The sequence below is a fragment of the Modestobacter sp. Leaf380 genome (genome assembly GCF_001424485.1).
Lineage (GTDB): Bacteria > Actinomycetota > Actinomycetes > Mycobacteriales > Geodermatophilaceae > Klenkia.
The window spans coordinates 1-47343 of the sequence record NZ_LMQC01000011.1 but is presented as its reverse complement, the minus strand read 5'-3'; the positions used below and the strand labels follow the sequence as shown (position 1 = coordinate 47343).

The following is a 47343-nucleotide window of genomic DNA, read 5'->3' as shown; positions in this document are numbered from 1 at the left end:
CAACAGCGCCACCGAGAGCCGCCGACAGATCTCAGCCAAGACAGCAACCGCGTCGGTCAGCACACCGGGTCAGACGACCCCCGATGACGCCGCCCCCATCCTCACTGTCAGCGGGGCGCCATCCGGATGGCGCCGTCGAGCCGGATGACCTCGCCGTTGAGCATCGGGTTCGCCACGACGTGCGCGACCAGCGAGCCGTACTCGTCGGGCTCGCCGAGCCGGGCCGGGTGCGGCACCTGGGCACCGAGGGAGGCCTTGGCCTCCTCGGGCAGCCCGGCCAGCAGCGGGGTGTTGAACAGGCCCGGGGCGATGGTGACCACCCGGATGGCCTCGCTGGCCAGGTCGCGGGCGATCGGCAGGGTCATGCCGACGATGCCGCCCTTGGAGGCCGAGTAGGCCGCCTGCCCGATCTGGCCGTCGAAGGCCGCGACCGAGGCGGTGTTGACGATGACACCGCGCTCCTCGCCCAGCAGGTCCACCGACAGCATCCGCTGGGCGGCCAGCCGGATGACGTTGAAGGTGCCGACCAGGTTGACCTGGATGACCTTCTGGAACGCCTCGAGCGGGAAGGCGCCCTTCTTGCCGGCGGTCTTGATGCCGTTGCCGATGCCGGCGCAGTTGACGGCCACGCGCAGCGGGCCCAGCTCCACGGCCTGGTCCAGGGCGGCCTCGACCTGCTCGGGCGAGGTGACGTCGGCGGCGACGAAGTGCCCGCCGATCTCCCCGGCGACCTGCTCGCCGGCCGAGCTGGGCAGGTCCAGCAGAACGACCTGCGCACCGGCCGCACGCAGCCGCTTCGCGGTGGCCAGGCCCAGGCCCGAGGCCCCTCCGGTGATGACTGCTACGGCATCGGTGACGTCCACGGGCGTTCCTCTCGATCGATGACAGTCAGGGTTGACCGTCCACGGCGGTGCCGACAGCATGACCCACGCCACCCACCCGCCGCGCAGCAGGGAGCCCCCGATGACCACCGACCAGCAGACCTGGCGCGGCATGACGATCTCCGACCAGCTGGCCCGGCACGCCCGCTCCACCCCCGACGCCGCGGCCCTCCGGTTCGCCGGCACCGGGCGCACCTACCGCGAGCTGGAGGACCGGGTGACCCGGCTGGCCGCGGTCCTCGCCGACCGCGGGGTCGGCCACGGCGACCGGGTCGCCGTCCTGGCGCTGAACGGCCTGGAGGTGGTGGAGACCTTCCTGGCCACGGTCCGGCTGGGCGCGATCGCCGTCCCGGTGAACTTCCGGCTGGTCGCCGACGAGGTGGCCTACGTGCTGGCCGACTCCGGCGCCGTCGCCCTCGTGGTGGACCCCGCCACCGCCGGGACCGCCGCGAAGGCCCGGGACCGTGCCCCGGCCCTGACGACGGTGCTGACCGTGGGTGCCGACTACGAGGCCGCCCTGGCCGGCGCCGACCCCACCCCGGTCGAGCGCGCCGTCGAGGAGTCCGACCCGGCGTTCCTGATGTACACCTCGGGCACCACCGGCAAGCCCAAGGGCGCCGTCCTCACCCACCGGAACCTGCTGATGCACGCCTTCAGCCACGTCGCCCACCTCGGCTGGAGCAGCGACGACCGGGTCAGCCTCTACGGGGCGCCGCTGTTCCACATCGCCGCGGTCTCCGGGATGCTCCCGACCCTGCTCTACGGCGGCACGTTCGTGTTCACCCGCTCGGGCGCCTTCGACCCGGCCGCCACCCTGGACGAGATCGTCGCCGAGCGGGTGAGCTCGTGCTTCTTCGTGCCCGCGGCGTGGCAGGCGGTCGTCGCCGTCCCCGGGATCGCCGAGCGGGACCTCTCGGCCCTGCGCCGCATCTCCTGGGGTGCCGCGCCCGCCTCCACCACCCTGCTGCGGTCGATGATGGCGGCCTTCCCCGCCGCCGAGCTGGTCACCGCCTTCGGGCAGACCGAGTGCGCGCCGGTGACCTGCTTCCTGCGCGGGGAGGACGCCCTGCGCAAGATCGGCTCGGTCGGCACCCCGATGCTCAACGTCGAGGTCCGGGTGGTCGACGAGGCGATGGTCGACGTCCCCCGCGGCGAGGTCGGCGAGATCGTCTACCGCTCCCCCATGGTCATGCGCGGGTACTGGGGCAAGCCCGACGCCACCGCCGAGGCGTTCACCGGCGGCTGGTTCCACTCCGGGGACCTGGTGCGGCAGGACGAGGACGGCTACTTCTTCGTCGTCGACCGCAAGAAGGACATGATCATCTCCGGCGGGGAGAACGTGTACTGCGCCGAGGTCGAGGACGTCCTCGCCGCCCACCCCGACGTCGCCGAGGTCGCCCTCATCGGGGTGCCCGACGCCCGCTGGGGCGAGGCACCGCTGGCCGTCGTCGCCCCGCGCGACCCGGCCGCACCGCCGTCCCCGGCCGAGCTCACCGCCTGGTGCCGCGAGCGGCTGGCCGGCTACAAGTGCCCGCGCGAGTTCACCGTCGTCGGCGCCCTGCCCCGCAACCCCAGCGGCAAGGTGCTCAAGACCCAGCTCCGCCAGCAGCACTCCGCCGGCAGCCTGGTCGCCGACCCGGCCGTCTGACCGCCCCGCGCTGCGCCGAGTGACACGTCAGCGTGGACGTGCAGCCTCGTCGTCCACGCTGACGTGCCACTCGGCGTCGTCCACAGGCCCGACCCGGCGGGGACGGCGCTGCGGTTGGCTCCCCTGGTGCCACCCACCAGCCCCCGACCGGCCCTCCGGGGGCTGGTGTTCCGTGGCAGCACGGCCGTCCGGGACGGCCTGGTGTCCGCCAACGACCTGCGCGGGCCCGCCTGGCTGCGTCTCTTCCCGGACGTCTACTGCGACGCAGCCCTCACGGTCGACCACGGGCTGCGGGTGCGGGCCGCCGTCGACCTGCTGGTCCCGGGCGCGGTGGCCTCCGGCGCCAGCGCTGCCGTGCTCTGGGGCCTCACCGACCTCGCCGGGGACGACGACCCCGTCGAACTGACCGTCCCACCGAGCGCCCGCCGCAGCGCCTGCGCAGGTGTCTCGGTCCGGCGCCGCACCCTGCCGACCGGTGCCGTGACGACGCGGGCCGGCGTCCCCCTCACCACGGCCGAGGTGACGGCCCTCGAGCTGGCGGCGCGGCTGCCGCTGGTCGAGGGCGTGGTCCTGCTGGACCGGTTCCTGGACGCCCGCGTCACCCGCCTGGACTGGCTCCACGACGCGGCGGGCGGCGCCACCGGCCGCGGCTGCCGGCGGGCGCGCTCGGCGCTCGCGCTGGCGGACGGCCTGGCGGGCTCGCCACAGGAGACCCGCCTGCGCCTGCTCCTGCGCGCCGCCGACGTCCCCACGCCGGTCGCCCAGTTCGAGGTGCGGGCGCACGGCCGGTTCCTCGCCCGCACGGACTTCGCCTGGCCGCAGCAGCGGGTCGCCCTGGAGTACGAGGGCGCGTGGCACACCCGGCAGGTGGCCACCGACCGCCGGCGGATCGAGGCACTGCAGCAGGCCGGGTGGCGGGTCCTCTTCGTGACCGCCGCCGACCTCCACCACCCGCAGCAGCTGCTCCGCCGCATCCGCGAGGCGCTCGCCGAGTGACAGCCCAGCGTGGATGCAGGACCGCGACATCCACGCTGGCGTGTCACTCGATGCGGCTCAGACGCCGCGCCAGACGGGGGCGCGCTTCTCGGCGAAGGCGCGGGCGCCCTCCTGGGCGTCGGCGGAGGAGAACACGGCCTCGGTGACGGTGGCCTGGTGGTCGAGCAGCTCCCGGTCGGTCCAGCGGACGGCGCCGGCGACGAGCTGTTTCGTCGCCCGGATGGCCAGCGGCCCGTTGGCGGCGATCCGGGAGGCGAGGGCGCGGGCGCCCTCGAGCGCGCCGCCGGGCTCGGTGAGGGTGTTGACCAGGCCGAAGCGGTGCGCCTCCTCGGCGCCCATCGGGTCACCGGTCAACGCCATCTCCATGGCCCGCTGGTAGGGCAGCGCCTTGGGCAGCCGCAGCACCCCGCCGCCGGCGGCGACCAGCGAGCGCTTCACCTCGGGGATGCCGAAGCGGGCCTCGCGGGAGGCCACGACGAGGTCGCAGGTGAGCACCAGCTCGAACCCGCCGGCCAGCGCCCAGCCCTCGACGGCGGCGATCAGCGGCTTGGTGGGCGGGGCCTCGGTGAGGCCGGCGAACCCGCGGCCGGGCAGCGAGGGCCGCTCCCCGCGGGAGAAGGCCTTGAGGTCCATCCCGGCGCAGAAGGTCCCCCCGGCGCCGGTGAGCACCAGCACGACGACGTCGTTCCTGGCCTCGAAGTCGTCGACGGCCGCCGCGAGCTCCTCCGTCGTCGCCAGGTCGACGGAGTTCTTCGCCTCCGGCCTGTTGATCGTCAGGACGCCGACGCCCTCGGACACCTCGGTCAGCACCGTTGCCATGGGGTGAGTTCTGCCAGGTGCGGCCGGAACGGTCAACCCTGACCGTCCCGGCCGCCTCGACTCAGTGCGAGGGGGAAAGCTCCCGCTCGATGTCGGACAGGCTCCGGCCCTTGGTCTCCGGGACCGCCTTCACCACGTAGACCAGCGACAGCACGGTGACCACGGCGTAGATGCCGAAGGTCGCGGTCTCCCCGATCGCGGAGATGATCGACAGGTAGCTGACCGCGACCACGAAGTTCGCCACCCAGTTGGCCATCGTGGCCACCGACGAGGCCCGACCCCGGACGGCCAGCGGGAAGATCTCGCTGATCAGCAGCCAGACCACCGGCCCCAGGCTGATGGCGAAGGACCCCACGTAGAACGCCAGCACGATCGTGGTGACGACGGCGCCGGCCCCGGCGATGTCGAACAGGAACGCCACGGCCAGCCCGGCCAGGCCCAGGGTCATGCCGCTCATGCCCCAGATCAGCAGCGCCCGCCGGCCGACCCGGTCGATCACCTTGATGGCGACGATCGTGGCGAGCACGTTGGTGAGCCCGACGACGATGAGCGCGAGCAGCGCGGCCGAGGAGCCCAGGCCGGCGTTCTCCAGCACGGTCGGGGCGAAGTAGATGACGGTGTTCACGCCGGTGATCTGCTGGACCACGGCGAGGGTGACACCCAGGATGAGCGCCGGGCGGAGCTTGGCGGCCAGCAGGGAGCGCTTGGCGCCCTTCTCCTCCTCGGTGGCGGTGCCGCGGATGTCGTCGATCTCGGTGGAGATCGCCTCCTCGGAGTCGCGCAACGTGCGGAGGACCTCGCGCGCCTCGTCCTCGCGGCCCTGCCGGACCAGCCAGGCCGGGCTCTCGGGCTCGCGGATCATGCCCAGCCCCAGCACGACGGCGGGCAGCAGGGCCAGGCCCACGCTGATCCGCCAGTCACCGCTGCCGGCCAGGAAGTAGGCGACCAGCTGGCTGACCAGGATGCCCATGGTCACCGACAGCTGGTTGAGGCTGACCAGCGCACCGCGCCGCTCGGGCGGGGCGATCTCCCCGATGTAGACCGGGACGACGAAGGACGCCGAGCCGACGCCGACGCCGATCAGGAACCGGGACAGCAGCAGCACCCAGAACGTGGGCGCGAAGATCGAGAGGAGCAGGCCGACGACGAAGACCAGCGAGGTGGCGATGATCGCCTTGCGGCGGCCCAGGGAGTCCGCGACCCGGCCGGCGACCAGCGCCCCGACCGCGGCCCCGATGAGCAGGATCGAGACGACCGTGCCCTGGCTGAAGGGCGTGTCCAACGTGAAGTCGTCGCTGATGTTGGGCAGGACGCCACCGATGACGCCGGTGTCGTAGCCGAACAGGATGCCGCCGACGGCGGTCAGGGCCGAGGCCTTGGTCACCGCCCGCCGGTGGGTGGCCGAGTCCCTGCTCGCCTGGCGGGAGGCCTCGGTACCGGTGTCGCTCATGCTGCCTTCTTCCCCGGAGTGCGGTTGCAACTCTCAACCAAGTGATCATCCGCCCGCTCGCGCGGTCCGGCATCCGCAGACGGGGTGATCACCCGGACAGCTCCCCCGGGGAGGGGAGCCGTCCGGGTGTGGGGGTCAGCGGGCGGTGCGGCGGGCGGCCAGGGTGGTGAGGCCACCGAGCACCAGGAAGGCGCCGGCGAGCAGCAGCAGGCTGCTGGACTCCGAGCCCGTCCGGGCCAGCGCGGTGGGTGCGGCGGTGGTGGTCGACCGGGCTGTGGTGCTCGCCGCAGTGGGGGTGGCGACCGGGTGCACCGGGGTGGACGGCGTGGCGGCCGGCTGGGTCGGCACGGAGGGGGCCGGGTGGACCGGGGCGACCGGCAGCGGCTGCGGCTGCGGCTGCGGGACGACGCACGTGGGCAGCGAGACGTCGTCACCGGCGACCGAGGCGTACGTCGCCCCGTCGATCACCAGGGCGATGCCGGTGAAGGCGTCCAACGGCAGGATGCCGTCCGCGCTCACCAGGGGCAGGGTCCCGGTCAGCCGACCACCGGTGACCTCGATGTCGGCACTGGCCAGCACCACGTCGCGGTTCCCCGAGGCACCGACCACGGCGACGCCGTAGGTGCCGTCGGGCAGCACGACGTCGACGCTGGCGAGAACCAGGTCGGGGGTGGCGCAGTCGCGGCTCAGCACGATGCTGGCGGCCTCGTCCACGCAGCTCTCCGGCGCGGGGGTGGTCGTGGCCGTGGCCTGGTAGACCATGTCGCCCTCGACGACGACGGTCACGTCCAGGACGGGCTGCTCGAGCTCGGGGACGCCGATGCCCTGGACGACGACGTCGCCGTTGGGCAGCACCTCGGCCTCGATGGGCGCACTGCCGGACACGACGACCTGCACGGTGGTCCCGACGAGCAGGCCGGGCACACGGACGACGACGCTGACCTCACCCAGGCACCCGACGGTGGCCGTGGCGGTCACCGCGCCCGTGGACGGCTCGGTCGGCTCAGCGGGCTCAGTGGGCTGCGTCGGCTCGGTCGGCTGCGTCGGCTCGGTCGGCTGCGTCGGCTCGGCCGGCTCCGACGGCTGCGTGGGCTCCGCCGGGGTCGACGGCTCGGTCGGCTCCGACGGCACGGTCGGCTCCGACGGCTCAGACGGCTCGGCGGGCTCCGACGGCTCCGACGGGTACGCCGGCTCCTCCGGGTACGAGGTCGAGGAGGAGGCGGCCGGCTCCGTCACCACCCCGTCCTCGGTCGCTGCGGCCACTCCGGCACTGCCGAACAGCAGACCTGCCGACACCACGGCCGCAACCGCTGTCCTGACTGCGAGATCCCGCACGTACCCGTCCCCTCGTCTGCCCCGCGAGGGGCACGTGCGCGGGGCCGAGCGGCCCGACGCACACGGAACGTGACATCACAGGCGGGCAAGATCCACCCAGATGGGCGCGAACAGGTGGACCACCTGCCGGTCGTTCACCCGGTCCCTCGCGGGCCGTCACGCTCCGTGCGCGCCGCCGTACAGCGGACCCTCAGCCGAGCCACACCTCGCGGACCCGCTCGGCGACCGCCGACGCCTGCGCGCGCCCGGCCCGAGCGGACGGCTCCCGGGCGGCCGGGTCCAGCACGTTCCGCCCGATCGCGGTGACGCTGGCCGGGTCGGGGCTCACCACGGTCACCCGGGACACCAGCCCGGTCACCTGGGCGTCGACGCTGGTCATCGGGCCGATGCCACGCACGATCGGGGCGACGACGACGATCCGGTCGTACCCGGTGGCCAGGTCGACGTTGGCCACCGAGCGCATCCCGCCGTCCACGAAGCGCCGGTCCCCGACGGTGATCGGCGGGTAGACGCCCGGTACGGCGCAGCTGGCCGCCACCGCGGACACCAGGTCCACGCCTGAGTCGCGTGTGAACGTCTCGAACGCCCCGGTCGCGGCGTCGACGGCGGTCACCGTCAGCGGCCGCTCCGGCCAGTCGGTGGAGGGCAGCCGGGAGGTGATCGCGGCCCGGCGGGCGGCCTCGGTGGGGGTGCGGCCGGCCGCCTCCGCGGCCAGTGCCAGGGCGCCGACCCGGCGACGGAAGACGACGTCGTCCCCACGGGTGCGCAGCATCGCCAGCCCGAAGGACAGCAGCTGGCGGCGGCCCATGCGGGCCGGCGGGCCGGTCTCGACCGAGGGACCCAGCTGGGTGGCCCAGAGGTCCTCGGTGGGGGCGTCGCTGCGCAGCTGGGCGCCGACCACCGACCCCGCCGAGGTGCCGACGACGAGGTCGGCGGTGCGCAGGTCCACCCCGGCGTCGGCGAGCCCGGCGACCAGGCCCACCTCCCACGCGATGCCGGTGATGCCGCCGCCGCCGAGGACCAGTGCCGTGCGCCCGTTGCTCATCCCGTCATCCTGGGGCACCGGCGCGGAGCACTCGACACGGCGTGTGACGCGGGCCACCCTGGGCGGCATGACGGCGACCGCAGCTGACCCCGCGCACCGCACCGACCACCGGCCGCCCGGCCTCCCCCACCAGCTGGAGTACCCGCGGGTCCCGGTCGGCTCGGTGCTGCGGGCCGCGGTCCGCCGCTGGGGCTCACGGACGGCGTTCTCCCACCACGGGGTCGAGCTGTCCTACACCGAGCTGGGCCGGCGGGCGCACGCCGTCGCAGCCGGGCTGGCCGAGCGCGGCATCGGCCGGGGCGACGTCGTCGCGGTGCACCTGCCCAACTGCCTGCAGTACCCGGCCGTCTACTACGGGGTGCTGCTGTCGGGGGCGACCTTCTCCCCCACCAACCCGCTGCTGTCCCCCGGCGAGCTGGCCCACCAGCTCACCGACGCCGGGGCCCGCGCGCTGGTCACCTGGGAACCGGTGCTGCCCGTGGTGCAGGCCGCGATCGGGGGCACCGCGGTGCAGACCGTCGTCGTCACCGGTCCCGGGCAGGTCGCCGACCCCGACGCCGAGGTGGCCCTGCCCGACCTGGGCCTGGGTGACCGGCCGGTGAGCCTGGGCGAGCTGCTGCGCGCCGACCCCACCGACGCCCGCCGCGACGCCGGCGTCGACCCGGCGGTCGACCTGGCGCACCTGGCCTACACCGGCGGCACGACCGGGGTCAGCAAGGGCGTGGAGCTGCCGCACGACCGCGTCGTCACCAACGTGCTGCAGTCGGCGTGCTGGAGCTCGGGCTCGCTGCCCGACGTCGACGACGCCGGCGACGTGACGCTGCGCCAGGTCGGTGAGGCGGCCGAGTTCCCCACCCGGCTCGGGACGGCGGTGACCATCAACCTCACCCCGTGGTTCCACGCCATGGGCGTCATCGGTTATCTCAACGGGCAGGTGCTCAGCGGCGCCAGCGTCGTCATCCACGACCGCTTCGACCCGGCGCTCTACGTCTCCGACGCGGTCGCCCACCGGGTGACGTCGATCGGTGGCGCCCCGCCGGTCTTCGTCGCCCTGCTGCAGGTCCCCGGCATCGACGAGGCCGACCTGTCCAGCGTGCGCGGGGTCTCCAGCGGCGCCGCCCCGCTGCCGGTCCCGCTGATCGAGCGGCTGCGCACGCTGCTGCCACAGGCGGTCATCGGCGAGGGCTACGGCCTGACCGAGGTCACCATGCAGGCCACCGGCAACCCGGTGCACGTGTCCGGGCTCCGCAAGCCCGGCACCGTCGGGCTGCCCGTGTTCGACACCGAGATCGCAATCAAGCCCCTGGGCGGTGGCGACCCGCTGCCGGCCGGCGAGCGCGGGGAGGTCTGCATCCGCGGCCCGCAGGTGATGCGCGGCTACGCCGGGCGGGCCGACGCCACCGGGGACGCGATCGACGCGGAGGGCTGGTTCCACTCCGGCGACGTCGGCGTGCTGGACGAGGACGGCTACCTGTCCATCGTCGACCGGACCAAGGACATGCTGATCTACAAGGGCTACAACGTCTTCCCGCGCGAGCTGGAGGAGGTGCTCTTCGGCGTCCCCGGGGTGGCCGGTGCCGCCGTCGTCGGCCGCCCGGACGACGCGGTCGGCGAGCTGCCGGTCGCCTACGTCGTCCGCCGCGCGGACGCCGCCGGGCAGGCGCTGAACCGGGACACCCTGCTGGCCGCCGTCGCCGAGCGGGTGGCGCCCTACAAGCGGCTGCGGGACGTCGTGTTCACCGACGCCATCCCGGTGTCCGCCGCGGGCAAGGTGCTCAAGCGGGAGCTGGCGGCCCGGGAGCGGGAACGGCTGGTCTGACCCGGACGGGGTGTCCGGGCGGGCCCACCCCCCGCGGGCTCACTACTGTCCGACCGGTGACGGGGACCCTGACGTGCTGAGCGACCCACGGTGCTGAGCGACCACGGCGGCGTGCAGCTCGCGCACACCGAGGAGTCCCCGTTCCGGCAGGTCGGCCGCCGGGTGCTGATCGCGACCGTCGTGCTGGTCACGACGGTGCTGATCGTGTACTTCGACCGGGCCGGCTACAAGGACAACAACGGCGGCGAGCTGTCGCTGCTGGACGCGACCTACTACGCCACGGTCAGCCTCTCCACGACCGGCTACGGCGACATCACCCCGGTCACCCCCAGCGCGCGGCTGGTCAACATCCTCTTCATCACGCCGCTGCGCGTGCTGTTCCTGCTGATCCTCATCGGGACCACCCTCGAGGCGCTCACCGCGCGCTCGCGGGAGGAGTTCCGGGTCCGACGTTGGAGGTCCTCCGTGCGTCAGCACGTCGTCGTGTGCGGTTACGGCACCAAGGGCCGCAGCGCCATCCGCGCCCTGCTGTCCACCGGCACCGCCCCGGACCACATCATCGTGGTCGACCCCAGCCCGGCGGCGATCGAGGAGGCCAACTCGGTCGGCCTCACCGGCATCGTCGGGGACGCCGGCCGCGCCGACGTGCTCAAGCGGACCTCGATCGAGAAGGCCCGCGCGGTGGTCGTGGCCGCCAACCGGGACGACACCGCCGTGCTGATCACCCTCACCGTCCGCCAGCTCAACCCCAGCGTGCCGATCACCGCCAGCGTGCGCGAGGAGGAGAACGCCAGCCTGCTCCGCCAGTCCGGCGCCGACTCGGTGATCACGTCGTCCTCCACGTCCGGGCGGCTGCTGGGCCTGGCCACCGACAGCCCGCGCGTCGTCGCCGTGGTGGAGGACCTGCTCACCTCCGGTCACGGCCTGGACCTGACCCAGCGCACCGTCTCGGCCTCCGAGGTCGGGCTCGGCGCCCGACAGCTGCGCGACGTCGTCCTGTCGGTCACCCGGGGCGGGCGCTCGCTGCGCTTCGACGACCCGGCGATCGGCACCCTGCAGAGCGAGGACGTGCTCGTGGTGGTCCGCTCGCACGCCTAGGTGCTGGTGCCGGGGCGGCGCCGCACCCAGGTGCCCGTCGGCGCGGACCGCCCGCGCAGCACGACGTCCGCGCCGCGCTCCCAGCACGCCCGCTCGCCGGGGTCGGCGGCCTGCACGGCGGCGTCCGAGGCCACCGCACGGCCGGGGTGGTCCTTGGCCAGCTCGGTCAGCCGGGCCGCGGCGTTCACCGCGTCGCCGATGACCGTGTACTCCAGTCGGCTGGCCGCACCGACCTGCCCGGCGACGACGTCGCCGAAGGCCACCCCCACCCCGACGTCGACCTCGCCTGCCGCGGCCACCGCGTCGGTGATCGCCCGGGCCGCCCGCAGGGCCGAGCCCGCGGCGTCGGGCAGCGTGTTCGGGGCCCCGAAGACGCACAGCGCGGCGTCGCCCTCGAACTTGTTGACCAGGCCGTCCTCGGCGGAGGTGGCGACGACGACGACGGCGAAGAACCGGTTGAGCAGCGCGACCATCGCCTCCGGGCCCAGCTCCTCGGCCAGCGACGTCGAGCCGGAGACGTCGACGAACAGCGCGGCCACGGTGCGGGTCTCCCCGCCCAGCTCCACACCGTTGCGCAGCGCCCGGGCGGCGACGTCGGTGCCCACGTGCCGGCCGAACAGGTCCCGCAGCCGCTCGCGCTCGCCCAGGCCCCCGGCCATGGCGTTGACCCCGGTCTGCAGCAGCCCGATCTCCCCGGCGTCGTCGACGACGACCCGGACGTCGGTGTCGCCCTCCCCCACGCGCTGCACGGCCCGGCGCAGGTCGCGCAGGGGGGACCCGACGGCGCGGGCGTTGAGCAGCGCGGCCAGCAGGCCGACGACCAGGCTGACCCCGGGCAGGAAGAGCACCACGAAGAGCCCCGGGCCGTCGGGGTTGGAGGGGTCCAGCACCAGCAGGACCAGGCCCACCAGCGGCACCCCGCTGGTCAGGCCCCAGGTGAGCAGCAGCCGGGCCCGCACCCCGAGGGTGCGTGGGTCGTCGGGCGGGTGCGCGGCGAGGGCGCGGGCGGTGATCGGGCGGGCCGCACGGGCGACCAGCAGGTAGGAGATGCCGGCGGTGACGACGCCGCCCAGCACGACGGCCAGGAAGGTCCGCAGCCCGACCAGCGGGTCGGGGTAGACCGCGGCACCGACGACGCCCAGCGCCAGCGCACCGACGCCCCAGGTGATCGCGGAGACCCGGGCGACGTCGGCGGGCAGCCGCAGCGCGATGGTGGTCTCGGCCGGGGTCGGTGACCGGTCCGACCACAGCCAGGCGTTGGTCACCCGCTGGCGGCGGAGCCCGGCCACGGTGCCCGCGGGCACGGCGAGCACGAGGTAGCCCCCGGCGACGACCAGCAGGACCAGCCGGCCGACCCCGCCGTCGTCGCTGACCCCCAGCAGCAGCAGGGTCACGGTGGCCACGCCCACCAGGTTGGCCAGCACCACCAGCAGCACCACCGCCGGGACGACGACCCGGCTCGCGGGCACCACCCGTCGGGCCGTCCCGACCGCCCCGCGGAGCAGCACGGACGCCGTGCCGGCGAGCGGTCGCAGCGCGCGGGTGATCACGGACCGACCAACGAGCGGGCCCCCGGATCGATCCGCCGGCGGGCGCCGTTTGTCGCCGGGCGCGAGGGGCAGGGCAGACCGGTGACCGACCCAGACCCGGCTCCCGACACCTCCCTCAAGCGCGCCGTCAGCGGGCGCCTGCTCTACGTCTTCATCCTCGGCGACGTGCTCGGCGCCGGCATCTACGCGCTGATCGGCGAGGTCGCCGGCGAGGTGGGCGGAGCGGTGTGGGTGCCTCTGCTGGTCGCGCTGGTGCTCGCACTGCTGACCGCGGCGTCCTACGCGGAGCTGGTCACCAAGTACCCCCGGGCCGGGGGTGCCGCGGTCTTCGCCGAGCGCGCCTTCGGCAAGCCGCTGCTGTCGTTCCTGGTCGGGTTCTGCATGCTCGCCGCCGGGGTGACCAGCGCTGCCGGGCTGGCGTTGGCGTTCAGCGGTGACTACCTGACGGTCTTCCTCGACGTGCCCGCCGTCCCGGCGGCGGTGGTCTTCCTGGTGCTGGTCGGGCTGCTCAACGCCCGCGGCATCCAGGAGTCGATGCGGGCCAACCTGGTGATGACCTGCATCGAGGTGTCCGGGCTGGTGCTCGTCGTCGTCCTGGGTGCGGTCGTCTTCGGCCGCGGGGACGGCGACCCGTCGCGGGTCACCCAGTTCCCCGAGGGGGTCTCGGCCGGGTCGGCGGTGCTGGCCGCGGCCGTGCTGGCCTACTACTCCTTCGTCGGGTTCGAGACCTCGGCCAACCTCGCCGAGGAGGTCCGCGACGTGCGCCGGGTGTACCCGCGGGCACTCATCGGCGCGCTGGTCACCGCCGGTGCGGTGTACGTGCTGGTGGGGCTGGCCGCCTCGGTGGTGCTGCCCACCGACGAGCTCGCGGCGTCGTCGGGGCCGCTGCTGGCGGTGGTGCAGGCCAGCGGGGTCGGCGTCCCGGACTGGCTGTTCAGCCTGATCGCGCTGATCGCGGTGGCCAACGGGGCGCTGCTGACGATGATCATGGCCAGCCGGCTGGTGTTCGGGCTGGCCGAGCAGCGGCTGCTGCCCTCGGTGCTGGGGCGGGTGCTGCCGCACCGGCGCACCCCGTGGGTGGCGATCGTGGTGACCACGGTGGTGGCCATCGGGCTCACGCTCACCGGGGACCTGGCCACCCTGGCCACCACCGTCGTGCTGCTGCTCCTGCTGGTGTTCCTGTCCACCAACGTGTCCGTGCTGGTCCTGCGGCGCGACCACGTCGAGGCCGACCACTTCCGCGCCCCCGTCGTGCTGCCGGTGCTGGCGATCGCCTCGTGCGTGCTGCTGCTGTGGCAGCAGGAGGCGGGCACCTGGCTACGGGCCGGGCTGATGCTGCTGGTGGGCGTGGGCCTGTACCTGCTGGCCAGCCTCGCCCAGCGGCGCGCGGGTGAACGGGAGACGGCCGGGACGTGACCCGGCTCGCAGGCGAGCCGGGTCGGCAGGCGGGCCACGGCAGGTGAGGATGGGCACTCGGCCACCGTGAGGGAGCTCGACGATGTCGGTCCACCAGCCCACGCCCAACGACATCGCGCTGATGGCCGGCCGCGCCGGCTACGTGCTCAAGGGCAACGACCGCGGGGACTTCACCGTCGCCTCGCCCACCCTCTACCCGCACATGTGGAGCTGGGACGCCGGGTTCGTGGCCCTGGGCATCGCGACCGTCTCGGTGCCCCGCGCGCTGGAGGAGTTGCGCACCCTGCTGACCGGGCAGTGGTCGACCGGGATGATCCCGCACATCCTGTTCCACTCCCCCAGCGACTACTTCCCCGACCCGGAGCGCTGGCGCACCCAGGTCGCCGCCGCCCGCCCCGCCGGGGTGCTGACCTCGGGGATCACCCAGCCGCCGATCCACGTCATCGCGCTGTCCCGGATCCTGCACGACGCCCGCCGCAAGGGCGGGGAGGACCAGCGGCTGGCCGAGGCGTTCGTCGTCGAGACGTTCCCGCAGTGGTTGGCCTGGCACCGCTACCTGGCCACCGCCCGGGACCCGCACGCGCACGGGCTGGTGGAGATCCACCACGGCTGGGAGTCCGGGATGGACGACTCACCGCGCTGGGACGAGCCCTACTCCCACGTGCACCCCGGCCCCGAGCTGCCGCCCTTCGTCCGCCGCGACCTGGCGCACGTCTCGGACCCCACCCAGCGCCCCTCGGACGCCGAGTACGCCAAGTACCTGTGGCTGCTGGAGCAGAAGGTCCGTGCCCGCTACGACGACGCCGTGTACCGGTCGACCGGGGACTTCGTCGTCGGCGACGTGCTGGTGTCCGCGCTGCTGGCCGCCGCGTCGGACCTGCTGGCCGACATGGGTGCCGAGCTGGGCGCCGACCCGGCCGCCATCGAGGAGTCCCGGGCGATCGCCCGCCGGTTCCGCACCGGCGTGCTGCGCTCGGTGAGCCCGGAGACCGGACTGGCCCGGGACCTGGACCTGCGCACCGGCCGGTACCTCGACGTGGACTCCGCGGCCGGGTTCGCCCCGCTGGTCTGCGGTGGGGACGACGTCCTGATCCGCCGCCAGCGGGACCTGCTGCTGGGCCCGCGCTGGTGCGGGCACTCCCGGCTGCGGTGGCCGGTGGTGCCCTCGGTGTCCCCGGCGTCCCCGCACTTCCGGGAGCGCACCTACTGGCGCGGCCCGCAGTGGCCGGTCCTGAACTGGCTGATGGCCTGGGCGCTGAACCGGTCCGGGGAGCAGGAGGCGGCCAACGCCCTGCGGCTGGCCGGCCTGGCCCAGCTGGTCGACTGCGACTTCGCCGAGTACTACGAGCCGGTCACCGGTGAGCAGCTGGGCAGCAAGGACCAGTCCTGGACGGCGGCCATCGCGCTGGACTTCTTGGCCGCCCGCCGCCCCGGACGCCGCAAGCACGTCCGGCTGCTGACCAGCGAACTGCCCCGGGTCACCCCGGCCGGGCGTCCGCCGACCCAGGGCTTCGCGATGCCCGCGGGGCCCCAGACCCGGCCGCAGCCCCGCGTCTGAGGGTCAGTCCTCGGGCAGCACCCAGGTGTGCCGGGCCAGGTGCGGGCGGAGCGCGGCCACCAGGTCCGGCAGCACCGTGGCGGCCAGCGCGTGGCCCATCCCGGGCACCGTGACCAGCGGTGGCCGACAGCAGGCCCCCGGAGTGCGCGGCGACCCGGCGCTCGGTGTCCGCCCACTCGGCCGGGTCGAACGGGGTGCCGGTGCCGTTCAGCAGGCGCCAGTGCTCCACCCGCCAGGCCAGCTCGGCGTCGTCGTCGCGGGGCTCGGCCATGGTGGCCCAGAAGGCGAGCAGCTCCGCCGACGGACCGGGTGCCGGCTCCCCCGCCGCACCGCCCAGCGGACCGGTGCAGAACAGCGTCGCGCTACCAGCCGGTCGGGGTGGTCGAGCAGCAGCAGCTGGGCGAGCAGACCACCCAGCGACATGCCGACCCCGTGCGCCCGGTCGACCTCCAGGGCGTCGAGCACAGCGACGGCGTCGGTGGCCAGGTCGCGCAGCGCGTAGCTGCTGCCCCGGGTCGACCGACCGGTGTCCCGGTGGTCGTAGCGGACGACGCGGTGGTCGCGGGCCAGGTCGTCGACCAGGTCCTCGGGCCACAGCAGCCCCGACGACGCCGCGCCCATCACCAGCAGCACGACCGGTGCGCCCGGGTCCCCACGCTCGGTGACCCACAGGTCGACGCCGGGGGCGACGGGGACGAGGTGCTCGCGGTCCATGCCGCGACCCTGCCCGACCCCGCCGCCCGGGGCCAGCGTGTTCCAGACCTCCCGGGCCAGCAGCCTCGAGGCGGCACCGGGCCGCCCGCCCCCCGGACGCGCCCTCAGGAGAAGGCGCGCAGGTCCCGCCAGGCGGGGTCGGGTCGCTGGTCGACGCGCAGCCCGCGCTCGGCGGCCCAGCGGGCGACCAGGTCGGTGGCGTTCTGGTCCTCGCCGTCGCTGTAGAGGTGCAGGACCCGCACACCGCCCCGGGTCTCGTGCGCGAGCAGCTCCGCGCGACCACCGACCGCGGCGGTGAGGTCGTCCTCCAGGGCACGCAGCCGCTCCAGCCCCGCGGGTCCGGGCAGCCCGTCGGACCGGACGTCGCCCACCGGGACGACGACCTCGGAGTGCAGGTCCAGCAGCGGCCGGTCGATCCAGCGCAGCGGCCGCTGGACGCTCACCAGCACCCGCGTCCCGTCCGGCCCCGGACCCTCCAGCAGCGCCCAGCTCCCCTCGTCGGGCCGGGCGGCCAGCTCGGCGACCGCCGCCCGCAGCGAGGTGAGCGGGACGGTGTCGGCGGGCTGCTCGGCGGGTGCGGCGACCGCACCGACCCAGCGTTCGACGTCGTCCTCACCCAGGGTCCAGTCCAGGGTCAGGAAGGCGACCTGGGCTCGCTCCTGCTCCCGCAGGCCGGCCGCCGCCGGGTGCCACAGGGCGACGTCGACCCGGTCGCCGGTGACGTCCAGGGCGACCCGGACGTCACCCAGGGGCACCGACCGGCCGCCGAGTCCCAGGGTCCGGTCGAGGACGTCGGGGTCCGGCCGACGCGCGGCGTGGAACTCCCAGGTCGGTGTCTCGGCGGGTGCGGCCCGCAGCCAGCGCTCGGCGACCGGCCGGAGCTCGGCGACCCCGGCGCCGGTGACGCACAGCGCGTGCTGCGCCCGGGCGCCCGGACCGAGCTCCCACTCCAGCTCCGGGTGCACCGCCGCGACCAGGGCGCTGATCCGGTCGGGCAGCCGGCCGTACTCCCCCGCCGTGACGGCTGCGGTGAGCTCCTGCTCGCCCCCTGCCGCCCACCACTGCCAGAAGGCGGTCACCGGGTGCACGCCCGGTCCCGCGTCCCGCTGCGCACGTCTGCCCCACAACCGACCGGCCACGCCGGGGACCGTACGTGCGGCAGGATCCCTGACATGCCACCGACGCTCCCGCCGCTGCCCACGACCGTCGTCGGCAGCCTGCCGCAGCCGGACTGGCTGATCGACCGCGACCGGCTCAGCCACCAGTTCCCGCCCCGGGTGCGGGCCGCCGAGCTGTGGCGCATCCCGGTCGACCGGTTGGCCGAGGCGCAGGACGACGCCACCCTGGTCACCATCCGCGCGCAGGAGGAGGCCGGGCTGGACATCGTCGGGGACGGCGAGATCCGCCGGGAGTCCTACTCCAACCACTTCGCCACCGCGCTGGCCGGACTGGACCTGGACCACCCGGGGACGGTGCGCAACCGGTCCGGGCTGGACGTGCACGTGCCCCGGGTGACCGGGGAGATCCGGCGTTCGCGCCCGGTGCAGGTCGACGACGTCCGGTTCCTGCGGGCGCACACCGACCGGGCCGTGAAGATCACCGTCCCCGGGCCGTTCACCATGGCCCAGCAGGCCCAGGACGACCACTACGGCGACGACCGGCTGCTGGCGCTGGCCTACGCCGACGTGGTCGCCGAGGAGATCGCCGACCTGTTCGCCGCCGGCGCGGACATCGTGCAGCTGGACGAGCCGTGGCTGCAGGCCCGGCCCGAGGTCGCCAAGCGGTACGGCGTCGAGGTGCTGTCCCGGGCGCTGGCCGGCGCCGCGGGCACCGTCCACGTGCACCTGTGCTTCGGCTACGCCGCGATGGTCGCCGAGCGTCCGGAGGGCTACTCGTTCCTGCCCGAGCTGGCCGACGTGCCCGCCGACGCGATCTCGGTGGAGACCGCCCAGTCGCACCTGGACCCGGCCTCGCTGGCCCCACTGCGCGGGAAGGGCATCGCACTGGGCGTGCTGGACCTGTCCACGCCGGAGGTGGAGAGCGTCGCGACCATCGCCGACCGGGTCCGCCGGGCGCTGGACCACGTCGACGTCGACAAGCTGGTCCTCTCCAGCGACTGTGGGCTCAAGTACCTGCCCCGCGCCGCTGCCGAGGGCAAGATGGCGGCCCTCGCGCAGGCCGCGGCCGTGGTGCGCGGCGAGCTGTGACCACCGCGGGGCTGGTGCTGACCGGGGTGGGTGCCCTGGTGCACGTCTACATCTGGGTGCTGGAGTCGCTGCTGTGGACGACGGACCGGGCGCGCGCCACCTTCGGCACGACGCCGCAGGACGCCGCTGCCACCCGTTCGATGGCCTACAACCAGGGCTTCTACAACCTCTTCCTGGCCGTGCTGGTCGCCGTGGGCACCGTCGTGCTGGCGACCGGGGCCACCGCGGCGGGCGCGTCACTGGTGTTCGCCGGCGCGGGCTCGATGGTCGCTGCCGGGCTGGTGCTGCTGACCTCGGACCGGACCAAGACCCGACCGGCGCTGGTCCAGCTGACCCCGCCGCTGCTGGGCGTCGTCCTGCTCGCCGTGGGGCTGGCCGCCTGACCCGGCCCCGGACGTGACAGAGCCCGTGCGGTCGGTGACCGCACGGGCTCTGTCCTGCCAGGGGTGGTGGCTGTTGCTGGTGGAGGTGGCGGGAATCGAACCCGCGTCCTTCGACGCATCACCAGGGCTTCTCCGAGCGCAGTCCGCTCTGTCCCTACTCGACCTTCCTGATCCCACGAACAAGTCAGGACGACAGGCCCAGTCGCTGTTTGGTGTCCCTCGCAGATCCGCGACCGATCCGCGAGGTGGAGTCATCTAGCTGATGCCAGGATCCGGGCCGATGACAGAACCCGGGCTGACAGACTCACACTGGCTGCTTAGGCAGCGAGTGCGAAGTCGCGCTGACTGGAGTCGGCGCTTGTGTGTTGTGCAACGCGTGGTTAACGAGCTCATCGTTGCCTTCCTCGGCCCGCTTCCCCTGATGCCACGACCGAAGTCGAGACCAATCACCCCCTGTGCAGTTGTACGAGCACTGTAACCGCCCCGGGGCGCCGCGTCTTCCCGCTCCTCGCGCCGCGAGGCGATCCACGTGGGACGTCGGCGTACTCGACGCGCCGCCAGGGGACGGATGCGCGCTCGTGCCGCTCATCCCGCGGCGTGGACGGCGAGGCAGCGCGGCACACGCTGGGGTGCGCGCCCAGGCCGGCGTGCTCCCGTCGAGTCCGGTCCTGGCGCGCACCCGGCGGGTCGGCGCCCGCCGACGCCTCAGATCCAGTCGCGGCGCTTGAAGACCACGTACAGGGTGAAGCTGACCGCGAACATCAGGGCCAGCGCGAACGGGTAGCCGAAGGCCCAGCCCAGCTCGGGCATGTGCGAGAAGTTCATCCCGTACACGCCGCCGACCAGGGACGGGGCGAAGAGGATGGCCGCCCAGGCGGAGATCTTCTTGACCTCCTCGCCCTGCGCGATCGAGGTCTCCGACAGCGTCTTCATCTCCTCGTTCTGCCGCTGGGCGACGAGGGTGGCGTTGACGGTGAGGATGTCGCGCAGCTGCAGCCGAAAGCCGTCGACCCGCTCGTTGATGCCGGTGACGTGGTCGGCGACGTCGCGCAGGTAGGCCCGCAGGTCCTCGTCGACGCCGTACTTCTCGAAGCCCGCGGTGATCGCCGCGCAGATGCCGGCCAGCGGGGCACAGGCCCGCTGGACGTCGAGGACCTCTTGGGACAGCTCGTAGATCCGCCGGGACACCCGCGGGTCCCCGCGGAACACCTCGAGCTCGATCTCGTCGATGTCCTTGTCCAGCCCGTCGACGACCGGCACGTACCCGTCGACGACGGCGTCCAGGATCGCGTAGAGCACCGCCTCGGTCCCCCGGGCCAGCAGCTCGGGGTCGCTCTCCAGCCGGCGCCGCACCCGGGACAGGTCCGGGGACTCGGCGTGCCGGATGGTGATCGCGAAGTCCCGGCCCAGGAACAGGTGCAGCTCGCCGAACTCGACCTCCTCGCGGGCGTCGAGGTACCGGGCCGCCTTGAGGACGACGAAGAGCGTGTCCCCGTAGCGCTCGAACTTCGGCCGCTGGTGGGCGTGGATGGCGTCCTCGACGGCCAGTTCGGGCAGGTCGTACTGCTCGGCCAGCTCGCCCACCTGGTGCGGCTCGGGCCGGTACAGCCCCAGCCAGACCAGCCGGCCCTCGGCGAGGTCGTCGGTCAGCCAGGCGTGGCTCTCGGCCGGGGAGTCCGGCGTGGCGATCCGCTTGCCGTTGCTGTAGACGGCGTTGTCGATGATCTTGGCGGCCCGGCCGGGCAGCTCCAGGCGCGCCTCGGGGGCGTGCGGGACCCCGTTGTGCCGGGGGCGGCGGGTCAGCGTGGTGAGCGCGGTGAGCGGTGCGGTGAGCTGGGTGCGGCGGCGGTCGGCCACGACGGACTCCCTGGGTGGTGCGGCTGGGGACGTCGGCAGAGGTCCCCCGTGCACCGCGTCAGGCGGCGGGGACCTCGGGACTGTGACTGGGGGGCTCGCTGCGCACCGCGCGCCACCTCCCGTCGTGTCGGGGCCCTGTCGTGCGGGCTGTCGTGTGGGCCGTCGACCATGGTGACACGCCCGGTCCGCAGCACGCACGGCCGCCGCACGTCGACGAGGTGAACACCACTCTCCGTCACGTCCCGCCCGGGCGGGCGACTCTCCCGGGGCCTGGCCGCCCGGGCGCAGCTGTGGGCAGACTGTGCGCGTCCCGCGACCGGCTGTCACCGGTCCCGTCGAACCCAGGCACCGGGACCCGGTCCGCCCCCTCGACTGCGGAGACCCCTCGTGACGATGCTCGCCCAGCGCCTGCGGCGCACCACCCTGTCCCTCCTCACCTCCACCGCCGTCGTCGGCACGGCGGTCGCCGGCGCCGTCGTGGCCACCGCCGCGCCCGCGGCGGCCGCCTGCGCCGACGTCGACGTCGTCTTCGCCCGCGGGACGGGCGAGACGCCCGGCCTGGGCATCACCGGGCGCCCCTTCGTGTCCGCCCTGACCAGCCAGCTCGGCGACCGGACGGTGAGCTCCTACGCCGTCGACTACGCCGCGAACACCGCCCAGACCAGCGCGGGGCCCGGTGCCACCGACATGAGCCGGCACATCAGCCAGGTCGCCGCCGAGTGCCCGGGCACCCGCTTCGTCATCGGCGGCTACTCCCAGGGGGCGACCGTCACCGACATCGCCGTCGGCATCCGCACCGGCACGACCACCGGGACGCCGATCCCGGCGGCGCTGGCCGACCGGGTGGCCGCGGTCGTCGTCTTCGGCAACCCGCTGGGGCTGTCCGGCGGCCGGACCATCGCCACGTCCAGCACCACCTACGGGCCGCGGTCGGTCGACTACTGCAACAGCTCGGACAGCGTCTGCGGCAGCCAGCCGAAGACCGGGACCGGCGGGCACCTCAGCTACGCCGGCAACGGGGCGACCACAGCGGGGGCCGGGTTCGCCGCGGCACGGGTCCGGGCGGCCGGCACGCCCACGACCCCGCCCACCACGCCCCCGTCGTCGTCCTGCGTCAGCGCCACGCCCCGGGCGCACGTGGACGCCGGCCGGGCGGTGTCGGTCTACGGCGTCGCCTACGCGCGCGGCAGCCGGGACCGGCTCGGCTACACGATCAGCCAGACCGCGGTCGCCGTGCAGCAGGACAGCGCCACCTCCTGGTCCCGGGTCACGAGCTGCTGAGCCCGCTCCGGCCAGTGGACTGCGGTCCACCGGCCGGAGTGGACTGCTCGGCGCACCGGTGGACTGCGTCAGGCTGGACGGCGTGTCCACGCTCCTGCCCTCGCTGACCCCGCTGCAGCAGCTGCGCGCCGGCCGGCTGCCCCGCCGCCTGGTCCAGCTCTACGCCGGCCTGGTGCTCTACGGCTTCTCGATGGCGATGGTCATCGAGGCGGGGCTGGGCCTGGACCCCTGGGACGTGCTGCACCAGGGACTGGCCGAGCAGCTGGGCTGGTCCTTCGGGGCGGTGACCATCGTGGTGGGTGCACTGGTGCTGCTGCTGTGGGGGCCGCTGCGCCAGTGGCCGGGCCTGGGCACGGTCAGCAACGTCGTGGTCATCGGGCTCGCCGTCGACGCCGGGCTGGCGGTCCTGCCGCCGGTGGAGTCGCTGCCGGTCCGGACCGCCCTGCTGCTGGGCGGGGTGCTGGCCAACGGGCTGGCCGGCGCCGCCTACCTGGGCAGCTCCTTCGGGGCCGGCCCGCGCGACGGGCTGATGACCGGCCTGGTCACCCGCACCGGGCGCAGCGTCCGGCTGGTCCGCACCTGCCTGGAGCTGACCGTGCTGGCGCTGGGCGTGCTGCTGGGCGGGACGGTCGGTGTCGGCACCGTGCTCTACGCCGTCGCGATCGGTCCGCTCGTGCAGCTCTTCCTGCCGCTGGTTGCCGTCGCGCTGCCGGCACCCACGCGCGAGGTGCCGGCCGACCTGGTCCCGTGACTCAGCCGGCGACCTCGCCCTCGGGCGGGGGCACCTGCAGCGCGACCAGGAACCGGCTGACCATCGCGTAGCCGCCGATGGTCACCATCAGCTCGACGATCTCCCGCTCGCTGAACTCGGCACGCACCTGCTCGAAGAGCAGCTCGGGCACCTCGATGCCCCAGGTGGAGGCGTCGGTCAGCTCCAGGACCAGGTTCTGCCGCGCGTCGAAGTGGGTGGAGGGGTCCTGCTCGTAGAGGGCGTCGATCTGGGCGTCGGTGACCCCGGCGCGGCGGGCGGCGTCCTTGTGCGCGACCCACTCGAAGGCCGCGTTGTTCAACACCGCGACCCGCAGGATGGCCAGCTCGCGGAGGTCGGCGGCCAGCGACGAGCGGTGGCGCAGTGCACCCAGCAGCTCGTTCCAGCCGTCGGCGACCGGCGGGCTGTGCAGCAGCAGCTGGTCCAGCGCGGACAGCTCGCCGCCCCGGCGGGCGGCCATCCGGTCGGCGATGGGCCGGGCGTCCGCGCCGACCTCGGGGAAGGGCAGCCGGGCCGGACCCGTCGCCTCGTGCTCGTGTGCGGTCACTTGCGGCCTCCTGCGAAGACGTCGGCGGGGAACGCGCCGTGGGCGGTGAGGGTGCGGGCCATCGGCCGGGCGAGCTCCACGACCCGCTCGGTGCGCTCGGTGCCCAGGTGGTCGAAGGGCTGGCGGGACAGCTGGTCGGTCCGGTCCTCGACGGCGGCGCGCTGGGCCAGCCCGTCGTCGGTGAGCCCGGCGTCGTCGACCAGACCCCGGTCGGCCAGGCGCTGCGTGGCCTCGGCCCACTCCTCCGGGGACCAGCCCCGGGTCTTCTGCGCGGCCGGTTCGGTGAACCCGCGGCCGGACGCCGTGTGCGTCACCAGCGCCTCCAGGCCGGACAGCCCGTGCTCCTGCAGCGCCATCAGGTGCCCGTCGCCGCGGTGCTCGCGGACCAGGGTGACCGCGTGCCACAGCCGGGTGACCGGGTCGGTGGGCCAGGGCAGGTCGGCGTGCCCGGCGTACAGCGCCCTGGCCTCGGGCCGCAGCGCGGTGGTCGCCTCGGCCAGCAGGTCACCGAGCTCGACGACGTCCTCGGTGGGGGTGTCGCCCAGCAGCCGGGTCAGCGAGGCCCGGGCGCACGCGAAGCGGGCCTCGACCACGGCCTCGGGCGAGGCCAGCGTCCAGGCCCGCGGCACGTGCCGGGCCACCAGCCCGGGGGCGAAGTTGTAGAACGTCGCCGTCACCACGCCCGGCCCCACGGCGCCCATCGGCGCGGCCCGCCCGGCGAAGTACGTCATCCGCCCGGGCCGCAGTCCGATCGCGGTGAGGTGCTCGTCGAGCTCGGGGGCGAAGTAGGTGTGCGAGTGCAGCGGCTCGATCGTCCGGTGCGCCCGGCTGACGAGCCTGCTGTCGACGGCTCCGTCGACGGGGGGTGTGAGCTGATCCACGCTGACCATGTGCGGACACTACTGTCCGCCGGGCTCAGCGGGCGGGCAGCTGCCGGGACCAGGACACCTGGGTGTGCTTCGTGGCGAACCCCAGCGACTCGTAGAGCCTTAGTGCCTGGGTCACGTTGTCGGTGTCGACCTCCAGGGACGCCGAGTCGCAGCCGGCCGCGGCCGCGGCCCGCAGCGCCGCGACGATGACCGCCTTGGCCAGTCCGCGCCCCCGGGCGGTGGGGACGACGCCGATCTGCCCGTAGTAGGCGTCGGTCCGGCCGGTGGCCGCGGTGTCGGCCTCGTGCACGTAGGCCAGCACGTAGGCCACGACCTCGTCGTCGAGGACGGCGAGGGCGGTGAGGTCCGGGCGGAACGCGGCCCGGCCGGTGAACATGGCCTCCCACGAGGTCCGGTCCCGCTCGCTGGAGCCGTAGTGCTCGGTGAACGCGGCGTTGTGGGCGTGCCGGACCTGCTCGTCGCGGGCCCAGTCGAAGGCGGTGAGCTCGACGCCGTCCACCGTGCGGGCCGGCGGCAGGTCGGTGAGCGGGCGGGTCATCTGCTGGAACCAGCGGACCGGCTCCAACCCGGCCCGGCGCAGCAGCGAGGTGAGGCCGGCGACGGAGTCCTGGGCCAGCACGGTCAGCCGGGCCGGTGCCTCCGGGTGCCGGTCGGCGTGCACCTGGGCGCCGCGTTCCAGCTGCCACGCCAGCAGCGCGCGGCCGATCCCGCGGCCGCGGTGGTCGGGGTGCACGCGCCCGTCCAGGTGCACGCCGTAGGCGTCCCGGAAGGTGGGCGGGGCGATCGCCGTCCCGACGGCGACGAGGGTGTCGCCCTCCCGCACGGCGAGGGTGTCCGCGGGCTCGGCGAAGGGTGCGAACCAGTACTCGGCGAAGTCCTCCTCCCCCATGTGCTCACCGGTGGCGTCGACCCGCTCGGCGGCGGCGTAGAGGGCCGTGACGGCGGGCAGGTCGTCGCGCGTGAGCGGGGCGGTGGTGAGGCCGGCGGGGAAGATCACGGGTCCCGAGGCTAGTTCCCCAGGCCGAACAGCCGCGCCCCGTTCCCCCAGACGACGGCCCGCAGCCAGTCCTCCCCCAGCTCCAGGCGCTGCAGTGCGGCCAGCTGGTGGGCGTAGGGGTAGGGGATGGCGGGGAAGTCGCTGCCCAGCAGCACCTTGTCCCGCAACGCACCCAGCCGGGGCAGCAGCGAGCGGTCGAAGGGCATCAGCCGCTCGGTGAAGTCGGTCGCGAACATGGTGGTGTCCAGGTGGACGCCCTCGTACCGCTCGGCCAGGTCGAGGAAGTCGGCGTACTCGGGCATGCCCAGGTGCGCGATGACCAGCTGCAGCCCGGGGTGCCGCTCCAGCAGCCCGGCCATCGGCGTCGGGCCGGTGTGCTCCCCGGCCAGCGGGCCGGAACCGCAGTGGATCACGACCGGCGTGCCGGCGGACTCCAGCTGCGCCCAGACGGCGTCCAGCAGCTCGTGCCTGGGGTCGAAGGAGCCGACCTGGACGTGCACCTTGAAGGCCCGGGTGCCGCCCTCGAGGGCCTGCGCGACGTAGCGCGCGGCCTCGGGCTCCGGGAAGAAGGTCGCCGACCGCAGGGCGCGGGGGTGGGCCCGGGCGAACTCGGCCGACCAGTCGTTCAGCCAGGCGGCCATGCCCGGCTTGTGCGGGTAGGGCAGCGTGGTGAACGCCGCGACGCCGAGCCGCTCCAGCTGCGCCAGCCGCTCCTCCACCGAGCCCCGGTAGGTGATCGGCCAGGGCGCGCCGTAGTGGGTCTGCGCCTGGTCGAAGTAGACCCACACCTTCTCCTGCACGCGCGGCGGGAGGAAGTGCACGTGTACGTCGACCAGGCCGGGCACGCCCAGCTCGGTCCACCAGCGGGGGACGTCGACGTCGTCGGCGGGCGGGGTCAGCACCCGGCCGACCCTAGGTCGACCGACCCCCTCAGCGCAGGGTGACGACGACCTTGCCGCGCACGTGCCCGGCGGCGACCAGCTCGTGCGCCTCCCCGGTGCGCTCCAGCGGGAACGCCTTGGCGATCGGCACCCTCAGCTGGCCGTCGTCGGCGAGGCGGGCCAGCTCCTCGAGGTCGTGGGCGTCGGGCCGGACGAACACGTAGCGGCCGCCGAGGTCGTTGACGGCGGGGTCGACGACCGAGGCGATCCGGGACCGGTCGCGCACCTGGTCCGGTGCGTCGGCCAGCACCGGCCCGCCCACCAGGTCCAGGACGGCGTCGACGGGCTCGGTCAGCTGCCCGCTCATCGGCCCGGCGGAGTAGTCGAAGACCTCGGCGCAGCCGGCCTCGCGGAGGAACCCGTGGTTCTTGGGCGAGGCGGTGCCGATGACGTGCGCGCCCAGCGCGACGGCGATCTGCACCGCGTTGAACCCGACGCCGCCGGCGGCCCGGTGCACCAGCACCCGGTCGCCCTCGCCGACGTCGAGGGCCTCGGTGAGCGCCTGGTAGGCGGTCAGCCCGGCCAGCGGCAGCGCGCCGGCCTCGGCGAAGGACAGCGACTCGGGCTTGTGGGCCAGGCAGCGCTGCGGGGCGGCGACCAGCTCGGCGCAGGTGCCCAGCCCGACGTCGTCCCGGCGGACGTAGCCGAAGACCTCGTCGCCGACGGCGAACGCCGTGACGGCGGGACCGACCTGCTCGACGGTCCCGGAGACGTCCCAGCCGGGCACGATCGGGAAGTGGTGCGGGAAGAGCTCGGCGAGCCCGCCGGAGCGGATGCCGACGTCGACCGGGTTGACCCCGGCGGCGTGCACCCGGACCAGGACGACGTCCGGCCCGACCGGCGGGGTCGGCAGGTCCTCGCGCAGCGTCAGCACCTCGACGCCGCCGAAGCGGTCGTAGGAGATCCCCCTCATCGCCGTCCACCCCTCTTCACGTACTGCCCGAACGCGCGTTCCATCTCCCGGCGGCTGTCCTTCTCCGCGAGGTCCTGGCGCTTGTCGTAGCTCTTCTTGCCCTTGGCCAGGGCGAGGGTGGCCTTGGCGCGGCCGTCCTTGAAGTACAGGTCCAGCGGGACGAGCGTGAGCCCGCCCTCCTTGGTCTTGCCGATCAGCTTCTCGATCTCCGACCGGTGCATGAGGATCTTCCGCTTGCGGCGCGGGGTGTGGTTGGTCCAGGTGCCCTCGGTGTACTCCGGGATGTGCACGTGGTGCAGCCAGACCTCACCGCCCTCGACCATGGCAAACCCGTCGACGAGCGAGGCACGACCCATCCGCAGGCTCTTGACCTCGGTCCCGGTCAGCACCAGGCCGACCTCGAAGGTGTCGAGGATCGAGTAGTCGTGCCGCGCCTTCTTGTTCTGGGCGATGAACTTCCGCCCCTGTTCACGCGGCATGCCACCAGGCTACCGGCGGCGCGCCACCCGGTTCCCGGCACGGACGACGACGGCCACCCGCCCCGGGTGGGGAGGGTGGCCGTCGTGGGGCGGCGTCGGTCAGAGCCGGACGTACAACCGCAGGGTCACGTAGGCCGCGATCGCGGCCAGCAGCATGCCGGCGCCGGTGATGACCGGGCTGATCGTGGCGATCACGCCCCAGTCGACCGGCGGGATGATGCCCGCGCGGATCGGCCCGGCCAGGGTGCGGTCGATGAAGAGCACCTTGGTCAGCACCAGGCCCACCGTGGCCAGCAGCCCACCGAGCAGGCCGGCGAGGGCGGCCTCCAGGATGAAGGGCAGCTGCGTGTACCAGCGGGAGGCCCCGACGAGTCTCATGATGTTGGTCTCGTTGCGCCGGTTGAAGGCCGCGAGCTGGATTGTGTTGGAGATCAGCAGCAACGCGGCCAGCGCCTGGACGACGGCCACCGCGATGGTGGCGTTGCGCGCGCCGTTGAGCAGGCTGAACAGCCGGTCGAGGAAGTCGCCCTCGTCGCGGACCTGGTCCACGCCGTTCTCCCCGTTCGGGAACTCCTGGGCGATGACCGAGTAGCGCTCGGGGTTGACCAGCTCGACCCGGAAGCTCTCCGGCAGCGCGTCGGGGTCGGTGTTCTCGACCAGGGCGGGCTGCTGGCTGAACTGCTCGGTGAAGCGCTGGTAGGCCTCGGCCTTGGACTCGTAGATGAAGTCGGCGACCTCCGGTGAGCTGGCGAGCTCGTCGGAGATGGTCTGCCGCTGCTCCTCGGTGACGTCGTCGGCCAGGAAGATCGAGACCTGGACCTTGTCGTAGTAGATCGCGCGCATGTCGCTGATCATGTTGGCGATGACCAGCCCGGTCCCCATGAGAGCCAGCGAGATGCCGGTCGTCAGGATCATGGCGACCGTCATGGTCAGGTTCCGACGCAGCCCGGTGGCCACCTCGGAGAGGACGAAGTTGACGCGCATGTGTTCCTCAGTCGTTCCTGGTCGGGGCCGGCGTCAGCGACCGACGCCGTAGACGCCGCGCGACTGGTCGCGGGTCACGGTGCCGTCGTTGAGCTCGATCACGCGGCGCCGCATCGAGTCGACGATGTGGTAGTCGTGCGTGGCCATCACCACGGTGGTCCCGGTGCGGTTGATCCGCTCCAGCAGCAGCATGATGCCCTGGCTGGTCTCGGGGTCCAGGTTGCCGGTGGGCTCGTCGGCCAGCAGCACCAGCGGCCGGTTCACGAAGGCCCGGGCGATCGCGACGCGCTGCTGCTCGCCACCGGAGAGCTCGGTGGGCAGGCGCTCGGCCTTTCCCTCCAGGCCGACCATCTCCAGCACCTCGGGGACGACGCGCTTGATGGTCTTCTGCGGCTTGTTGATCACCTCGAGGGCGAACGCGACGTTCTCCGCGACCGTGCGGTTGCGCAGCAGCCGGAAGTCCTGGAAGACGCAGCCCATCGTGCGGCGCAGCTTGGGCACCTGCCACTTGCTCATCGTGTTCAGGGTCTTGTCGTTGACCTTGATCGTGCCCTTGGTGGGGTCGTCCTCCTTCAGCAGGAGGCGCAGGAAGGTCGACTTCCCGCTGCCCGAGGACCCGATGAGGAAGACGAACTCGCCCTTCTCGATCTCCATGGAGACGTCGTCCAGCGCCGGCCGAGGGCTCGTCGGATACAGCTTGGTGACGTGTTGCAATTCGATCACGAGGCGCCACGCTACCCGTCCGGCGTCCCATGATGTCCCGTTGCGGCGGCGCGCCGGGACACTTCCGTGAGCGCTCACCGACCCCGCCGGGACGACGCGCCGACCAGGCCGCTCCCAGGGTCCGGGCGCGTCCGGGGCGGTCAGACCGCCTCGGCGGCCTCCTGCTCCTGCTGCTTGCGCCAGCGGATCCCGGCCTCGATGAAGGGGTCCAGGTCGCCGTCCAGGACGGTGCTCGGGTTGCCCGACTCCACCTCGGTCCGCAGGTCCTTGACCATCTGGTAGGGGTGCAGCACGTAGGAGCGCATCTGGTTGCCCCAGCTGCTGCCCTCGCCCTTGAGGGCGTCCATCTCGGCCTTCTCCTCGCGCTGGCGCACGACGAGCAGGCGGGCCTGCAGGACCTTGAGCGCGGCGGCCCGGTTCTGGATCTGGGACTTCTCGTTCTGGCAGGACACGACGATGCCGGTGGGGATGTGGGTCATCCGGACGGCGGAGTCGGTGGTGTTGACCGACTGGCCACCGGGACCCGAGGAGCGGAAGACGTCGACCCGGATCTCGTTCTCGGGGATCTCCACGTGGTCGGTCTGGTCGACCACGGGCAGCACCTCGACCCCGGCGAAGGAGGTCTGCCGGCGGCCCTGGTTGTCGAAGGGCGAGATGCGCACCAGCCGGTGCGTGCCCTGCTCGACCGACAGCGTGCCGTAGGCGTAGGGCTGCTTGACGGCGAAGGTGGCCGACTTGATGCCGGCCTCCTCGGCGTAGGAGGTGTCGTAGAGCTCGGTCGGGTAGCCCTTGCGCTCGGCCCAGCGCAGGTACATGCGCAGCAGCATCTCGGCGAAGTCCGCGGCGTCGATGCCCCCGGCCTCCGAGCGGATCGTCACCAGGGCCTCGCGGGAGTCGTACTCCCCCGACAGCAGGGTGCGGACCTCGAGCTCCTCGATGGTCTTGTGCAACGCCTCGACCTCGCGCTCGGCCTCCGCGCGGGTGGCCTCGTCGTCCTCCTCGGCGGCCATCTCCCACAACACGCCGACGTCGTCGATGCGTGAGCGCAGGTCCTCGACCCGGCGGAGGTCGCCCTGCAGGTAGGACAGCCGGGAGGTCAGCTTCTGGGCGCTCTCGACGTCGTCCCACAGGTCGGGGGCGGCCGACTGCTGCTCCAGGTCGCGGATCTCGTCGCGCAGGTCGTCGAGCTTGAGGACGGCCTCGATGGACTTCAGGGTCCCGTCGAGTGCGTCCAGGCGGGAGGAGAAGTCGGCAGCCACGTCTGACCACGGTAGTGGTCAGGGGCAAGGCCGGTGCCCGGGCGTGCCGGGCACCGCCTCACGGACGCTGCGGGAAGACCCCCTGCAGCGCGATGCAGAAGGTGACCACCAGGTACGGCGGCATGTTGGTGTGCGGCAGACCGCCCCCGGCGGGGGCGAGTGCCGCGGGGTGCATCGGGACATCGGGAGCCCCGGTGGCGTAGGTGCGGTCGCGCCGACGTCCCCAGGCCGCGCTGCCCCAGACCGCGTTCTGCGGCGAGTTCTGGTCCCCGAGACCCGACGCACCGCGGACCGTGTGGGTGTGTGCGGGCATCTCGCCGGGGGTCAGGGCGACCGTCGCCTGGCCGCCCGTCTCCCCCTGCGTGCGCAGACTGAGCCCGGGCCCCTGGCCGGGCCCGAGGGGGGTGGCCCCGCGGAGGTCGGGCAGCGCGAACGTGGACCTCCCGTCCCCCCCGTAGACGGTGCCGAGCAGGGAGAACAGCGCGGTGTTCTGGGAGATGGGCAGCACCTGGCCGTTGCACAGCGCCCAGCCCGTGGGGGCGAAGGCGAACGGGAAGAGCCGGATCTCGGCGACGAACGGGTCGGCCATGGTCAGTTCCTGCTCGGGAAGATGCCCTGGAGGGCGATGACGAAGTGCACGACGAGCGTCGGCGGGCGGTTCTCGTGCGGTTGGACGGCGCCGCCCACGGGCTCGACGGCCGAGGTCGACATCGGCACCGACGACGCAGGCGGGCCGTAGGCGGGCGCGGGCGCCGAGGCCCAGGTCGAGCCCCCGGCGGTGGTGCTGTCGGCGGTCCGCCGGGCCAGTGCCTGGTGGGTGTGCAGGGGGACCTCGCTCAGCGACAGGGTCACCGTCGGCAGCCCGCCTCGCTGGCCGGGCGGCAGGTCCTCCGCTGTGTGGACGGGGATGCGGTCGCGCATGTCCGGCAACGCGAAGGTGGTGACGCCGTTCCCGCCGTAGGTGGTGCCCAGCAGGGCGAACAGCGCCTGGTTCTGGTTGATCGGCAGCAGCTGGCCGTTGCAGGAGGCCCAGCCCCTGGGCGGGGAGTCGAAGGAGACCATCCGGATCTCGGCGAGGAAGGGCTCGCTCACGTCGGACTCGGGAAGATGCCGAACAGCGAGATGATGTGGTGGATCGCGACGAAGGGCGACATGTTCTCGTGCGGCTGGCCCGCACCGGCAGGCGCCAGGGCCGCGCCGGCCAGGACCACGTCCGGCACCCCCGAGGAGTACTGCTGGTCGGCCCAGGTGGCCCAGACACCCCCCTCGGGCGACGTCGCCGTCGCGGCCGCCGCGGAGCCCATGGCCTGGTGGGTGTGCTGCGGGAGCTGCGCCGCGGTGAGCGTCACCGACTCGACGCCCGACGCGACGCCGAGCTGGCTCTGCTGGCTCTGCTGGCTCCTGTGCAGCGGCATGCGACCCCGCATGTCCGGCAGGGCGAAGGTCTCCTGCCCGTCACCCCCGTAGGTGGTGCCGATCAGCGCGAAGAGGGTGTCGGCGTCGGCGATCGACAGCAGGCTGCCGTCGCAGAACGACCACCCCACGGGTGCGAAGTTGCCCGCGAACAACCGGATCTCCCCGATGTAGGGCTGGGCCATCAGTGCTCGTCTCTGCTCGGCAGGCGGGTGAAGACCGCCTGCAGCTCGATGCCGTCGGTGCCGGGGTGCGGCACCAGGAAGACCGGCGTGGGCGCCAGGCCGGGACCGGACACCAGGCGGGTGCCCTGTGCGGTGTCGGGGGCCAGTCCCCCGGAGAAGACCAGGGTGAAAGCGTCGGGACCCGAGGGGCGGCAGGACACCAACCGCGCCGTCGACCCCACGCCCGCCTCGTCGACCATGTCGACGTCCAGACCGGTCAGCGACGACCAGTCCGCCACGGTCACCGGGTGCATGCCGGCACCGGCCCGTCGTGGCGCAGCTGCAGGCGCCCGTCCGCGCCGGCGGACCCGGGCACGGGCCGGAAGCCCAGCCCCGCGTACAGCCGGCCCGCGGCGGGGTCGTCGGCCCAGACGCTGAGCGTGACCGGGACGCCGAGGACCTGCGCCTCGGCGAGCACGACGCACAGGGCCGCCGTCGCCACGCCGCGGCGGCGGTCGGCGGTGGCCACCGCGACGTCGAGCACGTGCAGTGCGTCGCCGGTGACCGCCGTCCAGCAGCGGCCGACGCGGCGGCCCCCGCTCAGCAGCACGTGGTCGGTGGACACCGGGAAGGACGCCCGGTACTGCCCGTCCCGGGCGCGGACCTGCTGCTCGGCCAACGGCCGCGCGACGGCGTCCGGCAGCCCGGCCGGCGCCCACTGCTCGGCCAGCACCGCGGCCGACAGGTCGCGGAGGAACTCCTCGTCGCCGGGTCCCGCCGGCCGGACGTCGACCACCTCAGGCACCCCGCCGCACCACGGCGTGCAGCTCGCGCTCGCCGACTGCACCCACCGGGGAGAGGAAGAGCACCGCCGTCCCGACGCCCGGGGTGGCGAGCTCGACGATGCCCTCCTGCAGCGGGCGGGTGCCGGCACCGAGGTCCTCCAGGGCCAGGGTGAAGGCGGACTCGGGGTCGGCCGGGACGGTGGTGGGGTCCAGCACGGCGCGCAGACGCAGCTCGTGCGCGACGGCGTCCCCGGTCACGGCCGTGAACACCGCACCGACGACGCCGAGGTAGGCCGAGCGCCCGGGCACCGGGAGCGGCCCCCGCACCGCGGAGGCGTCGACGGCGAGCGCAGCCGGAGCGACGAGCGGTCCGAGGGCACCGGCCAGGCCGAGGGCACCGGCGCCGGCGAGGACGTGCCGGCGACTGACCAGGACCACGACGACTCCTCGGGGCACGCCGGGCCCTGGCGGGGCCGGTCAGCTGCGGAGTCTGCCCAGCCGCGGCAGGGCTGCGCGGCCATTTGGCAGATGTCGGCGTGGCTCCGTGCTCGCGCTGTCGAGTCTCCACCGCGTGGTCCCGGACGTCGTCCCGGCTCGCGCGGCAGGGTGGCCTGCGTGCCACGACCCGCGGCGGCACGATGTGGAGGAACCGTGTCCCGCTCGTCCCGTCGGTCCGCCCGCTCGGCCCTGGTGCTCGCCGTCGCCGGGGTCTCGGTGGCCGGGCAGCTCGTGCTGCTGCCGGCCTCGACGGCGGTCGCCGCGACGGCCCTGACGGTCAGCACGACCGCCGACGTGCCGGCCGGGACGGGCGCCTGCGGCAACCCCGCGACGACCACCGCGCCCTCGCCACTGAGCCTGCGCGAGGCCACCTGCCTGGCCGACAACACCGGCGGCGAGGTGACCATCACCGTCCCCGCCGGGACGTACTCCCTCACCTCGGGGCCGCTCGTCGTGGGCACCGCGCCGGGCCGGGACGTCCGGGTCGTCGGGGCGGGCGCCGCCTCGACCGTGGTGACCGCCGGGTACCTGAGCCGGGTCGTGGTGATGGACCCCTCGGCGACCGGCGGGGTCGCCCTCACGCTGACCGGCCTGACCCTCGCCGAGGGCGCCGACGACACGTTCGGCGGGGCCGGGGTGCTCGGCGGGTCCGTCGACGCCGCGCAGGCGGACTCGCTGACCCTGGTCGACTCCGTGGTGCGGGACAACCGCGCCAACACCGGCTCGACCACCCGCAGCAACGCCCCCGGCGGCGGCATCCAGTTCATCGGCGGCCGCCTGACCCTGACCCGGACGACCGTCGCGGGCAACACCTCCGGGGCGAGTGCCGGCTCCGGCGTCGCCTACGAGGCCACCGGCGCCACCCCCGGTGAGGCGCTCACGATCACCGGCGGGACCTTCTCCACCAACCGGAGCACCAGCCCGACGGCGGGCCTGGACAACGGTGGCGCCCTCGTCGTCCGCGGTGCCGGCACCGCCACGGTGGACGGGGTGCGCTTCGTCGACAACGCCGCCGACGCCACGGCGGGCACCGGCACCGGCGCTGCCATCTGGGCGCAGAGCGGCCAGCTGTCGGTGCGGCACTCGACCTTCACCGGCAACCAGGCCGCCGGGCCCGCGGGTTCCGGGGGCGCCGTCGCGGTCGCCGGGGGCACCGCCGACCTGCGGTTCAACCGCTTCACCGCCAACACCGCCGCGAACGGTTCGGCGTTGTCCAGCAACGCCGCGGCCGTGGCGACCTCCAACTGGTGGGGCTGCTCGACCGGGCCGGGCACCCCGGGCTGCGACACGGTCCGCGGTCCCGCCACGGTCACCCCGCGGCTGACCCTCCTCGTCACCGCGGCCCCGCCCACGGTCCAGGGCCCCGGCGCCAGCAGCACGGTGCGGGCGGCACTGACCACCGACAGCGGCGGCTCCGCGGTGGCGCCCGCCGACCTGACCGCGTTCAGCGGCCTCCCGGTGACCTTCGCCGACCCGCCGGGCGACGCCACCGTCGGCGGCTCGGCCGGTCCCCGCGTCGTGCCGCTGGCCGCCGGGGTCGCCGAGGTCGGCTACCAGAGCGGCACGGTGTCGGGACCCAGCGCCGTCACCGCCACCCTGGACGCCGGTACCGGCTCCGGCTCGGTCGTCGTCCAGCGTGCGCCCGCCTTCACCGGCGCCACGACCGCCGCACTGCCGGTGTCGGCCCCGGCCTCGGTCGCCGTCACCACCACCGGCTACCCGGCCCCGGCGATCACCACCGCCTCGACGCTGCCCGCGGGCGTCCTGCTCAGCGACGCCGGCGACGGCACGGCCACCCTGTCCGGCACGCCCGCCGCCGGCTCCGAGGGGACCTACCCGGTCCTCCTGAAGGCGGCCAACGGGACCACCGACGCGACCACGACCCTGACGCTCACCGTCTACCGCAGCCCGGCCTTCACCAGCCCGGCCACCGCGACCCTGGTGGCCGGCACCCCGGCCACCGTCGCCGTCACCACCAGCGCCGCCCCCGCCGTCACCTCGGTGGCCCTGGTGTCGGGCACGCTGCCGGCCGGCCTCACGCTCTCGGGCACCGGCGCCGGCCGCACCCTGTCCGGGACGCCGACCACGGCCGGCGCGTCGGTCCTGCGCTTCACCGCGACCAACGGCTTCGCCCCCGACGCCGTGCAGGACCTGGTGGTCACCGTGCAGGGGTCCCCGGTCGTCACGACCCAGCCCGCCGACCAGGACGTCGCCCCCGGGCCCGTCACGCTGACGGCCGCGGCCTCGGGTTCCCCGACGCCGACCGTGCAGTGGCAGCGGGCCGCTCCGGGCGGGGCCTTCGCGGACGTGCCCGGTGCGACCTCGACGTCGCTGACGGTGACCCTCGCCCTCGCCGACGACGGCGTCCGGTTCCGGGCCGTGTTCACCAACCCCGCGGACACCGCGACCACCCGGGCGGCCACCGTCTCGGTGGGCACCGCACCGGCGTTCGTCACCCCCGCCACCGGCACGCTGCGGGTCGGCACCGCCGGCTCGGTCCCGCTGGAGGTCAGCGGCAGCCCCGCGGCCACCGTGCGGGCCACCACGGCGCTGCCCTCCTGGCTCACCCTGACCCCGCAGGGCGGTGGCCGGGCGACCCTGTCGGGCACCCCGCCGGTGGGCGCCGGTGGCGTGCTGACGATCGGCCTGGCCGCCGCGAACAACCGAGGGCAGGAGACGACGCAGAGCTTCTCCCTCGTCGTCGACGAGTCGCCCCGGTTCACCTCGGGCAGCACGGCCACGTTCACCGCCGGCGCCGCCGGGACGGTCCTGGTCGCCACGACCGGCGGGCACCCCACCCCGGTGACCGTCACCGGCGCGGCGCTGCCGGGCTGGCTCACGCTGACCGACCAGGGCAACGGGTCCGCGCTGCTCACCGGTACCCCGCCGGCCGGGTCGGGGGGCACCTCGACGGTCACGCTGACCGCCCGGACCACCGGCGGCTCCGCCGGGGCCACGACCCAGACGCTGACCGTCCGGGTCGACGAGTCCCCCACCCTGAGCGTGCCGGCGACCGCCTCGGTGGCCGTGGGCAGCGCGCTGACCGTCGCCGTCAGCACGTCCGGCGGCTTCCCGGCGCCCCCGGCCCTCACGGCGACCAGCACCCCCGCCCTGCCGGCGGGCCTCGCCCTGGTCGACGCCGGGGACGGCACCGCGACCCTGCGCGGCACGCCCGGTGCCGGGTCCGGCGGGGTCTACCGCGTCGTCGTCACCGCCACCCCCGGCGGCACGGCGGCACCGGCGACCGCCCCGCTCGAGCTGACCGTGCTGGAGCCGCCCGCGTTCACCAGCACCGACCGGATCGTCCTCAGCACCGGGTCCCCGGCCCGCTTCGTCGTGACCACCAGCGCGGGGCGCCCCGCCGGGCCGGTCGCCGTGACGGTCGACCCCGCCACGCTGCCGGCCGGCCTGACGTCGACCGACGTCGGTGACGGCACCGCTGTGCTCAGCGGCGTCCCGACCACGGACGGCACCACGGTCGTCACCTACAGCGCCAGCAACGGCCTGGCCCCCGCGGCCACCCAGCAGCTCACCATCCGGGTGGCCGTGGCCGCCGCGGTGACCCTGCCGCCGACGGCGCCGGCCGCAGCGGCCCCACTGCTGGGACTGGCCGCGACGACCCCGCGCGGGGCTCCCGTCGTGGTCAGCGGGGACGGGTGCGCGCCGGGCGCGGTCGTCACGGTGGCGCTGTACCCGGGCGCCGTCGAGCTGGCCCGGACCACGGCCGACGCCTCGGGGGTCTTCAGCACCCCGGTGTCCCTGGGCGACGCCCCCGGCCAGCGGGTCCTCGTCAGCGGGTGCACGGGCCTGGACGGCGGGGTCCGCTTCCTGTCCTCGACCACCACGGTGGTCGCCGTCCCGCCGCCGGGGTCGACCGGCACCGGCACCCTGCCGGCGCCGGGGCTGCTGGCCCGCACCGGTCCGGCGGTCGAGGTGCTCACCCTGCTCCTGGTCGCCGGCGCCGCCCTCGTCGGCGGGGCGTGGCTGACCCGGGTGGCCCGCCGCCGGGCCTGAGCACCGGCTCGAGCACGAGGCCCCGGAGGACGCGTGTCCTCCGGGGCGCCGGGTACCGGGGGTCGCCATGAGCGATCGGGAGTCCCAGCGCACCCGGGCCGACGTCGAGCGCGGCCGGCCCGACCACCACGACCCGACGGCGGGCATCGGCGGGGCCGCGCCTGCACAGTCCGCGCTCACGCTGCGGCTGGTGCTGGCCCTGTTCGGCCTCGTCGTCTGCACCGGGGGCGGGTTCCTGCTGTGGCGGACGCCGGTTCCCGCGGTGTTCGCGGTCGCGCTGTGGGTGCTGGCCCTGGTGGCGCTGATCGACATCGGCGTCGTCGCCCGGCGCAAGGCCCGCGGCGAACCGGGCTGAGCCGCTGGTCAGCCGACCAGCCGGGCTGCGGGGCTCAGCCGGGGACGACGGCGCGGCGGCGGCTGCGCGAGCCCAGCCAGCGGGGCAGGTCCTCGGCGGGCATCGGCCGGGCGATGTGGAAGCCCTGGCCGTAGGTGCAGCCCAGGGCCGCGACGAGGGCCAGCTGGGCCTCGGTCTCGATGCCCTCGGCGACGCTGCGCATGCCGCAGGCCCGGGCCAGGCCGACGACGGTCTCGACGGCGGCCGCGGACTGGCTGGCCTCCTTGTGGTCGGCGGCGGCGACGCCGGCGACCAGGCTGCGGTCGATCTTGAGGATGCCGGCGGGCATGGAGACGATCTGCCCGAGGCAGGAGAACCCGCTGCCGAAGTCGTCGATGGACACCTCGATGCCCGAGACCCGCAGTTCGGCGAACTGGGCGGCGGCACGCTCGGGGTCCTCGGCGACGCTGGTCTCGGTGAGCTCGACGACCAGCCGTTCGGGCCGCAGCCCGGAGGCGGTGAGCGCGGCGGTGACGTCGGCGACGAGGGTGCCCGAGCCGATGTGGGTGGCGCTGATGTTGACCGCGGCGGTGAGCGGCAGGCCCATGGCGTCCCAGGCGGCGGCGTCCCGCGCGACGGTGCCGAGCACCCAGCGGGTCAGCTCGTCGACCAGGCCGTTGGCCTCGGCGACGGGCACGAAGTCCCCGGGGGGCAGCAGACCGCGCGTGGGGTGCTGCCAGCGGACGAGGGCCTCGACGCCGGTGACGGCGCGGGTCCGCAGGTGCATGAGCGGTTGGTAGTGGACGACGAGCTGGTCGGTGGCGATGGCCTCGCGCAGCTCGCCGGCGACCCACAGCCGGCGCTGGGCGGCGACCCGCAGCTCCGGGGAGAACAGCCGGACGGCGTTGCGGCCGGCGGACTTGGCCGCGTACATGGCGAGGTCGGCGTCCCGGACGAGGTCGCCGGCGCGGCCGTCCCCGGAGCCGTCGGTGACCGCGATGCCGATGCTCACCGTCAACGGCACGGTCTGGCCGTCCACGGCGAAGGGCTCGGCGAACGCGCCCTGGCAGCGCAGGGCGAGGGCGGCGGCGTCGGCCTCGTCGCAACCGCGGCCCAGGACGACGAACTCGTCGCCGCCGAGCCGGCCTACGGTGTCCTCGGTGCGGGTGTGCGCGGCCAGCCGCAGGGCGACCTCGCGGATCAGCTCGTCGCCGGCGTCGTGGCCCAGGCTGTCGTTGACGGCCTTGAAGCCGTCGACGTCGAGGAAGAGCACCGCGACCGGGAGCCCACCGGGGGCGGCCAGCTCGTCGTCGATGAGCTCCTGCAGGTGCACCCGGTTGGGCAGCTCGGTGAGGTCGTCGTACCGGGAGGCGCGGGCGGCGCCACGGACGGCCTCGACCCGGGCGGTGATGTCGGTGTGGGTGACGACGAGCCGGCCGGCGTCGTCGACGCGGGTGGCCTGGACGTGCACCCAGCGGCCGGCCTGGCCCGGGGCGAGCGGGACGTCGACGGAGACCATCGGGCCGCCGCGGGAGGACAGCTCGCCGAGCGCGGCGAGCAGGTCACGCACGTCGGGGTCGTCACGGACGGCGAGCACGGCCTCGGTGTAGTCCCCGCCCACCGAGACCGGGAGACCGGGCCGGTGCCGCAGCTGCTCGGTCCAGGCAGCGTTGACCAGGACGATCGTGCCGTCGGCGTCGAGCAGGACGGCGGGGGCGGGCAGCGCGTCCAGGACGGCGCCGACCGCGGGTGCCACGTCGGGGACCACCCGCTGTGACCGGTGACCACCCAGTCGGGGCCCGTCCGGCAGGTGGACGGCGGGTGACGACACACAGCAGAGACTAGGGAACACGCCGACGCTCGCGCTGCGTGACGGTCCTCGCGCGGACCACCCGCCGGTGTGTCGCCCGGGCGCGTCGCGGGTCGGTCACCCCAGCCGTCCCACCTGTCACAGTCAGGCGTCGACGTAGCGGTCGCGTTCGACGACGAACTGCCCCGTCGCTGTGTTCGCGTCGATGAACTCGGGCAGCAGCGGGACCCGCACGGTCACGGTGACGCAGACGCTGAACTCCTCCCCCGGCGCCAGCGTGGGCAGGTACCCGCCGGTGGTCGCCGAGCACTCCACGCCGGCCGGCACGTAGGCGACGGTGACGTCGGTGGCGTCGACCGCCTGGTCGGCCACGGCGAGGGCCGCCGCCGCCTCCGCGCGGGCCAGCCCCGTCGCCGGGTCCGGTGCGGTCGCCACGGCCCGACCGGCCTCCCGGGCGGCGGCGTCGGCGGCGAAGACCCCGCGCTGCACCGCGGAGAACCCGGCGACCAGGTAGACCAGCGGCACGAAGACGACCAGGGCGATGAAGACGAACTCGACGATCGCCGAGCCGCGCTCCCCGTCGTCCCGGCGCCCCTCCTCCACCGCCGCGCTCACGACGCCTCCTCCACCGCTCTGCCGGTCACCTGGAGCGGCAGCAGGTCGCCGAGGGCCGCGAGCAGGCTGGGCACCGAGCCCTCGCACCGCACGACCACGAGCACCAGACCACTGGGGTCGGTCTCCTGCACGCTGGTGCAACGCAGCCCGCGGGCGGTCTGCACGCTGGTCGCCGCGGCCACCACCTCCAGGGCCCGGTCGGCCCCGACCGCGGCGGGCACGTCGGCGTTGGCGGCGTAGCGGGCGCCCTCCTGCGCCGACGCCGTCACCACGTTGCGGACGTGCACGTAGACCGCGACCTGCAGCACCGCCAGCAGCAGGACGACGACGAGCACCGACACGAAGACGAAGTCGACGACGGCGCTCCCCCGCTCGCCGTCCTCGCGCGGCCCGGGCTCAGCCACCGCCGGCGGTGACCGAGCTCAGCGCGTTCTCCACCGCCGTGACGATCGCCTCGCGGAACGGGATGAGGATCGCCAGCACGAGGGCTGCGGTCATCACCGTGATCATCACCCAGCCGGGCACGTCGCCACGCTCCGGGTCGGGCCCGCGCAGGCGGGTCGCGAGTGCCGCGAGAGCGGTGAGCAGGACGGTCAGGACGGGCACGGGCGGTCTCCTCGAGGTGGTGCGGTGGACCCTCACTGCGCGAGGGTGACGATGCTGATCAGGCCCGGGAACTGGGCGAAGATCGCGAACACGGCAGCAGCTGCCGCACAGTCCCCACCCACGATCACCACATGAGGAACTCAGGACAGCGACACCGTTCCGCTACCGTGTCGTCTCACCACTCATGAGACGGGGATCACGTTGGCCGACAAGTACATCCGCATCGAAAGGATCGGCGAGGCCGGCGGGCAGGGGCAGGTGTGGAGGGCCCGCCGCGAAGCCGACGGTCAGCATTTCGCCCTCAAGATCATGGACGCCGATCCCAACAGCCCCGACCCGGCCGGCGACAAGGCGCGCTTCAGCCGCGAGATTCGCTGTCAGACCACTCTCCGTCATGCCAGCATCGCCGAAATCATCTCGGCCAACACAGCTGCTGACCCTCCATGGTTCGTGATGCCGCTGGCCGCGGGCAGCCTCCGCAAGCGCCTGCAGACGGGCAGCGTGCCAGAGGACGAGGCTGTGGACATCTTTCGGCAGGTGCTGAGCGGCATCGACTTCGCTCACTCCGAGGGCGTACTGCACCGAGACCTCAAGCCCGAGAACGTGCTGCAGATCGACGGCCGATGGGCCGTAGCTGACTTCGGCCTCAGTCGGCGAGCCTTCTCAGGCAGCACCACCATCACGATGACCAACGTCGGCATGGGCACCCTCGCCTACGGTGCGCCCGAGCAGTTCCGAGACCTGCACTCGGTCGACGAGCGAGCGGATGTCTTCGCCCTCGGCAAGATCTTCTACGAGCTGCTCACGGGTGACCTGCCGTTCCCGACCATGGACATGTCGCTGGTGCCATCGAAGTTCCGCTGGATCGTCACCTGCGCCACGGACAACGACCCCGACCGGCGGTACCGGACCGTGGCTGCACTGGCCGCAGAGCTGGAACTGCAGGTCACGGGCTCGAGCACGCTGACCGTGCCCATCGACCAGGCCAAGCGGCTGCTGCAGCAAGCAGAGGCCGGGGACTCGAAGGCCGTCGCTGCTCTGGATCAGCTCCTCACGACGAACCAGGATGACGAGGTTCTGTACAAGGAGTTCGTCGTCTCGTTGCCCGTTCCAGTCCTCGAGCAGTTGTACGCGCAGCGCCCGGACGGGGTGAAGGCCGTCGTCAACCGGTTCCTCGTCCTGTCGGAGGGGTCACACCCGTTCTCCTACACCGATCTGATCGCCGACTTCTTGGCCAACGCGTTCACCGTCATCCCGGACACCGGCATCCGACGCGGGATCATCGAATGCCTGCTCGAGCTTGGCTACTACCACAACCGCTGGCACGTGGGCATGGTCTTCGCTCGCCTGGTGGCAAGTGCAACGGACCCGTCGGACGTCATGGCGATCGCCCAGGTCATGCGGAACAACCTGGGCGCGGTGCCCTTCCACGTCAACTGGTTGAAGCAGTACTCGCTGGCTCCTCAGATCACCCAGATCATCGACCAGCTCGACGAGTAAGGCCTGATCCTGGGCGACGGTGCTGCCGTTCTTGGCACCGTCGCCAACAGCCTGAACACGGCAGCACCTAGAGCAGGTTGTTTCTGCAAGCCGGCCCGTCGGTAGCCGCCCTGCGCGAGAAACCCGCCACTTTCGGGCAGACTGCGCACTCCCAGTTCGATGTGCGGGGCGAGGAGGGTTTGTGATTTCAGATGACTGGCTGACCATTTCTTCGGCAGTCGACTTATCGCCCGAGGCTGGGCACACCATCGACCGAGCCGCAATGGTACGACTGCAGGACAACTTCTTCCGAGCGCGCGTCTTGATATTCCGACCGATAGATCAAGAATTGCGCAGACTCAACCCTGGGATAAAAGAACTGCTCATCGTTCTCGATATTGCTCCAGGCGCGCGGGAGATCGACATCTTCCCCGCCAAGAGGAGGAAAGGTGGCGTCGCAACCTTCACCGTCTGCCACGATTGGCTGTCGACCGACTGCACCAACGATCGCACGGGCGCCTGGCAAGCGGCGTCACATCTCGCGCAGATAGTGATTTCCCTGCACCAGAGTGGGGACATGGTTCTGCCCAGCCTCGAGCACATTCGCATCTAGAAACCTGGCTGCGCCGACCCCCGGGACAAGGCCTACTAAAACCCCCAGCGTGTCGCCACGTCAGCCCCCAGCCGCCCCCGCACCGCCCCAAGCTGGCCAGCCCGGGCTCGCAGTTGCTGGTGCCGTTTTCGGCACCGTCGCCAAGACCGTGCGCACGGCAGCGGACCGCGCGAAAGGGTCACGAATCGGTCGCCACCGACCGGCACCAACCGTCATGACCTGGGTCGCCGCAGACGGTGGCCGACCAGCCGGGGGCAGATCTGCCAAGGCGACCAGGCCGGGGTGCATCTCCACCAGGTGACCGAAGTGGACCATCCGGGCGTCCTGGGGATCCAGCGTGGTTCCGCAGAGCACCTGCCAGTCGCCGTCGTCGTCGTGGTGCACATCCACAACCGGGGCCCCGTCGAGGATCGGCTGCGTCGTGAAGATCAACGTGTCGGGGGACTCGGGGAACGGCCAAGCATTCACGCCGAGATCCTGGCAGGTACTGACCTCCGAGTGGGTCGGCTCGGCAGGACGGCAAGCCGTCCCTCCCTTCTTGGCACCGTGGCGAAGAGGACGGTCACGGGGAGCACCAGGAAGACGACCGGGACCATCATCTGGATCTCCTTGGCGCCGCCGGCCTCCAGCAGCCGGCGCTTGCCGGCCTCCCGGACGTCGGCGGCCTGGGCGCGGAGCACCTCGGCCAGCGGGGTGCCCCGCTCGATGGCGACGACGACCCCGTCGACGAACCGGGCCAGCGCCTCCAGCGAGGTGCGGTCGGCGAGCTGCTGGAGGGCGTCGACGAGGGGCACCCCGGCACGGGCGCGCCCCAGCGCCCCGGAGAGCTCGCGGGCCAGCTCCCCGCCGGACAGCCGGGTGACCCGGGCGATGGCCGCGACGGGGCTCTCCCCGGCGGTGACCGCCAGCGCCAGCAGCTCGGCGACCACGGGGAACTCGGCCAGCAGCAGCTCCTCGCGGTGCTGCACCTGCTGGGTCAGCCACCAGTCCCGGCCCAGGACTCCGCCGACCAGGCCGGCGGTGCACAGCAGGACGCCGGAGAGCACGTTCACCCCGCCGGCGACGACGGACCCGCCCGCGACCAGGACGGCGCCGCCGAGCAGCCCGAGGCCACCCCACACGACCTGCTCGACCCGGAAGTCCTCGACGGTGGTGTCGGTGGCCAGCGCGTCCAGCCGCCGCCGGACGGCGACCCGACCGCCGAGCACCCGGTCGACGAACCGGGCCCCGTCGGCGAGCGTGGGGCCGAAGACCCGGCGGGCGGCGCTGAGCAGGCCGGCCTCGGTGGCCGTGCCCAGCAGCCGGGACGGGGGCGGGGTGTCCTGCACGCAGGGCGCCAGCCGGTCGACCAGCCGCACCGCCCGGAACGGCGGCGCGTAGGTCAGCAGCAGCACCAGCCCGGTGGCCGCTGCGAGGCCGAGGAACACGCCGGTGGTCCCCGCGCTCACTGGAACCCCGCCCGCCTGACCCGCGCACGACAACGCCCCCGCCCTCGGGAACGAGGACGGGGGCGTTCTGTCGTTGGACCCGCGTTACGGCCGAAGGTCGCAACCGCAGAGACGACTACCGCAGCCAGTGCACCGCGGGGTCAGACCGGTGACCGCGTTGACGAACACACGCTCGTCCACGATGTCTGTCAGGCGCTTCGAGACGATGTTCGCGGCGGCCAGCATCGACGCCACAAACTCGTCAGTAGCGTCACGAGAGGCATCTAACGTCAGTACTGACGTTCCGCGCGACGTCGCGGAGATGTAGCTTGTGGTTGCTGCGTGGTTCTGAGTGTTGCTTGGCAAGGCGTACTCCAAGGACTGGTGCAGTAGTTGGACTCCGGCCCTCGGGAGCGGTAACTCCCGGGGGCGGAGACCACCCATCGCGGCGCGATGGGTAGACGCAGGGTAGTTCACTAGCGTCGTCTTGGCACTACATGTTGTGGGTCAATCTCGCACAAACCACAACATGTAGGCCTGAGAGCACATCCGTCAGCCCCGCCCGCGCCGGAACGGGGGCAAGCCTGTGGACAGAACGACATTCGTGTAACCACTGGTCCCGCCCGAACGGTAACCCCGCCCCCCTACTGACGTGCAAGCCCCGGTGCGCGTGTCGTCTTCCACCACTAGGGGTGGTGGGCTAGGACTCGAGCCTCGGGCGTGTCGGGTCATCCGCCGAGTAGCGCAGGTCCAGGGGACGCGTTTCGGCGTGCTAGCCATGCGCGGCCGACTGCTTTGTCCTGCTCAGAGGCCGGTTGGAGACTCCAGAAGGCCAGATGAGCCTCCCGGGCCGAGCTGCAGCCCAAGCGGCCGAGCACCATGCCGCCAGAGAAGGCGGTTGGCCGGACCTGTGACTGCACGACCCGCGGCAGAATCGGCGTGTCCTTCCACTCCTCATCCGCAAGGGGACCATCCAGGACCCTTACGTTCGCTCGGACCGCGGAGGTGGGACCGAAGCGGGTCTCCGCCTCTGAGATGTCCCCCTTGGGCTTCACGAGCAAGAGGGAGCCGTGCAGAAGCGCCCAGTCAATGGGCGCCGTGTCAGCGCCGCTCACGCCAGCACCGGGACGATGTCGAAGGCGGCCAGGACGAAGGGGAGCTCCCGGCGGACCTCGGCCAACAGCCCCGCGTGGAGGAGACGGCCAGCGGCCTCGGCCGCCGCGGTGTCCCCGCGAGAGGTGAGTCAGGCGCCGCCGCAGCCCAGGCAGTTGGTGACGGGCTCGGAGAGCTGCACGGCGGGTGCGATGATCATTGTGGGTTCTTCCCTGTAGTGGGGGTGAAGCCAAGGCCCGTAAGTCCAGTTGGCACTGGACTTACGGGCCGCCCTGGTTTCGGGGCCGGCTACACCGTTGCACAAACTAGCTACGGAGAGTCACCGACTCTATCTCTGTGTAGTCCCTCGGTCCTTGACGTCAAGCTTTGCAATCCACTTCTTGATCTCGGCTTGCGCCACGTCGATGGCGGCTTCCAGCGTCCGGTGGGCTGCATCCCGGGCTCGCACATTCCGCTCCCGTTCGCGCGCCTGTTCCTCCGCGAACATCTCGTTGAGCGGCCGGGAGTCAGCAGTGGCGATCATCTTCTGGTGGTGGATTGACGTCCTCCACGGCAGCTCGACTCCCGTCACTTTCACATGCAGCAGATTTAGCCCGACTTCCATGCCCGCCTCCGTAAAGCGGGGAGCGAGAGCCAGCAGTCGCCGGGTGTTGTCGTTCACCAATTGCGACTCCTCGGGCACGTCGTGACCCATCCGAAGGGCGGAGCGCGCCTCCGCAAGCACCGGGCCCAGCGGCTCTAATACGGTCCGCAGCTCATCCCACAGTTGCTGCTGCCGCGCAATGGCGGGCGCCCGACGGGCGACGACCGTGTTGTAGATGCTGAGTGCGAGTGCAGCCAGGGCAACGATGACGGTTGGAGCGGTCCAGGACACATACGGAAGGTAGCTGGCCCAGGTACTGCACACCGGTGAACTCCGGTAGCCCGGAGTTCAGCGCGATGAGCAGGTACAGGCACTCCTCCTGGCGCACCTCGCCGACAACCAGGCGCGAGGGCCGCATCCGCAGCGCCTTCTTCACCAGGCGGCGCAGCGGGGTCTCCCCGGCGCCCTCGAGGTTGGGCTGGCGGGTCTGCATCGCCACCACGTCGGGCAGCGGGACCCGCAGCAAGTAGGCGCGTCTATGCCCTACGTCTCGGAGTTACCAATCTGCCCCTCCGGCGGCGAGCTGCGACGGGCACCACGAAGGCCGTCGAGTGCACCCGCGTACCCCGGGAGGACAACCCGCAGAAGTCCATTGGCGAATGAAAGGGTGACGCTCCCCGCCAACTGCGCTCGCAGCGCGGGGGGCTCTACAACGTCGGTGTTGACCAACGGACACGTCAGCGTCGGAGCGGGCCGACCGCTCACGATGACCTCGACGGCGTACTCGTCGCCTCGACGCAGCAGACCGGGACTGAGCCTGACGACCCCTGGCGCGCCCAACGCTTCTACCGTCGTCACGAGGTCGCCCCGGGGACGCGCAAGGGTGCCGAACATCTGACAGCCGAGGTCGATCACGATGGACCTACCGCCGTCGAAGTGCTCCGACGCGATGTCGGACGGCCCGACGTTCACCAGGCGAAGCGTCAAGAGGTACGGGTTCTTGACCTCGATATCGCGATACGTGACGGCGAGCCGAGAGCCCGTGTCGCGTTCTGCTGCCGGGACGAGAGGCGAGGCCGTCCATTCGAACATCACTTTGCGACGCCGGTTGCCGTACTGGCGAGCCGCCAGGATGCCGCCGACTCCGATGACTGACCCAATGATGCCCACGACGATGCCCCAGTCCACGACGGGCAGTCTTCCGCACGCCTAGCCGACTGATCTTATGAACGGGACTGCCCCGACTTCAGTTGACTCGTCGGGTGTGGTTATCAAGCCGCGGTAGCGGCCAGTTGGAGTGTCTCGTACTCGATGGGTGTGAGGCGTCCCA

The 47343-nt window shown here is 73.4% G+C and carries 47 protein-coding genes and 1 other RNA gene; 15 read left to right on the top strand and 33 right to left on the bottom strand.

The window, feature by feature from the left end; translation table 11 throughout:
- Window positions 1–107: 107 nt before the first annotated feature.
- On the bottom strand, window positions 108–863 hold the full coding sequence (locus ASG41_RS07920; RefSeq protein WP_056292389.1) for a 3-hydroxyacyl-CoA dehydrogenase: 756 nt from the start codon (window positions 861–863) through the stop codon (window positions 108–110).
- Window positions 864–963: 100 nt separating this feature from the next.
- Here ASG41_RS07920 and ASG41_RS07915 point away from each other — a divergent pair, with 100 nt between their 5' ends.
- The gene (locus ASG41_RS07915) at window positions 964–2529 is read left to right on the top strand and encodes a long-chain-fatty-acid--CoA ligase (RefSeq protein WP_056292409.1); all 1566 of its coding nucleotides are present in this window, start codon (window positions 964–966) and stop codon (window positions 2527–2529) included.
- Window positions 2530–2655: 126 nt separating this feature from the next.
- Entirely contained in the window at window positions 2656–3525 is an 870-nt protein-coding gene (locus tag ASG41_RS07910) for an endonuclease domain-containing protein (RefSeq protein WP_056292384.1), read from the top strand.
- A 57-nt stretch (window positions 3526–3582) separates the two neighbouring features.
- Here ASG41_RS07910 and ASG41_RS07905 read toward each other — a convergent pair whose 3' ends face one another.
- From ASG41_RS07905 to ASG41_RS07890, 4 genes are all read right to left on the bottom strand, one after another.
- Window positions 3583–4344 (bottom strand): crotonase/enoyl-CoA hydratase family protein, encoded by a 762-nt coding sequence (locus tag ASG41_RS07905; RefSeq protein ID WP_056292380.1) that lies wholly within the window; start codon window positions 4342–4344, stop codon window positions 3583–3585.
- Window positions 4345–4405: 61 nt separating this feature from the next.
- Window positions 4406–5794 (bottom strand): sugar porter family MFS transporter, encoded by a 1389-nt coding sequence (locus tag ASG41_RS07900; RefSeq protein WP_082556704.1) that lies wholly within the window; start codon window positions 5792–5794, stop codon window positions 4406–4408.
- Window positions 5795–5929: 135 nt separating this feature from the next.
- Window positions 5930–6772: a hypothetical protein gene (locus ASG41_RS23510; protein ID WP_162245543.1), complete on the bottom strand. Its 843-nt coding sequence runs from the start codon at window positions 6770–6772 to the stop codon at window positions 5930–5932.
- Between the two features lie 547 nt (window positions 6773–7319).
- On the bottom strand, window positions 7320–8174 hold the full coding sequence (locus tag ASG41_RS07890; protein ID WP_056292373.1) for a patatin-like phospholipase family protein: 855 nt from the start codon (window positions 8172–8174) through the stop codon (window positions 7320–7322).
- 67 nt (window positions 8175–8241) lie between these two features.
- Here ASG41_RS07890 and ASG41_RS07885 point away from each other — a divergent pair, with 67 nt between their 5' ends.
- Entirely contained in the window at window positions 8242–9993 is a 1752-nt protein-coding gene (locus ASG41_RS07885) for a class I adenylate-forming enzyme family protein (protein WP_157519183.1), read from the top strand.
- Window positions 9994–10083: 90 nt separating this feature from the next.
- Window positions 10084–11091, top strand: coding sequence for a TrkA family potassium uptake protein (locus ASG41_RS07880; RefSeq protein WP_056292371.1), 1008 nt, complete (start codon window positions 10084–10086; stop codon window positions 11089–11091).
- On the opposite strand, the gene ASG41_RS25220 is transcribed toward ASG41_RS07880, so the two are convergent.
- Window positions 11088–12641 carry an adenylate/guanylate cyclase domain-containing protein gene (locus ASG41_RS25220; protein WP_200938784.1) on the bottom strand — a complete coding sequence of 518 codons (1554 nt, stop codon included), beginning with the start codon at window positions 12639–12641 and terminating at the stop codon, window positions 11088–11090. The two genes, ASG41_RS07880 and ASG41_RS25220, sit on opposite strands and share 4 nt — an antisense overlap.
- A gap of 81 nt (window positions 12642–12722) precedes the next feature.
- On the opposite strand from ASG41_RS25220, the gene ASG41_RS07870 reads away from it, so the two are divergent.
- Together ASG41_RS07870 and ASG41_RS07865 are read left to right on the top strand one after the other, a co-directional pair.
- A complete protein-coding gene (locus ASG41_RS07870; protein ID WP_056292368.1) occupies window positions 12723–14057 on the top strand; it encodes an APC family permease in 1335 nt (444 codons plus the stop codon).
- An 82-nt stretch (window positions 14058–14139) separates the two neighbouring features.
- Window positions 14140–15615 (top strand): glycoside hydrolase 100 family protein, encoded by a 1476-nt coding sequence (locus ASG41_RS07865; protein ID WP_157519181.1) that lies wholly within the window; start codon window positions 14140–14142, stop codon window positions 15613–15615.
- Between the two features lie 207 nt (window positions 15616–15822).
- Here the strand turns inward: ASG41_RS07865 and ASG41_RS24210 are convergent, their stop codons facing one another.
- Entirely contained in the window at window positions 15823–16329 is a 507-nt protein-coding gene (locus ASG41_RS24210) for an alpha/beta fold hydrolase (protein WP_056292365.1), read from the bottom strand.
- Between the two features lie 104 nt (window positions 16330–16433).
- Complete coding sequence (locus ASG41_RS25215; protein WP_056292362.1) at window positions 16434–17417, bottom strand: hypothetical protein; 984 nt, start codon at window positions 17415–17417, stop codon at window positions 16434–16436.
- A gap of 84 nt (window positions 17418–17501) precedes the next feature.
- On the opposite strand from ASG41_RS25215, the gene ASG41_RS07850 reads away from it, so the two are divergent.
- Window positions 17502–18536 (top strand): uroporphyrinogen decarboxylase family protein, encoded by a 1035-nt coding sequence (locus tag ASG41_RS07850; protein WP_056292359.1) that lies wholly within the window; start codon window positions 17502–17504, stop codon window positions 18534–18536.
- Complete coding sequence (locus ASG41_RS07845) at window positions 18533–18919, top strand: DUF1304 domain-containing protein (RefSeq protein WP_056292354.1); 387 nt, start codon at window positions 18533–18535, stop codon at window positions 18917–18919. Before ASG41_RS07850 ends, ASG41_RS07845 begins: the two co-directional genes overlap by 4 nt.
- A 77-nt stretch (window positions 18920–18996) precedes the next feature.
- Here ASG41_RS07845 and ssrA read toward each other — a convergent pair.
- Together ssrA and ASG41_RS07840 are read right to left on the bottom strand one after the other, a co-directional pair.
- Window positions 18997–19373, bottom strand: a transfer-messenger RNA (tmRNA) gene (ssrA, locus tag ASG41_RS22905).
- A 251-nt stretch (window positions 19374–19624) separates the two neighbouring features.
- Complete coding sequence (locus ASG41_RS07840; RefSeq protein ID WP_056292349.1) at window positions 19625–20776, bottom strand: magnesium and cobalt transport protein CorA; 1152 nt, start codon at window positions 20774–20776, stop codon at window positions 19625–19627.
- A gap of 393 nt (window positions 20777–21169) precedes the next feature.
- Between ASG41_RS07840 and ASG41_RS07835 the strand changes: the two genes are divergently transcribed.
- A complete protein-coding gene (locus ASG41_RS07835; RefSeq protein ID WP_157519191.1) occupies window positions 21170–22057 on the top strand; it encodes a cutinase family protein in 888 nt (295 codons plus the stop codon).
- Between the two features lie 82 nt (window positions 22058–22139).
- Window positions 22140–22808 (top strand): YitT family protein, encoded by a 669-nt coding sequence (locus ASG41_RS07830; RefSeq protein WP_157519179.1) that lies wholly within the window; start codon window positions 22140–22142, stop codon window positions 22806–22808.
- A gap of 1 nt (window position 22809) precedes the next feature.
- Here the strand turns inward: ASG41_RS07830 and ASG41_RS07825 are convergent, their stop codons facing one another.
- The 15 genes from ASG41_RS07825 to ASG41_RS07755 form a co-directional block, all read right to left on the bottom strand.
- Window positions 22810–23373 carry a carboxymuconolactone decarboxylase family protein gene (locus tag ASG41_RS07825; protein WP_235564627.1) on the bottom strand — a complete coding sequence of 188 codons (564 nt, stop codon included), beginning with the start codon at window positions 23371–23373 and terminating at the stop codon, window positions 22810–22812.
- A complete protein-coding gene (locus ASG41_RS07820; RefSeq protein WP_056292344.1) occupies window positions 23370–24263 on the bottom strand; it encodes a hypothetical protein in 894 nt (297 codons plus the stop codon). The genes ASG41_RS07825 and ASG41_RS07820 overlap by 4 nt, the downstream gene beginning before the upstream one ends.
- 25 nt (window positions 24264–24288) lie before the next feature.
- Window positions 24289–25260 carry a GNAT family N-acetyltransferase gene (locus ASG41_RS07815; RefSeq protein WP_056292341.1) on the bottom strand — a complete coding sequence of 324 codons (972 nt, stop codon included), beginning with the start codon at window positions 25258–25260 and terminating at the stop codon, window positions 24289–24291.
- Between the two features lie 11 nt (window positions 25261–25271).
- Window positions 25272–26162, bottom strand: coding sequence for an amidohydrolase family protein (locus tag ASG41_RS07810; RefSeq protein ID WP_056292337.1), 891 nt, complete (start codon window positions 26160–26162; stop codon window positions 25272–25274).
- 28 nt (window positions 26163–26190) lie between these two features.
- Window positions 26191–27114: an NADP-dependent oxidoreductase gene (locus tag ASG41_RS07805; RefSeq protein ID WP_056292334.1), complete on the bottom strand. Its 924-nt coding sequence runs from the start codon at window positions 27112–27114 to the stop codon at window positions 26191–26193.
- Window positions 27111–27593 (bottom strand): SsrA-binding protein SmpB, encoded by a 483-nt coding sequence (gene smpB / locus ASG41_RS07800; RefSeq protein WP_056292324.1) that lies wholly within the window; start codon window positions 27591–27593, stop codon window positions 27111–27113. Before smpB ends, ASG41_RS07805 begins: the two co-directional genes overlap by 4 nt.
- Window positions 27594–27692: 99 nt before the next feature.
- On the bottom strand, window positions 27693–28577 hold the full coding sequence (gene ftsX, locus ASG41_RS07795) for a permease-like cell division protein FtsX (protein WP_056292321.1): 885 nt from the start codon (window positions 28575–28577) through the stop codon (window positions 27693–27695).
- A gap of 33 nt (window positions 28578–28610) precedes the next feature.
- On the bottom strand, window positions 28611–29300 hold the full coding sequence (gene ftsE / locus ASG41_RS07790; protein WP_056292318.1) for a cell division ATP-binding protein FtsE: 690 nt from the start codon (window positions 29298–29300) through the stop codon (window positions 28611–28613).
- A 140-nt stretch (window positions 29301–29440) separates the two neighbouring features.
- Complete coding sequence (gene prfB / locus ASG41_RS07785; protein ID WP_082556701.1) at window positions 29441–30559, bottom strand: peptide chain release factor 2; 1119 nt, start codon at window positions 30557–30559, stop codon at window positions 29441–29443.
- 58 nt (window positions 30560–30617) lie between these two features.
- Window positions 30618–31148, bottom strand: a complete 531-nt coding sequence (locus ASG41_RS07780; RefSeq protein WP_056292314.1) for a phage tail protein — start codon at window positions 31146–31148, stop codon at window positions 30618–30620.
- A 2-nt stretch (window positions 31149–31150) separates the two neighbouring features.
- A complete protein-coding gene (locus tag ASG41_RS07775) occupies window positions 31151–31651 on the bottom strand; it encodes a phage tail protein (protein ID WP_056292312.1) in 501 nt (166 codons plus the stop codon).
- Entirely contained in the window at window positions 31648–32157 is a 510-nt protein-coding gene (locus ASG41_RS07770) for a phage tail protein (RefSeq protein ID WP_056292308.1), read from the bottom strand. Before ASG41_RS07770 ends, ASG41_RS07775 begins: the two co-directional genes overlap by 4 nt.
- The gene (locus ASG41_RS07765; protein ID WP_056292303.1) at window positions 32157–32450 is read right to left on the bottom strand and encodes a hypothetical protein; all 294 of its coding nucleotides are present in this window, start codon (window positions 32448–32450) and stop codon (window positions 32157–32159) included. Before ASG41_RS07765 ends, ASG41_RS07770 begins: the two co-directional genes overlap by 1 nt.
- The gene (locus ASG41_RS07760) at window positions 32438–32941 is read right to left on the bottom strand and encodes a GNAT family N-acetyltransferase (protein WP_157519177.1); all 504 of its coding nucleotides are present in this window, start codon (window positions 32939–32941) and stop codon (window positions 32438–32440) included. The genes ASG41_RS07765 and ASG41_RS07760 overlap by 13 nt, the downstream gene beginning before the upstream one ends.
- Window positions 32934–33359, bottom strand: a complete 426-nt coding sequence (locus tag ASG41_RS07755) for a hypothetical protein (protein WP_056292297.1) — start codon at window positions 33357–33359, stop codon at window positions 32934–32936. Before ASG41_RS07755 ends, ASG41_RS07760 begins: the two co-directional genes overlap by 8 nt.
- A gap of 213 nt (window positions 33360–33572) precedes the next feature.
- On the opposite strand from ASG41_RS07755, the gene ASG41_RS07750 reads away from it, so the two are divergent.
- Together ASG41_RS07750 and ASG41_RS07745 are read left to right on the top strand one after the other, a co-directional pair.
- A complete protein-coding gene (locus ASG41_RS07750) occupies window positions 33573–37433 on the top strand; it encodes an immunoglobulin domain-containing protein (protein ID WP_056292294.1) in 3861 nt (1286 codons plus the stop codon).
- Window positions 37434–37500: 67 nt separating this feature from the next.
- On the top strand, window positions 37501–37788 hold the full coding sequence (locus ASG41_RS07745; RefSeq protein ID WP_056292291.1) for a DUF6343 family protein: 288 nt from the start codon (window positions 37501–37503) through the stop codon (window positions 37786–37788).
- A gap of 34 nt (window positions 37789–37822) precedes the next feature.
- On the opposite strand, the gene ASG41_RS07740 is transcribed toward ASG41_RS07745, so the two are convergent.
- The 4 genes from ASG41_RS07740 to ASG41_RS07725 all read right to left on the bottom strand — a co-directional run bounded on the left by ASG41_RS07740 (window position 37823) and on the right by ASG41_RS07725 (window position 40798).
- On the bottom strand, window positions 37823–39523 hold the full coding sequence (locus ASG41_RS07740; RefSeq protein ID WP_235564624.1) for a bifunctional diguanylate cyclase/phosphodiesterase: 1701 nt from the start codon (window positions 39521–39523) through the stop codon (window positions 37823–37825).
- A gap of 198 nt (window positions 39524–39721) precedes the next feature.
- Window positions 39722–40192: a hypothetical protein gene (locus tag ASG41_RS07735; protein WP_056292285.1), complete on the bottom strand. Its 471-nt coding sequence runs from the start codon at window positions 40190–40192 to the stop codon at window positions 39722–39724.
- The gene (locus ASG41_RS07730) at window positions 40189–40596 is read right to left on the bottom strand and encodes a TadE/TadG family type IV pilus assembly protein (protein ID WP_056292282.1); all 408 of its coding nucleotides are present in this window, start codon (window positions 40594–40596) and stop codon (window positions 40189–40191) included. Before ASG41_RS07730 ends, ASG41_RS07735 begins: the two co-directional genes overlap by 4 nt.
- On the bottom strand, window positions 40589–40798 hold the full coding sequence (locus tag ASG41_RS07725) for a hypothetical protein (RefSeq protein ID WP_056292278.1): 210 nt from the start codon (window positions 40796–40798) through the stop codon (window positions 40589–40591). The genes ASG41_RS07730 and ASG41_RS07725 overlap by 8 nt, the downstream gene beginning before the upstream one ends.
- 201 nt (window positions 40799–40999) lie before the next feature.
- Between ASG41_RS07725 and ASG41_RS07720 the strand changes: the two genes are divergently transcribed.
- Window positions 41000–42298 (top strand): serine/threonine-protein kinase, encoded by a 1299-nt coding sequence (locus tag ASG41_RS07720; RefSeq protein ID WP_056292275.1) that lies wholly within the window; start codon window positions 41000–41002, stop codon window positions 42296–42298.
- Window positions 42299–42479: 181 nt separating this feature from the next.
- Window positions 42480–42890 carry a hypothetical protein gene (locus ASG41_RS07715; RefSeq protein ID WP_056292272.1) on the top strand — a complete coding sequence of 137 codons (411 nt, stop codon included), beginning with the start codon at window positions 42480–42482 and terminating at the stop codon, window positions 42888–42890.
- 464 nt (window positions 42891–43354) lie between these two features.
- On the opposite strand, the gene ASG41_RS07705 is transcribed toward ASG41_RS07715, so the two are convergent.
- From ASG41_RS07705 to ASG41_RS24640, 3 genes are all read right to left on the bottom strand, one after another.
- A complete protein-coding gene (locus ASG41_RS07705; RefSeq protein WP_235564622.1) occupies window positions 43355–44317 on the bottom strand; it encodes a type II secretion system F family protein in 963 nt (320 codons plus the stop codon).
- 1441 nt (window positions 44318–45758) lie between these two features.
- A complete protein-coding gene (locus tag ASG41_RS23940; protein WP_162245542.1) occupies window positions 45759–46304 on the bottom strand; it encodes a hypothetical protein in 546 nt (181 codons plus the stop codon).
- On the bottom strand, window positions 46186–46449 hold the full coding sequence (locus ASG41_RS24640) for a hypothetical protein (protein WP_369799999.1): 264 nt from the start codon (window positions 46447–46449) through the stop codon (window positions 46186–46188). Before ASG41_RS24640 ends, ASG41_RS23940 begins: the two co-directional genes overlap by 119 nt.
- On the opposite strand from ASG41_RS24640, the gene ASG41_RS25420 reads away from it, so the two are divergent.
- Window positions 46370–46543, top strand: a complete 174-nt coding sequence (locus tag ASG41_RS25420) for a hypothetical protein (RefSeq protein WP_369800000.1) — start codon at window positions 46370–46372, stop codon at window positions 46541–46543. The genes ASG41_RS24640 and ASG41_RS25420 overlap by 80 nt on opposite strands.
- A gap of 13 nt (window positions 46544–46556) precedes the next feature.
- Here ASG41_RS25420 and ASG41_RS07690 read toward each other — a convergent pair whose 3' ends face one another.
- On the bottom strand, window positions 46557–47201 hold the full coding sequence (locus ASG41_RS07690) for a hypothetical protein (RefSeq protein WP_056292256.1): 645 nt from the start codon (window positions 47199–47201) through the stop codon (window positions 46557–46559).
- Window positions 47202–47343 lie beyond the last annotated feature (142 nt).

Excerpts from the sequence above, each read along its gene's own strand:
- ASG41_RS07890 (WP_056292373.1), bottom strand. The coding sequence starts at position 8,174 with ATGAGCAACGGGCGCACGGCACTGGTCCTCGGCGGCGGCGGCATCACC.
- ASG41_RS07835 (WP_157519191.1), top strand. The coding sequence starts at position 21,170 with ATGCTCGCCCAGCGCCTGCGGCGCACCACCCTGTCCCTCCTCACCTCC.
- ASG41_RS07850 (WP_056292359.1), top strand. The coding sequence starts at position 17,502 with ATGCCACCGACGCTCCCGCCGCTGCCCACGACCGTCGTCGGCAGCCTG.
- ASG41_RS07805 (WP_056292334.1), bottom strand. The coding sequence starts at position 27,114 with ATGAGGGGGATCTCCTACGACCGCTTCGGCGGCGTCGAGGTGCTGACG.
- ASG41_RS07865 (WP_157519181.1), top strand. The coding sequence starts at position 14,140 with ATGTCGGTCCACCAGCCCACGCCCAACGACATCGCGCTGATGGCCGGC.
- ASG41_RS07820 (WP_056292344.1), bottom strand. The coding sequence starts at position 24,263 with ATGGTCAGCGTGGATCAGCTCACACCCCCCGTCGACGGAGCCGTCGAC.
- ASG41_RS07905 (WP_056292380.1), bottom strand. The coding sequence starts at position 4,344 with ATGGCAACGGTGCTGACCGAGGTGTCCGAGGGCGTCGGCGTCCTGACG.
- ASG41_RS07915 (WP_056292409.1), top strand. The coding sequence starts at position 964 with ATGACCACCGACCAGCAGACCTGGCGCGGCATGACGATCTCCGACCAG.
- ftsX (WP_056292321.1), bottom strand. The coding sequence starts at position 28,577 with ATGCGCGTCAACTTCGTCCTCTCCGAGGTGGCCACCGGGCTGCGTCGG.
- ASG41_RS07770 (WP_056292308.1), bottom strand. The coding sequence starts at position 32,157 with ATGGCCCAGCCCTACATCGGGGAGATCCGGTTGTTCGCGGGCAACTTC.
- ASG41_RS07885 (WP_157519183.1), top strand. The coding sequence starts at position 8,242 with ATGACGGCGACCGCAGCTGACCCCGCGCACCGCACCGACCACCGGCCG.
- ASG41_RS25420 (WP_369800000.1), top strand. The coding sequence starts at position 46,370 with ATGAGCAGGTACAGGCACTCCTCCTGGCGCACCTCGCCGACAACCAGG.
- smpB (WP_056292324.1), bottom strand. The coding sequence starts at position 27,593 with ATGCCGCGTGAACAGGGGCGGAAGTTCATCGCCCAGAACAAGAAGGCG.
- ASG41_RS07900 (WP_082556704.1), bottom strand. The coding sequence starts at position 5,794 with ATGAGCGACACCGGTACCGAGGCCTCCCGCCAGGCGAGCAGGGACTCG.
- ASG41_RS24210 (WP_056292365.1), bottom strand. The coding sequence starts at position 16,329 with ATGGACCGCGAGCACCTCGTCCCCGTCGCCCCCGGCGTCGACCTGTGG.
- ASG41_RS07765 (WP_056292303.1), bottom strand. The coding sequence starts at position 32,450 with ATGCACCCGGTGACCGTGGCGGACTGGTCGTCGCTGACCGGTCTGGAC.
- ASG41_RS07780 (WP_056292314.1), bottom strand. The coding sequence starts at position 31,148 with ATGGCCGACCCGTTCGTCGCCGAGATCCGGCTCTTCCCGTTCGCCTTC.
- ASG41_RS07745 (WP_056292291.1), top strand. The coding sequence starts at position 37,501 with ATGAGCGATCGGGAGTCCCAGCGCACCCGGGCCGACGTCGAGCGCGGC.